This window comes from Pseudomonas petroselini (assembly GCF_045037875.1).
Lineage (GTDB): Bacteria > Pseudomonadota > Gammaproteobacteria > Pseudomonadales > Pseudomonadaceae > Aquipseudomonas > Aquipseudomonas petroselini.
Genome location: NZ_CP173614.1, coordinates 5,689,555 through 5,747,225 on the forward strand (window position 1 = coordinate 5,689,555; position 57,671 = coordinate 5,747,225).

Consider the following 57,671-nt stretch of genomic DNA (forward strand, 5'->3'; position numbering starts at 1 on the left):
GGCTGGTAGCGACTGACATTTCTCGATCCCTCAATACGCTGATGATGGTGACCAAACTGCCGATCCGCTGGCGTCTGGCCCAAGGGGGCATGCGCACGGATTTCCTGTTCTGGAAACGCACCAGCAGGGGAGGGATTTAGTCACCACCGATCTTTAACTGATGGATGAGGAGCCAAGTATGGGAATGGGCCTGCTCGCTCCCACATTTGACCGAGATCAGCAGCAAGAACCCGGTCGGCTCTAAGGCCGCCGCGCTTTGGCTTTTGAACCCGCTGTAAGAGCGGAACCCATAGCAGCCGTTACCCAAATAACGGATATGTACCCTGTCTGATCCAACATCCAGGTCAGCTGTTAGGCCGCTTTCGCGAGCAAGCCCACACATTTGAACCGCGCCAAGCTTCATAACCCAAGGTATTTTTCATTCAGCGCATACAAAATCGCGCAAGTCTCCGCATCCAGGAACCCACAATAATCCCGCGGCCGAAAGTGCATCTGAAACGCCCGCGTCCTCTGCTCGAATGCCTGCCGATTCTTTGCCGGCGCATACCCATAACGCTGAAACGCCCGCTCCACCTCGACCTCGGGCGGTAACCCAAGGCAAAACCGTCGCTGGTACATGGCCCGCGTCGCCTCATCAAACCAGGCCCCGACCCCCACCTCATGCAAACACTGCCACGGCAGCCGAGGCCCCGGATCGCTCTTGCGCCCGTACGCCACGTCCGAGTGCCCGAGGATGTCGGTGGGGCCGATCTGCGGGTAACGCCCAAGAACGTCGCGAACCAGCGCAATCAACACCTCGATTTGTTCCTCCCCGTAGGCCGGAAACGTAAACGCCCCGCCGTCATCCCGCGCCAGGTTGACGATCTCGATGCCAATCGAGCGGCTATTGAGGTTATCGCGGCCCGCCCAATGGCTCACACCGGCATGCCAGGCACGCTTGCCTTCCTCCACCAGGCGAAAGACACGCAACTCTTCATAGCCAGCAGCCCGGTAACTGGGCTCATCAGGGTCGGGCAGCAAGTAGTGCGCACTGACCCCATCCTGAGTCAGGGTGCGCAGGGAGGAGCCAAAAGGTGCGGCGGTGTAATGCAGGATCACCTGCCGCACCGGCTCGCCGTTACGGTCGTTAAAGCCTTTGGCTGGGAAACTGGTATCGATGACCAACATAAGAACCGTCCTTTTCAATACAGGCCGAGTCGTTCAGCCCGTTCAAGCGCAAAAAAATTACCGCCATCCTGAAGATTTGAACCCCAGGAGGGCGGTAACTATTTGGCACGTGAGAGAAAAGTGATCAGCGCCGCAGCGGCATGCCCAAATCGACGCGCAGGCCGTCGGGCTGGCTGTCGAACTTCAAGGAGCAAGAACAGCGCTGCACAATCGCTTGCACGATCGCCAGGCCCAGGCCGCAGCCTTCGCTGTTGCCATTGCGCCAGAAGCGTTGGGTCAGGTATTGCAGGTCCTCGGTGGAGATCTGCTTGCCGTGGTCACGCACGCGGAACACCACGTTATCGGCAGAGGTGAACACACTGAGCTCCACCCGGGTGTCCGCCGGTGTGTGGCGCAAAGCGTTGTCCAACAGGTTGCGCAAGGCGGCGACCGCCAGGCCCACCGGCATTTCCACCGGGGCGCCGGAAAGGTTATCCGGCAGAATCAGGTCAATGCGCGAGTTGTCGCCGGCGTTCGCATCCTGAATGGCCAACCGCGCCACTTCCTCGGCACTCGACTGCAACCCATCGTCGAAGGACAGGCTGCCTTCCACCCGTGCCAGTAACAGCAATTGCTCAAGGGTCCGGTGCAGGCGGTCGGCGCCCTCCTCGGCATGGGCCAGGGACTGGTCGCGAGCCGCGCCTTCGGTCATGCGCGCCACTTGCAGGTGGGTCTTGATCGCCGTCAGCGGGCTGCGCAGTTCGTGGGCAGCGTCGCCGGTCAGGCGGCGTTCGCGTTCGATGGTCTTGGCGATGCGTTGCAACAGTTGGTTCTGGGTGTCGAGCAGCGGCTTGAGTTCGCTGGGCAACGGGTGGATCTGCAGCGGCTCCAGGGAGTCGGCACTGCGGCGCATCAAGGCGTCACGCATGCGATTGAGCGGCAGCAGGCTCTGGCCGATACCCAGCCACAGCAGGCACAGGCAGCCCAGCATCGCCACGCCCACCGGCACCGACGCCGCCAGCAGGATCGACAGGTTCAGCGCCTCACGTTCCACTTGGCGGTCGGCGGTGGTGATCAACAGATCGCCACGGGACAAGGTAAAACTGCGCCAGCCCACGCCATCGATGACCTGGTCCCGGAAACCGCTCTTGCGCGACTCCAGCCCCTCCTCCGGAGTGGTATGGCTGCGCGCCAGGACTTCGCCACGCAAGGAGCTGACCTGACAGGCCATGCCGCCGGGTACGTGCAGCTGTTCGGCGCTGAAATGCGCACCGCCGCTCACACTGGCCAGCCCCGGCATCTGCTCGGTCAGGCCTGCCACCATGCGCGCCGACGCCACCAGGCGCTGGTCGAGGGAGAACATCATCTGGTTGCGCAGATCGTTGAGCATCCACGCCGCCGCCAGGGCCCAGATCAACACAAAAGCGGCGCCCAGCTTGAACGTCAGGCGCAGGCGCAGGCTTTTCACGATGCGTCCTCGCCCCCGTCAGCCGGGCCCAGGCGGTACCCGAGGCCGCGCACGGTCTCGACGATGCCATTGCCCAATTTGCGCCGCAGGTGGTGGATATGCACGTTGAGGGCGTTGCTTTCCAATTCGTCGTTGAAGCCGTAGACGCTGTCCTTGAGCTGCTCGCTGGACAGCACCCGACCTTTGTTGTGCAGCAGGGCTTGCAGCAGCGCCTGTTCGCGGCGCGACAGGTCCACCGGCTGGCCGCCCAGGAACGTTTCGCGGCTGCTGGGGTTGTAGGCCAGGCGGCCATGCTCGATCAGGTTGACGCTGCGCCCCGCCACCCGACGCAACAGGGTTTGCAGGCGCGCGGCGAGTTCACGCAGGTCGAAGGGCTTGAGCAGGTAGTCGTCGGCGCCGGCCTGCAGGCCGTCGACGCGGTTGGTCACCGAGTCCCGTGCGGTCAGGATCAGCACCGGGATTTCCAGGCCCTGGCTGCGCTGCTGCTGCAACAGCTTGAGGCCGTCTTCATCCGGCAGGCCGAGGTCAAGCACCATGATGTCGAAGGTGGCCGCCTTGAGCATCGCGCGTGCAGCGCCCGCCGTGGCCACGCGCTCGACGGTAAAACCCTGGGCGGTGAGGCCGGCCACAATGCCGCTGGCGATCAGTTCGTCGTCTTCACAGACCAGTACGTGCATGGTGAACCCTTCATGAAAGATGGGGGTGATTAAAAGTGCAGCGGATTAAGCGCAGATTATGCCGCTAAACGATCCACACTCCCTCTAGAATAGCCTGGGTTAATCATCGGTTAATCAACGCCACACATTGTGTGCCTACTTGCAACGAACTAAGGCTTGACGATGCGGTATCTGTTTACCTTCCTGCTGGTTTTTTTCGCGGGGTTCGCCCAGGCCTCGCCGGGCAACCCGTTTGAGACCAAACCCGATTTCCTCCCGGTGGGCAAGGCCTTCACCTTTACCTCCGAACGTCTTGAAAGTGGTGAGACCCAGCTGTATTGGCAGATTGCCGACGGTTATTACCTGTACCAACAACGCATGAAATTCGACGGTCTCGCCGAAAAACCGACGCTGCCCCAGGGCGAAGCCCATAGCGATGAGTTCTTCGGCGAGCAGCAAGTGTATCGCCAGGGCCTGGAAGTGAAGATTCCGGCAGGGGTCACCGGCCAGGTCAAGCTGGGCTGGCAGGGCTGCGCCGATGCGGGCCTGTGCTACCCACCGCAGTCGATCACCGTGGACCTGGGCGGCAACCCGGCAGTCGCCGCTACCGCCCAAGCCCAGGACCAGAGCCTGGCCAGCGGCCTGCAACAACGCAGCCTGGGTTGGAGCTTGTTGGTGTTCTTCGGCCTTGGCCTGTTGTTGGCGTTTGCCCCCTGCTCGTTGCCGATGCTGCCGATCCTGGCCGGTCTGGTGGTGGGCAGTGGGGCCAGCCCGCGTCGCGGCTTCGCCTTGGCCAGCAGCTACGTGGTGTGCATGGCGCTGGTGTATGCCGCGCTGGGTGTATTGGCCGCGTTGCTTGGCAGCAACCTCGCCGCGCTGTTGCAAACCCCCTGGATCCTCGGCAGTTTCGCCGCGTTGTTTGTGATACTGGCCCTGCCGATGTTCGGCTTCTTCGAACTGCAACTGCCGGCGTTCCTGCGTGACCGCCTGGACAACGTCAGCCGCCAGCAAAGCGGCGGCAGCCTGATGGGCGCGGGCGTACTCGGCGCGCTGTCCGGCCTGCTGGTCGGCCCCTGCATGACCGCGCCACTGGCGGGCGTGCTGCTGTATATCGCGCAAAGCGGCAATGCACTGCACGGGGGCTTGATTCTGTTCTACATGGGCATCGGCATGGGTATTCCGCTGTTGCTGCTGGTGACCGTGGGCAATCGCTTCGTGCCCAAACCCGGCACCTGGATGAACGTGCTCAAGGGTATCTTCGGCTTCCTGTTCCTCGGCACCGCTGTGTGGATGATTCGCCCGGTGGTCGGCGAAAACCTGTGGATCGGTTTATGGGGCGCACTCGCGCTGGTGATGGCCTACAGCGGCTGGACCCTGGCCCGCGAGTACGGCCTGGCCGCCAAAGTGTTCGGCGCCGGCTCCCTGGTGCTGGGCCTGTGGGGCGCCGTGCTGGTGGTGGGCGCCGCGGGGGGCAGCGATGACCTGTGGCAACCGCTGAAGGTCTACAGCGGCTCGCGGGCCGCCGCCGCTCCCACCGCCCACGACGCCTTCATGACCCTCAACGACCCGGCCGTGCTACAACGCCAACTCGACAGCGCCAAGGCCCAAGGCCAGTGGGTGCTGGTCGACTATTACGCCGACTGGTGCGTGGCATGCAAGATCATGGAAAAACAGGTATTCGGCAAACCTGAAGTACTCGACGCCCTGAAGGACGTGCGCCTGCTGCGCCTGGACGTCACCGCTGACAACGCCGCCAGCCGCGAGCTGCTCGGCCGCTACAAAGTCCCAGGCCCACCGAGCTTTGTGTGGATCGGCCCGGACGGTGAAGAACGCCGCGCCCACCGCATCACCGGCGAAGTGGATGCCGCCACTTTCCTGCAACGTTGGACGCAAACCCGGGACGCCCTCTGATGCTGACCCTGACCATCGGCACCTTCGCCATCGCCCTGAATCACATCCTGCTGATCAGTGCGCTGATTATCGCCACCCTGGTGGGCTGGCGCGTGGCCAAGCGTGGCGGTGAAAACCCGGAATCGGTGCTGTTCAGCCTGTTCCTGCTGGGCATGCTGGTCGCCCGCGTCAGTTTTGTGCTGATGTACTGGAGCGACTACAGCTACGACTGGCTGCAGATGGTCGACCTGCGCGACGGCGGTTTTCTCGCCTGGCCCGGCGTGATCGCGCTGGTCCTGGGCGCACTGGCCTACGGTTGGCGGCGCCCGGCGCTGCGCAAGCCGATGAGTGCCGGCGTAATCACCGGCCTGGTGTTCTGGGGCATGACCAGCGTGTCCCTGAGCCTGTATGACAAAGGCTCGCAACTGCCGGACATCACCTTGCGCAATGCCAATGGCGACGTGGTGCAACTGGCCGACTACAAGGGTGGCCCGCTGGTGATCAACCTGTGGGCCACCTGGTGCCCGCCGTGCCGCCGCGAAATGCCGGTACTCGAACGCGCCCAGCATCAACGACCCGACGTGACCTTCCTGTTCGTCAACCAGGCCGAAAGCATGCAAAGCGTCAGCACCTTCCTCGCCACCCAAGGCCTGACCCTCGACAACGTGCTGTTCGACGCCAGCGGCCGCCTCGGCCAGGCCGTGGGCTCAATGGCCCTGCCCACCACCTTGTTCTACCGCGCCGATGGACGCCTGATCAACAGCCACCTGGGCGAACTGTCCCAGGCCAGCCTGGCCCGTGCCATGGAACCCTTCGACACCGCTCCTGCCGCCACAAGGAAACCGACATGCCCCGCCTCCGCCACCTGCTGACCCTGCTGCCGCTGACGCTTGCCGCCACCCTGGCCCAGGCCGACGACTGGCCGGCACCGATCAAACAGATCGAGGCCAAAGGCGCCAGGATCCTCGGCACATTCGACGCCCCCAGCGGCCTCACCGGCTACGCCGCCCAATACCAGAACCGGGGCATGGCCCTGTACCTGACCGCCGACGGCAAAAGCGTGATCGCCGGCAACCTGTACGACGCCCAGGGCAATGACCTCAGCAGCGCACCGCTGGAAAAACTGGTGTACGCACCGATGGCCAAGGAAGTCTGGGCCAAGATGGAAAAAAGCAGCTGGATCCAGGACGGCGACGTTAAAGCCCCACGCATCGTCTACTTGTTCAGCGACCCCAACTGCCCTTACTGCAATATGTTCTGGGAACAAGCCCGTCCTTGGGTGAAAGCCGGCAAGGTGCAATTGCGCCACATCATGGTCGGCATCATCCGCGAAGACAGCCCAGGCAAATCCGCCGCGCTGTTCGCGGCCAAAGACCCGCAGAAAGCCCTGGAAGAACACGAAGCCGCCGGCAAGGGCAGCAAGTTGCAGGCGTTGGCCAAGATCCCGGCGGATATCGAGGCCAAGCTCGATGCCAATATGAAGTTGATGGATGAACTGGAATTGTCGGCGACGCCGGCGATTTTCTATCTGGATGAAAAGGGTGGCTTGCAGCAACAGCAGGGGGCGCCTTCGCCGGATAAGTTGGTGAAGATCCTCGGGCCTAAATAAGCCTGCAAAGAAAAGGCCTCCCTAAAATGGAGGCCTGTCCTGATTCCTTCCGCGTTATCTGATCAGACCTCCTCTATGAGAAACGACTCAACGTCGTAATCATTGCCGGGCGCAATCCCCATTCGGCGATTATCAAAACTGAGCCGATTTGAGGTTGACCTGGCGGTGAACACTCCCTCGATGAATTGCCAAGCAAGGCCCGGCTCTACAATCGGGCTAATCTCAGTTCCGTTCGCCAGCAGTACCAAGCGGGGTTTATAAGCAAAGCCGTAACTGTCACGAACTCTGGCCCTGAACGTGTAAGTACGCCCTTGTTCAAGTTCATTGAACACCTTGTACATTTTCTCACTCTGGGTAGCAGGATCCCTCGTGTCGGTATACCCCCAGTCCTTCAGGAAATGTACCGGGTTCGGCCCTGGAGGCAGCCCCGCTTCATGCTCATGTACCAAATCAGCCGGGGAGGCGGCACCCAAGCCTCTTTGCCAGCCGTTCCAACCTTTACCGTCCGGATCAAAATCCGTGTAGTCGTAAAACGCCTTACGAAACGCCAAGTGCAAGAGTGGAAACTCGACCGCGTTCCCGGCATGGCCGCCGACCTTTGTGGTGCACTTGAATACGACGTCCAACGGCGTCCTGTTGCGCAGTTTGTTCAACTCATCGCGTTTGAGCACGCGTGATAACCCATTGGCCAGATCATTCGCGTTGATCGGCTGGTTGACCATCACATGAATGGTGTAGGAAGAGCCATCTTCCTGGGTGCCCCGGCACTCAAGCCACCCCACCTGCCCTAACAGGATGAACCACCATTTTTGCACGGTGATGCAGGCATCGCCTGCAAAGGTACGCAGGTCCAAAATACCGCCCTGGGTCGCTGGCGGCGTTGCCTGTGGCACCCCAGGCGTGGGCAAACGCACCGGCAGGCTGATGTGCAACGCCAGCCCCTCGGAGGTCGCAAGTTTGCACGCACTCGTTACCGTGTAGTTGATCGTGACCGTTTCACCGGCAGCCTCAATCACCGCCTCACGCGGGATGCTGAAGTCCACATGGCCCAGCGCATGATTACCTGGCTGGGAGGCCAGGGGCAGGCAGGTCCCGTCTGTCCGTTTCCAGCACACGCTGATTTGCTGGTGATCACTGATGCTCGGATATTTCACCCGCACCGTCACGCCCTCTCTGCCGTTGTAAATCGTCAGCTGGTTACCCACGGCTTCGCGCACGGTCGGTGCGACCAGGACCAGGTCTTCCTGCACGATCGTGAAGGTCCTCGACGGGAACTCGATGGCCGTCGCACGCTCGCACCGCCGGTTAAAGCTCGCCGCGAAATGCAGGGTAAACTCACTGCAGTCCGCCAGCTTCTGCAGTTGCGCTCTGGAGATGGGTGTCTCAACGCCATCGGGGAACCACTCTGGCTTAAGTGGCTCATCCTCCAGCACATCAAACCGATAAGCAGCGCCGCCCTCAAGCGTGCCGCTGACCCACATCCAGCAGCATTCTGCCGCCTCCAAGTAGTCACAGTAAGGCACCACGCCAGTGGCGTTACCGCGGAAGTTATTGAGGTCCAAGGTATCGCCCGTTGCCTCTGCGATCTCCGGCACGGTCAGCAAAGGCTCAAGGACCTTGATGACACGTTCGGGGGAGTGCTGCGGATCGTTCCCGTTGAAACTCACGGTGTAGGTCAACGTTAACGTCTGGTTGAACAGCGCAGCGATAATCCACGGCGCGACCTCGAATGCCAGCGAGGTTTCGCCCTTTTTCACGTCCTTGCAGCCAAGCGGCTGCGTCTCCAGCCCCGGGCCGGATGCGTAGGCGCAAACGTGGTCTCCCGGTGCTATCCAGTCGTAGGTAACGTCCGCATGCCCACCGGAAGCACTGTTGACCGGGTTGAGCACCCAGTGACCTGGCGTGCACTCCGTTGATTCACGCAAATGCGGCGGCGGTAAATCCAACCCAGGGTCAACGCGCAACAACGTGGTAGTGCGCAGGTGGAAATCCTGGGCGTTGGTGGGCAATGGGTTTTCCAGATGCGGATCTCCCGGATCCGGCGGCACGGGCTCCGTGCCGTCCCAGATCACCCCAAAGTGGATCGTCAGGGCCGAGTAGTCCTGGCGCTGTGACATCCAGCGGCGCGACAGTTCGAGTTCAAACACATGCTCGGCATGCGCTTCGGCCTCCGTCACCACATGGTCATAGACTACCCAGATAAAGGGGTAAGGCGCCTGATGCTGATCGCCGGCCACGGTAACAAACAAGCGCTGCCCAGGCTGGATCATCGGCCAGGCGTCGATCGTGATCGTCTCATCGCCCTCGAAATCACTCATCCACAGCCACCACGTGCTCCACTCATACTCAGCGTGCACAAACTCCGGTCTTGACCCCGCGAGATGTTCCTCCCTGATGTGCTGAACCTCCAGTTCCAACACCAAGGAGGTCTCCTCCTTCCCTTCTACCCGCGCGGTGTACCACATCAGTACCGTATGCCCGATCATCAAACTGAGGGACGGCGCGGCAATCGGTACTACATCCTCATCGTCATCAACCAAGACGGGATCGAATGCAGGTTCGACCTGGCCCTTGATAGCCATGAAAAATCTGCGGTCAGTCGCACCCTTAGGCAGGGTCAGCGTGGCCCACGTCCCATCAATCGCATCGATGGGATACAGCACACTGTTATTCGCCGCGAACGCGATAATCGGAAAGGGCAATTGCGCCTTAGGCTTTTTTGGCAGACGGGGGGGCGGTTTGACGGGTGGAGTGGATGAAGTTTGCTTAGGAATGGTTTTTTTAGCCACGATAAGACTCCTGTCCAACGTTAGATAACGATCGAAGCGGGCCTGAGCGGCCGGGAACTCCGGTTATCTAACGCAGGGAACAGGAACCTTGCCTACTGTCAGAATCGACAGTTCTGACGGAACGCCAGTCTTTTACTCACCAGCGCCCGTGACGAACATCGCACTGCGCCCCCGGTTCAAACTCGATAACACATTCTGAAGTTGTCAATAAACGAGTAGTCCCTCACCAGAATCGTCATCCAAGCAATAGCCGTCCCCGGTTCCGTTACATGCTCAACCCAGAACCCCCCTCGCCAATCGTCATCGTAATCAAGCTTGGTAATCACACCACCTGCCTGATTATAAAAAGTGACCGTCGCGGGAGCCTGTTTCCACGACCACGCGAACCTGATGGACTCCAGGGCGTGAGGGAAATCAATACGATGTAATTGCGGCGGATCTTGGTCGCCCTCGTTTTCACACATGACAAAATGTTTGCCCGAATAGAACGGGTCATTGCCATACGTGACAATGCCTGCCACACCCGATCCGGACTGAAAGGTTATTTTCATCAACGGGGTCTGCACACTGTTGCCCGCGCCAAAACGCTCCAACGGCAGTGATTCGAAATCTTCTGTCTTACATTCAAGTGGTTTTCTGATAATCACGCGCAGCGTCGGGAAAACAATCGAATCCGCTTCAAGTTCACTGTCATAGAGTGCAGTGACACAGGTGACTATCAGAGGTGTGTCATGTCTTAACGCGTCCAGCTCATGTCGACTCATCCACTCCACAAGCCCGTTCTTGGCCTGTTCGTCCGTCAGCCTTGTGCCTTTCAATACGTAGAAGGTGTGAGCATTCCCATCCTTTCTAATGCCCGAACACTTTAGCCATACTCGCTGGCCCGCCAGGGCAAACCACCATTTTTCCACGGTGATGGACGCATCGCCTGAAAAGGTGGCCAGATCCAGAATGCCACCTTGCACGACCGGTGGCGTGGCCTGTGGGACAACCGGCGTGGGCAGACGCACAGGCTTGCTGATCTTCACATTCAACGGCAGTGATGTCTGCACCTTGCACGCCGTGGTCACGGTGTAGGTGATCGCCACCGTTTTGCCCATGCTCTCGATAACCGCTTCCCGCGGTAGTGAGAAAATGACTGCACCCACAGCACTGCCGGGCTTGGAGGTCAACGGCCAGCAGGTACCCTCCGGTCTCTCCCAACACAGGCTGATACTGTGCTTGGGGTGTTTACCGGTGTAGCTCACTTCGACATGGACGCCTTCGCGCCCATTCCAGGCAGTCAAATCGGTGCCGACCGCTTCCGTCACTTTGGGCGCCGCCAGCACCAGAGGTTCCTGCTCGATGTTGAATGCCTGCGCAGGAAACTCATGGGCGTCCGCCAGGGCGGTGGCTTCACAGAAGCTCGCCGCGAAGTGCAGTTTGAATTCACTGCAATCGGCCAACTGTAGCAATACTTCCCTTGGGATCCGCGCATCCACGCCATGCACCTTCCAGTCTTCGGTGACAGGTGCGTCAGACAAAATGTCGAACCGGTAAGCGCTGCCGTTTTCACGTTCGCCCGTGATCCACATCCAACAAAGATTCGAACACTCGGCATAGTCCCAGACAGGCACAAAAGCCGTCGCGTCCATTGCGAATGTACTGAGATGAAGGGTATCGCCCGTTGCCTGTTCGATCCCAGAGAGGGGAAATCGGGGCAGCAACACGTTAATCACTCGTTCAGGGGATTGCTGTGGGCCATTACTGTGGGGGAACTGAACGGTGTAGGTCAGTGCCATCGGCGTGTTAAAAAAGCAGGCAATGACACAGGGCGATAACTCGGTGGTTGCCAGTTCCCCGTCGTGTTTAATTGTCACGCAGCCAAGCGGCTTGTTCCCATAATCCAACCCGCTCACATAAAAACAGAGTTGGTCGTCTGCATAAGTTTCCAAGTCAGGAATATATACATTCCCACCCCGCGTGGTGAGTTCCGGGTTGAGGTACCACTCATCGTTGAAAAGCACGGATTGCCGCAGATGGGGAGGCGGCGGGTTTTCAAGGCGAGGATCCTCAATCAATCTACTGGAAGGACGAGGAAGGCCTTCAAGAGCGTTCTCTGGGAGACGCGTCTCAAGGGTAGGAACGACTTCAGCCGGAGGCAGTGGGGGGCGACCATCGCAGATCCAGCCCCAATGAATAGTCAGCGATCCCCATGGCCGCCGACGCCCCATCCAACCGCGTGGCAGAGAAAACCTGAACACATGACCCGGCACCGCCTCCTCCGGAGTGACAACGCGAGAAGCAGCCACGATGTTGAAAGCGAAAGGCGTCTTGTCCTGATCACCCGCCACGTTTATGAATAGTTGATCGCCTGCTTTAACGAGAGGGTGGGCAAACGCGAGGATCGTTTCGTTCCCCGTAAATTTGTGCATATCCAACGTGGGCGTACTGTTAACGAGCTCGGAATGGACAAACTTGGGTACATAACCTTCAAGATCTTTTTCATCATAAAACCGAACGCCCACCTCGGCGACCCGGGACTCTGCGACCTGCCCGCCCACCCTCCCTTTATAGGAGAAAAAGAGTGTGTGCCCCATGCCAGATGTTATGTAACTCAGAGGAAAGAAGATGCGCCGGGCGCCGCTGGTTCCACTTTTATCCACAATGTCCTCAAATACCGCTTCGCCCCCATGCTTAAACCTAACTGATACGGTGACGGTAATATCCGAATCGTCCATGTTCGAATCCGTGGTCAGATACGGCCCCTCTTTCACATCCAGCGGATAGAGCGTTCCTCCCTCGCCTTTGTAGATGACCGGAGCGCCAACCTCGACTGCCTTAGGGGTTCGTGCATTGTCTGTATTTGAAGAAGTATTAGACGTAGGTTTTTTTTGCGGCATGGTGAGAACTCCATGTTCCATAGGCTATTAACCTTGACCTGCCTCAGGCCAAGGATTTTCTCCTAGTGAGCGCTTTTGCTACGCCTTCGCCTACTGTCAGAATTGACAGTTATGACTAAAAACCCTGACTTCTCCGACCAACGGCCGCCTCAAAACCCCTCCAACTCCGCCATCAAATCACTCAACCGATCCACCTTCTCGGCACTGATCTCGTTCGCCGCCAACCCCTCGATATACTCAGCCAACTCCGCCACCGTGCTGCACTCGAACATCGCCCGCAGCGGCACATCCCGTTGCAGGGTTTTCTGCACCCGCGAGGCAATCTGCGTGGCCAGCAACGAATGCCCGCCCAGTTCAAAGAAGTTGTCCTGCACCCCTACCCTGTCGACTTTCAGCACCTCGGCCCAGATAGCGGCCAGGGTGGTTTCCAGTTCGTTGCGCGGTGCCAGGTAGTCCTGGCTGTGCAACTGGCCGATCTCCAGCGCCGGCAGGGCCTTGCGGTCGAGTTTGCCGTTGGCGTTGAGCGGCAGGCGGTCGAGCCATAGCCAGTGCAGCGGCACCATGTATTCCGGCAGCTCGGCACGCAGGCGTTGCTTGATGCGGTCCAGGCGCTCGCCTGGGTTCAGCGCCGCATCCACGGCCACCAGATAGCCGACCAGATGCTTGCCGTTGACGCCTTCCTGCACGCCCACCGCCGCATCGCGCACTTCCGGTTGTTCGTGCAGGCGCGCTTCGATTTCACCCAGTTCGATGCGGTAGCCGCGAATCTTCACTTGGTGGTCGACGCGACCAACATACTCCAGCACACCGTCACTGCGGCGGCGTGCCAGGTCACCGGTGCGGTAGAGGCGTTCGCCGGGTGCACCGAACGGGTTCGGCACAAACACCGGCGCGGTGCGTAGCGGGTCGCTGACGTAACCGCGACCGACGCCCGTCCCGGCGACACACAACTCGCCGACAGCACCTTGCGGCACCAACTCCAATGCACCGTCGAGCAGGTACAAACGGTTGTTGTCGGTCGGCGTGCCAATCGGCAGGTAAGTGCCACGGGTCGAGGCCAGGTCGACGCGGTAAAACGCCACATCGTCCGAGCATTCCGCCGGGCCATACGCGTTCACCAAACCTATCTGCGGGTAGCGCAGCAGCCATTGGTGCGCCAGTTCCGGCGGCATGGCTTCACCGGTCGGCAGCATCCAGCGCAGGCCGTCCAGGCTGATACGGTCCTGGGCCAACATACCCTGGATCAGCGACGGTACGCTTTCCAGCACGGTGATGCCCTGGGCCTGCACATGTTCCAGCAGGCCCTGTGGATCGTGGGCGAGGGTGTTCGGCACAATATCCACCCGTGCGCCGAACAGCGGCGCGGCGAGGAATTGCCACACCGAAATATCGAAGCTCTGCGAAGCGGTTTGCGCAATCACATCCGCGTCGCTCAAGGCCAGGTACGGCACCTTGCTCAACTGGTTATTGAGCATGCCGCGCTGTTCCACCATCACACCCTTGGGCAGGCCGGTGGAGCCCGAGGTGTAGATCACATAGGCGAGGTTGTCCGGGCCGCTGTAGAGGCCGGGGTTTTCGCCACGCGCCGGTATTTCTTCCCACACCAGCAGCTGGCAATCGAAACCGTCCAGCAACTCGATGGCCTGCTCGCGGCACGCCTCGGTGCAGACCAGCAACGGCGTGCGGCTCAAGTCGATGATGCTGCGCAAACGCTGGCTCGGCAGGCCCGGGTCGAGCGGCAGGTAGCCGGCACCGGCCTTGAAGCTGCCGATGATCATGCCCAGCAGGTCGAGGTTGCGTTCGGCGAGCAGCGCCACCGGTTGATCGAGGCCGACACCCGCTGCGATGAGCGCGTGGCCGAGGCCGTTGCTGCGACGGTTCAGTTCGTCATAGGTCCATTGCTGGTCGAGGCAACTGGCGGCGATGCGCTGCGGATGCGCGGCCACCTGCTCTTCGAACAGCTCGATGTAGCTGCGCTCCAGCGGATACTGATGTTCGCTCTGGTTACAACCGTCCACCAGGAACTCGCGCTCCTGCTCGCCAATCAGCAGCAGGTCGGCCATGTCGCCGTGGAAGCCCTGCACCAGCGCCAGCAGCAGGCGCTTGAACTCGCCAAGCATGCCTTGCACGGTGGTTTCGTCGAAGTAGCGTTGGTCGTAGGACAGGTGCAAACCGAGGTCATCGCCCGGATAACACACGGCGGTCAGCGGGAAGTTGGTGTGGGTGCGGCCGGAGTCCGAGGTGGCATTCAGGCTGTGTGCGCGGTCCAGCACCGAGACTTCCACCGGGGCATTTTCGAACACGAACAGGCTGTCGAACAGCGGCTGGCCCTTGGGCAGTTCGCTGTGTTCCTGGATCGTCACCAGCGGCAGGTATTCGTACTCGCGCAGTTGCATATTGCTGTCGAGCAGGCCGCTCAACCACTGGCGCACGCTGCAAGGCTGGTCGTCCTCGGGCAGTTTTACCCGCAGCGCGATGCTGTTGATGAACAGGCCGACGGTGCGTTGCATCTCGGGCATCTCCACCGGGCGCCCGGCCACGGTGACGCCGAACAGCACGTCGCGATCACCGCTCAGGCGCCGCAGCACCAGCGCCCACGCCGCCTGGGCGAAGGTATTGACGGTCAGCTGATGGGCCTGGGCCAGTTCGCGCAGTTGGGCTCCATCGCAGGCGTCGAGACGGGTGTAGCAATCGCCCACCACCATGCCGCCGCTGTGACCCGCGTGCTCACGCAGGAACGGCCGGTCGCTCGGGATCGGCGTGGTGCGCTCGAACCCTTGCAGGTTCTGCTGCCACCACTGGCGAGCCTCGTTGAGGTTCTGGCGTTGCAGCCAGGCGATGTAGTCGCGATAACGCGGCGGTGTGGCCAGTTGCGCTTCGCGGCCTTCACCGAGGGCCATGTAGATCTCGAAGAAGTCATTCATCAGCAACGAACGGCACCAGGCATCGATGAGGATGTGGTGGTTGCTCATCATGAACCAGTAGCGTTCGGCGCCAACACGGATCAGGCGCAGGTGGAACGGTGCCTGGTTGAGCAGATCAAAACCGGCCTCGCGCTCTTGCTTGAGCAGCGCCTGCAGGCGCGGTTCCTGTTCGCTTTCCGGGTCAGCACTCCAGTCCAGATACTCGATCGGCGTGCTGCCCGGTTTGTGGATCACTTGCAGCATGTCTTCGCCGACGTTCCAGCAGAACGAGGCACGCAGGGCTTCGTGACGAGCGATCACCGCCTGCCAGGCCTGGGCGAAACGCTCGGGGTCCAGGGCGCTGTTGATGCGGTAGCGGTCCTGCATGTAGTAGAGGCCGGTGCCCGGCTCCAGCAGGGTATGCAGCAGCAAGCCTTCCTGCATCGGGGTCAGCGGGTAGACGTCTTCGATAACGGTGGCCGGTACCGGCAAGCTGTCGAGTTGCACCTGGCTCAGGTGGGCCAGCGGGAAGTCGGACGGCGTAAGGCCACCGGCATCGTCCTGCAGGCAGTGCTGGGTCAGGCTGTGCAGTTCGGCCAGATACGCCTCGGCCAATTCGCGCACGGTAGCGTGATCGAAGCGTTCACGGCTGAAGGTCCAGCGCAGCACCAACTCGCCGCCGTAGACCTGGCTGTCGACGCTCAACTCGTTAGGCAGCGGCGCGTCCGGGTCATGGGCCAGGCCTGCGGATTCATCCAATGGGTGGAACAGCGCATCGGCGCCGAAGCTCTGGTCGAACTGGCCGAGGTAGTTGAAGGTGATCTGCGCGCTCGGCAAGACGGCCATGCTCTGTTGGCACAGATCATCGGCCAGGTAGCGCAGCACGCCGTAGCCCAAGCCTTTATGCGGCACGGAGCGCAGTTGTTCCTTGATCGCCTTGATCGAGTCGCCCTGAGCAGCGTGCGGAGTGAGGCGCAGTGGGTAGGCGCTGGTGAACCAGCCGACGCTGCGGGTCAGGTCGATGTCATCGAACAGGCTTTCGCGGCCGTGGCCTTCCAACTGGATCAGCGCCGACGCGTGGCCGCTCCAGCGGCACAGCACACGGGCCAAGGCCGTCAGCAGCAGATCGTTGACCTGGGTGCGGTAGGCGCTCGGAGCCTGTTGCAATAACTGACGCGTATGCTCGGCATCCAGGCGCACGCTGACGGTGTCGGCATCGCGGTTGCGCAGCGAACCCTGCGGGCGGGCCACCGACAACGCCACATCAGGGCCCGCCAACTGCGCTTGCCAGACGCTCAATTCTTCACGCAGGGATTCGCTGCCGGCGTAGGCCTGCAAACGCGCGGCCCACTCACGCAGGGCGCTGGTCTTGGCCGGCAGGCTGACGGACTGGCCGTCGCTCAACTGGCGATAGACCGTTTGCAAATCTTCCAGCAAGACCCGCCACGACACGCCGTCCACCACCAGGTGATGGATCGCGATCAGCAGGCGTTGCTGCCCCTCGGGCCCGTCCACCAGCAAGGCGCGCAGCAGCGGGCCGTGTTGCAGGTCGAGGCTGCGTTGGGTGTCGGTGAACAGCGCGGTGCATTGCGTCATATCGCGCACTTGCGCCTGCATCAGTACGCCGCCTTGCGGCACGGCCAGGTGCTCGGCGTGCCAGTGCGCGTCACGCTGGGAGAAGCTCAGGCGCAGGGCGTCGTGGTGTTCCAGCACCGCCAGCAAGGCTTGCTCCAGGCGATGCGGCACCAGCAGTTGCAACGGCTTGAGGACCAGCGCCTGGTTCCAGTGTTGGCGCTGTGGGATCTCAGTGTCGAAGAACCAATGCTGGATCGGCGTCAGCCCGGAGGTGCCGGTCAACACACCCTGTTCGGTCGTGACCTGCTCGGAGCGCGTGGCGACTGCCGCCAGGGTTTGCACGGTCTGGTGCTGGAACAGGTCGCGGGGGCTGAAGTGAATCCCGGCCTGCCGCGCACGGCTGACCACTTGGATCGACAGGATCGAGTCGCCGCCCAGCTCAAAGAAGTTATCGTCGAGACCGACTTGCTGCACATTCAACACAGCGCACCAGATGGCGGCCAACGTGCTTTCAAGTTCGTTGCGCGGGGCCACGTATTGTTGGCGGTTGGCTTCCGGGTCCGGCTGCGGCAAGGCGCGACGGTCGAGTTTGCCGTTGGCGGTCAGCGGCATGCTGTCGAGCACAATCACGTGCGCGGGCACCATATAGTCCGGCAGTTGCGCCTTGAGGTGAGCCTTGAGCGCATCTCGTAATGCGCCGTGCTCGGCATCGCTGACCAGGTACGCCACCAGTTGTTTGCCGCTCGGCGCATCCAGCGCCAGCACCACGGCTTCGCGCACGGCCGCATGTTCCAACAGGCGGGTTTCAATCTCGCCCAGTTCAATACGGAAACCGCGAATCTTCACCTGATGGTCGATACGCCCCAGGTACTCCACCAGGCCATCGCCGCGTTGGCGCACCAGGTCGCCGGTGCGGTACAGGCGCCCGCCATTGTGGGCAAACGGATCGGCGACAAACCGCTCGGCGGTCATGCCCGGACGCTGGTGATACCCCTGGGCGAGACCCGCTCCACCGACGTACAACTCGCCGGTCGCGCCTTGCGGCACCAACGCCAGGTCGGCGTCGAGAATATAGGCCACGCGGTCACCGATAATGCTGCCGATCGGCACGCTCGCAACGCCCTCCTCCAACTGCTCGGGCGCGAGGCTGGCCAGCGGCATCACCACCGTTTCCGTCGGGCCGTAGGCATTGAAAAACACCTGCGGCTGGAACGCGGCGCGGATGCGCTGCAGGTGTTCGCCAGTGAGCGCTTCGCCACCGGTGATGCACATGCGCACCGGCAAGGTCTGCTGCTGGGTCGCCAGCCATTGCGCCAACTGGCTGCCATAGCTCGGCGTGAAGCCTAGGATGTTGATGCGATGGGTGCGGATCAGCGCGCAGATTTCTTCTGCATCCCACTGGCCCTGGGCACGCAATACCACCTGCGCGCCGCTGAGCAGCGGCACCAGCAAGCGTTCGGTGGCGGCGTCGAAGTTGATCGAATAGAAGTGCAATTCGCAGTCGTCTGAGCGCATGCCAAAGCGCTCGATCACCGCCGCGCAATGCATGGCGATTTCACCGTGGGACACCACCACGCCTTTCGGCTTGCCGGTGGAGCCGGAGGTGTAGATCAAGTACGCCTGGTGCTGCGGCAGGCTGATAAAGGGCGGCTCATCGGCCGGGTAGTTGGCGAGCACCGGCAGGTCATCTTCAAGGCACCAGCACGCCACGCTCGCGGGCAATTCGCCGAGGGCTTCGAACATCGCCGCATCGCTGAGCAGCAGGCCGACGCCACTGTCTTCGATCATGTAGTGCAGACGGTCCAGCGGGTATTCCGGGTCCAGCGGCACATAGGCGCCGCCGGCCTTGAGGATCGCCAGCAGGCCGATCACCATTTCCAGCGAGCGCGGCAGCGCCAGGCCCACGCGCACCTGCGGTCCGACGCCACGCTCGCGCAGCATCCAGGCCAGGCGGTTGGCGCGGGCGTCGAGTTCGCGGTAGCTCAGGGTTTCACCGGCGAAGGTCAGCGCCGGCGCATCGCCACGGGCTGCCGCTTGCTGGCTGAACAGTTGATGAATGCACTGGTCGAGACGGTGCTCGCCCGCCTCGATGCCCAGGCTGTCCTGCAACGCGCGTTGCTCGGCGGCGGTCAGCAACGGCAGTTCGCTGAGGCGTTGTTGCGGGTTGGCGATCAAGGCTTCCAACAGATTGCGCCAATGTTCAGCCATGCGCGCAATGCGCGGCTCGTCGAACAGGTCGGTGCTGTAGGTCAGGCAGCAGCCCAGGCGATGATCGAGGTCGGTGACCTCCAGGTTGAGGTCGAACTTGGTCGCGCGCGCATCGTTGGCCAGGTACTCGACGGTCATGCCGGCCAGTTGGCGGCTCTGCTGGAACTCCCAGCGCTGCACATTGCACATCACTTGGAACAGCGGGTTGTACGCCGCACTGCGCGGCGGCTGCAGGGCTTCCACCAGGTGATCGAACGGCAGGTCCTGGTGGGACTGGCCTTCGATGACGGTGTGGCGCACCTGTTCGAACAAGTCAGCGACGTTCATCTGCCCACTGAGCTGGCAACGCAGCACCTGGGTATTGAGGAAAGCGCCGATCAGCCCTTCGCTTTCCGGACGAATACGGTTGGCCACGGGAGCACCGATGCGCAGGTCGGTCTGGCCGCTGTAGCGGTAGAGCAACACGGCCAGGGTGGCGGTCATGGTCATGAACAGGGTCAGGCCACGTTCGGCGTTGAAGGCCCGCACGCGCGCCGCCAGGTCATCGCTCAGGTCGAAGCGGTACAGCTCGCCCCGATGGCTTTGTACCGGCGGACGTGGGCGGTCGCCGGGCAGTTCCAGCAACGGATGTTCCGTACCCAGCTGCTGGGTCCAATAGTCCAACTGACGCTGACGCTCACCCGCTTCCATCCACTGGCGTTGCCACACGCTGTAATCGAGGTACTGCACCGGCAGCGGCGCCAGCGGTGACAGGCGCTCGTCGATAAAGGCTTCATACAACGCGCTGAGTTCACGGGCAAAGATGTCCATGGCCCAGCCTTCGGTGACGATGTGGTGCAGGGTCAGCACCAGGTAGTGTTCGCGCTCGGCGGCCTTGACCAGACAGGCTCGCAGCAACGGTCCGGTTTCCAGGTTGAACGGCGTATGCGCCTCGTGATCCGCCAATTGCTGCAACCGTGACTGGCGTTCGGCTTCGTCCAGCGCGGAGAAGTCCTGCCAGTCCATGCGCAGGCCGGTCTGGGCCGAGACCTTTTGACAGGCCACGCCGTCGACACTCGGGAACGTGGTGCGCAGGGTTTCGTGACGCATGATCAAGGCCTGCAGCGCCGCCTCGAAACGCCCCACATCCAGCACACCACGCAGGCGCGCCATACCGCCGACGTTGTAGGCCGGGCTGTCCGGTTCCATCTGCCACAGGAACCACATGCGCTGCTGGGAATAGGACAGCGGCACCGGTTGGCTGCGGTCGACCTTGGCGATGGCGGTCTGTTGGTTGCGTTGGCCCGATGCCTGGATCAGGCCGACCTGCTCGGCAAAAGCGCCCAACTCGCTGGCTTCGAACAACGTCCGTAACGGCAGTTCGACGTCACACGCCTGGCGGGTGCGGGAGATGATTTGCGTGGCCAGCAACGAGTGGCCGCCAAGGGCGAAGAAGTCATCGCGCAGGCCGATGCTGGGCAAGCCGAGGACTTCGCGCCAGATGGCGGCGATCTGCTGTTGCAGCGGGGTCTCGGGCTCGACATGTTCACGCACGTGCCACACCGGCTCCGGCAGCGCGCGACGGTCCAGCTTGCCGCTGGGGCTCAGGGGCATGGCGTCCAGGCGCATCAATAGCGCGGGCACCATGTATTCCGGCAGCTCGGCGGCCAGCGCGCTCTTGACGTGGTGTTCGTCCAGCTCGGCAGGGCCGGTGTAGTAGCCGATCAGCTGTGCATCACGCACCAGCACCACGGCTTGGGCGATGCCCTCCAGGGCGAGCATGCGCGCTTCGATTTCTTCCGGCTCCACACGGAAGCCACGCAGCTTGACCTGCTGGTCGAGGCGCCCAAGGTACTCGATCACACCCTCGGCGTTGAAACGGGCACGGTCACCGGTGCGGTACAGGCGCGCGCCCGCCTCACCATAGGGGTCGGCAACGAAGCGTTCAGCCGTCAACCCGGCGCGGCCGAGGTAACCCCGGGCCAGGCCAATGCCGCCGATGCACAATTCACCCGGCACACCCAGTGGCACGGGGTTGAGTTGCTCGTCCAGCACGCGGCAGATCACATTGCCCAACGGACGCCCAATCGGCGAGCGCTCGCCGTCTTCTGCGCGGCAGTGCCAGTGGGTCACGTTGATCGCGGTTTCGGTCGGACCATAACGGTTGTGCAATTGCACCGCCGGCAACTGCGCCAGGACGCGGTTGCGCAGTTCGGCGGGCAAGGCTTCGCCGCCGGAGAACAGGCGGCGCAGGCTGGTGCATTCGGCCACCCGCGGTTCGTCGATAAACAACTGCAACAGCGGCGGCACAAAGTGCAGCGTGGTCACGCCGTGTGCCTGCACCAACTGCGCAATGCGATGCGGGTCGCGATGTTCACCAGGGCCGGCGAGTACCAGGCGGCACCCGGTGATCAGCGGCCAGAAGCATTCCCACACCGACACGTCGAAACTGATCGGCGCCTTTTGCAGCAGCACATCGGTGTCGTTGAGTGGATAGGTGGCCTGCATCCACTGCAAGCGCTCGGCCAATGCCGCATGCGTGTTGCCCACGCCTTTGGGCTGGCCGGTGGAGCCGGAGGTGTAGATCACGTAGGCGAGGTTATCGCCGTGCAGGTGCAAGCCGGGTGGCTGGGTGGGCCAGCTGTCGAGGTGCAGGCTGTCCATCGCAATCACGCACACGCCGTCGGCGCTCGGCACCTGATCCAGCAATGCGGTCTGGGTCAGCAGCAGGTGGACGCCACTGTCCTTGAGCATGTAGGCCAGGCGCTCGGCGGGGTAATCCGGGTCCAGCGGCACGTAGGCGCCACCGGCCTTGATGATCGCCAGCAGGCCGATCAGCAGGTGCGGCGAGCGCTCGGCGGCGATGGCCACGCACACGTCCGGGCCGACACCTTTGTCGCGCAGGTAGTGGGCCAGGCGATTGGCCTGGGTGTGCAGTTGGGCGAAGGTCAGGCTGCCGCCGTCCCAGACCAACGCGGTGTTGTCCGAGGTCTGCTGGTTGAGCCGTTCGGGCAGCCACTGCTGGGCCGGCGCGCAGGGGGCTGCGCTCCACGCTTGCTGTTCGTCGTGCTGCATCAGCGTGAGGTCGCCGATGGTTTGCTGCGGTTGGTCACACACGGCGTGCAGCAGGTTGATGTAGTGCTCGGCCAGGCGCTGGAGGGTCGCGCGTTCAAACAACTCGTCGGCGTAGTCGAACGACAGGCTCAAGCGCCCATTGCGGTCCTCTTCGGTGTGCAGTTGCAGGTCGAACTTGGCTTCGCGGCTGTGCCATGGCAATTCGTCGGCGAGCATGCCCGGCAAGCGGCGCAACGCGCTCAAATCACGCTGCTGGTGGTTGAACATGACTTGGAACAGGCCCTGTTCGCGAGCTTGCGGGAAAGCTTCCAGCAGCTGTTCGAAGGGCAGGTCCTGATGGGCCTGGGCGCCCAATACCGTCTGGCGTGTCGCGGCCAACAGCTCGCTGAACGGCAGGCGCCCGTCCAGCTCGGCCCGCATGACCTGCGTGTTGATGAAGAAGCCGACCAGGCCTTGGGTTTCCTGGCGCGGACGGTTGGCGTTGGGCACGCCGATGCAGATATCGCGCTGGCCACTGTAGCGGTAGAGCAGGCTTTGGAAGGCTGCCAGCAACAGCATGAACGGCGTGGATTCGTGGGACTGGGCGGTCTGGCGAATCGCTTCGCTGAGGCTCACACCAAGACGTACCGTGTGGCGTGAAGCTGTGTGACGGTGGTGTGTCGAACGCGGGTGGTCGGTGGCCAGGCTCAGGGTGGGATGCTCTTCACCCAACTGCGCTTTCCAGTACGCCAGTTGGCGCTGGCCTTCGCCTTCGGCCAGCCATTGGCGCTGCCAGCTGCCATAGTCGGCGTATTGCAGGGCCAGCGGTGGCAGCTCCAGGGTTTGGCCCTGGGCGGCGGCGGCGTAGAGGCGCGAGAATTCGTCGATGAGGATGTTGAGCGACCAGCCGTCGGCGATGATGTGGTGCAGCGTCACCAACAGTTGGTGATCCTCATCGTCCAGGCGCACCAGGGTTACCCAAAGCAGCGGGCCCTTTTCCAGGTCGAACTGGGTGCGGGCTTCGTCTTCACGGATCTGCTGTGCACGGGCTTCGCGTTCGTCAGTGGGCAGGTCGCTGAGGTCGATGACTTGCAGCTCGAAATCCGCCTTGGCCTCGACACGCTGGAAGGCCTGGCCGTCTCTTTCGTAGAAGCGGGTGCGCAGGGCTTCGTGACGCTGGATCAATTGCTGGAAGCTTGCGCGCACGGCGTCTTCCTCCAGCTCGCCGCGCAGGCGCAGGGCACCGGGGAGGGTGTAGGCGCTGCTGTACGGGTCCAGTTGCCAGGTGATCCACAGGCGGTTCTGCGCCAGGGATTGAGGCAGTTCATCCTGGCGCGACAGGGGGTGGATCACGCCCTGGGCCACGCCGCCGTCGTGTTGCAACTGCGCGACATTCGCGGCAAAGCCTTGCAGGGTCGGCGCCTCGAACAGCAAGCGCAGGTTCAGCTCCAGGCCGAGGGCTTCACGCAGGCGGGCGACCACCTGGGTGGCGGTGATGGAATTGCCGCCGAGCAGGAAGAAGTGATCGTCGGCGGCCACTGTTGCCACCTGCAATTGCTCGCACCAGATCGCGGCGATCTGTTGTTGCAGTTCGGATTGCAGCGCGCTGTCGCTCGCCTGTGCCGGCAGATCGGGGAACTGTGCATAGCGGTCGAGGCTGCCATCGGTGTGGCGAAGCGCACACGCCGCACGTTGCACCTTACCGCTGGACGTCTTCGGCAATGCGCCGGGGTTGAGCAGCACCACTACGCTTGGCGCCTCTTGGTACGCCTCGGCGACCGCTTGGCGGATCGCCTTGATCAAGGCTTCGGGCGGCAGGATTTTCTGCACGCTGCGGCTGATTTCAGCCGCAATGCCAATGCCTTCCAGGCCTTGGTCATTTACCGCAAAAGCGGCAACGCGGCCTTTGCGCACCCCTTCGACTTCGCGCTCGATGGTCTGCTCGATGTCCTGCGGGTACAGGTTGTGGCCGCGCACGATCAGCAGGTCTTTGAGGCGACCGGTGATGTACACCTCGCCGTCACGGATAAAGCCCAGGTCGCCGGTGCGCAGCCAGGTACGGCCGGCATGCTGGACGAAGGTCTTGGCGGTGGCTTCGGGGTTGCGCCAGTAGCCGTGAGCGATGCTTGGGCCGCTGGCCCAGAGTTCGCCGACGCGGTTGTCGGGCAGTTCGGTGAGGGTCTGCGGGTCGGCAATCAGGACCGCATGCTCGGGCTGGTGGGTGCCACAGCTCATGATTGCACTGCCCTGCCCCGGTTCGGCGCGATTGGCGGCCAGGGCTTGCTCGTCGACCCGCAGCGCGGGGATACCATGGCCCCGCGTGCCGCCGGCGACAAACAGGGTCGCCTCGGCCAGGCCGTAGGAGGCGAAGAAATTGTTCGGGGTAAAACCGCAGGTGGCGAACTTCTCGGCGAAGCGTTCCAGGGTGTCGAGGCGGATCGGTTCGGAACCGGAATAGGCCACGCGCCACTGGCTCAGGTCCAGGCGTTCCAATGCCGAGTCGCTGACCCGCTCGCTGCACAGGCGATAGGCGAAATCCGGGCCACCGCTGATGGTGCCACCGTATTCGCTGATCGCTTCGAGCCAGCGCAACGGCCGGCCGAGGAAGTAGGCCGGCGACATCAGCACGCACGGCACGCCACTGAAAATCGGTTGCAGCAGGCCGCCGATCAGGCCCATGTCGTGGTACAGCGGCAGCCAGCTGACGATCACGTCATCCGGGTTGAGGTCGATGCCGAAACCGCGACGGATCAACACTTCGTTGGCCACCAGGTTGCCGTGGCTGACTTGCACGCCCTTGGGCAGCGCGGTGGAACCGGAGGTGTATTGCAGGAAGGCGATGTCGTCCGGCTGCAGGTCGGGAGCGATCCAGTCGCCGGCACTCTCAAGGCTATCGACGCTCAATACTGGCGGCGCGTTTTCAATCTGCGCCAGGCCGTCGGCGAGGCTGGCGATGGTCAGCAACAGGCGCGGTTCGGCATCGCTGATGATCGACAGCAAGCGCTCCTGATGATGGCGACGGGTGGATTCCGGCGGATAGGCCGGCACCGCAATGACCCCGGCGTACAGGCAACCAAAGAACGCCGCGACGTAATCCGGGCCGCTGGGGAACAACAGCACCGCACGGTCGCCCAGGTCCGCATTGGCTTGCAGGGCGGCGGCGATGGTGCGGGCGCGCTGGTCCAAGTCGCGGTAACTGAGTACAACGCTGTGCTCGGCGGATTCGGCGAGGAAGCGCAGGGCGACCTGGTCCGGAGTCTGCGCGGCGCGACGTTGAAGGGAGTGGACCAGCGTTTGGGGAAGTTCGAAGGCGTCCATCATGGGGTTCCTGCCTGAAAGCGGCTTACGGGAAATTCGGGGAATAGGTTGCGTCTAGCCAGCGGCCAGTTGCCGCGCCGCGCCAGTGCGCCAGCGGGTCAGGTGTTCGTCGGCGTAGCGCCGCAGGCAGCGCAGCACGGCACTTTCGTGCTGCATGAGGAAGAAGTGGTGACCGTCGAACATGTCCAGGGAAAAGCCACTGGCGGCGTCGAGTTGCCAGTCGAGCAACTGGTCGGCGCGCACGCTGTCCTGTTTGCCGCCGAACACGTGGATCGGCATCTCCAGCGGTGCGCGCTCGCCGTAGATGAAGCTGCCGCACAGCAGGAAATCGGCGCGCAGGATCGGCAGCATCAACTGCATCAACTCGGGGTTGGCCAGGGCTTCTTCGGCGGTGCCCTGCAGTTCGCGCAGCCGGGCGATGAGTTGTTCGTCAGTCTTTTCGACGGCGTATTCGCTGACGTCACGACGCGCCGGCCCGGCCGTACCGGACGCAAACAGCGCCAGCGGCGCGGGCACACCGCGAGCGCTCAAGGCGTGCGCCAGTTCAAAGGCGAGCAGGCCGCCGAGGCTGTGGCCGAACAACGCGTAGGGACCGTTCAAGTCGCGGCTGATTTCGTCGGCGAGCTGCGCGGCCAAGGCCTTGATATCGCGCTGCAGCGGCTCGTCCATGCGCATGCCGCGGCCGGGCAATTCCAGCGGACACACCTGCAACCACTCAGGCAGGGCACGGCGCCAACGCGCATAGACCATGGCGCTGGCGCCCGAATAGGGCAGGCAGAACAGGCGCAGTCGAGTCGGCGTACTCATCGTGTCACGACTCCAAACTGAAACACGCTGTATGCACGATAAAAACCCATTTCGTCCTCCTGCGGGTGCGGATCCTTGGCCGTTTGCTAACGGACCTGTCACCCAGAAGAACGGACGGCACCGGCAAATAATTAGTCGCAGGGCAGCGCGAGACGTGGTTCACACCGAACAAGAAAGCATAAGATTAGTTCGCCTTCTCATTTGACAATCATTATCATTAAGCATAATTTGTTGCCCGATGTGTAGGAGGCCTCAGCAAGGACGCCCTCCCCTAACCTCTTTTGCGACAAGGTGATTTCCATGACGGAACAAGTATCCACAGGCAGGTGCGACTCACCGCTTCTCCAGGCATTCGTCGATAATCGGCTGATTCTGGTGAAGATCGCGGCACGCATTACCGGGTGCCGCTCGCGGGCCGAAGACGTAGTGCAGGATGCCTTCTTCCGACTGCAATCGGCGCCGACGATCACGTCATCGTTCAAGGCTCAATTGAGCTATCTGTTCCAGATCGTGCGCAACCTGGCGATTGATCACTACCGCAAACAGGCCCTGGAGCTCAAATACTCCGGAACGGAAGAGGAAGGCTTGAATGTGGTTATTCACGGCGCTTCACCGGAAACCTCGCACATTAATTTCAATACCCTGGAAAACATCGCCGACGCGCTGACCGAACTGCCCCAGCGCACCCGCTACGCGTTCGAGATGTACCGCCTGCACGGCGTGCCGCAAAAGGACATCGCCAAGGAGCTGGGCGTTTCGCCGACCCTGGTGAACTTCATGATCCGTGATGCGCTGGTGCACTGCCGCAAGGTGTCGGGCAGCCATAGCGATACGTTTGCGCGCAGGGTCTGATCCCCAGCAGATGAAATGTGCGCCTTATGTGGGAGCTGGCTTGCCTGCGATGCAGGCACCTCGGTTTTTCAGTTGCACCGAGTTGATGCTATCGCAGGCAAGCCAGCTCCCACACAAGCTCGCGCCACACTTTTGATCGGTGTTGTACCTGTCAGGGCACCGCCATCACATCAATGCGATACGGCTCGAAAATCTTCAACATCTCGCCATCGTCACGCAAGCGCTTGAGCAACGCGGCAAACGCCTCCCCCGTGATCGGCGCTTTCGGGCGCAGCAACGCGTAGTGGTGATACACCTGGTCGATGCGTTCCGACACCAGGAACTGCCCGGCCATCTCCGCGTTGCGCACCATAAAGTCACTCAGGTACGAACGGGTCACCAAGGCGATGTCGGCACGCCCGCGCGCGACCATCAGCAGGTTGCTGTCATGGGAGTAGGTCAACGTGGCATTGAAGTGCTCGGCCATGTACTTGGGATCGGGGTTGAAGTGGGCGAAGGCGTAGTGATAACCGCTGAACACCGCCAGGCGTTTGCCGTTGAGGTCAGCGAAATAGCCTTGGTCGCGACCGGACTCACGCTGGGCGACAAAGATTTCCGCGTCTTCCAGGCCCATGTCGACGGTGGTGTGGGGAATCTTCTGCCAGCCCCAGTCAGGGTTTTCGAAGATAGCCATATCGACCCGGCCCTGCTCGAAATCGCGAAAGCGTCGCGGAATGGAGGTGGGCACCAAGACAAATTGGTAGTCGGTTTGCGAGGCGTTCAGGGCCTCGACCAGTTGCGGCAGCAAACCGGTGTCGGCGCCCTGCTCGGGGCGCACGGTGTAGGGAGGGAAATGTGCCGCGCCGATGCGCACTAATTGCGCAGCCGAAGCCGGCATCCACCACGCGGTGCCCAGTGCCCAAAAGGTAAGTCCTGCAGCCAGCCGCCATGGCGAAAACATCAAGGCACACACCGTTCAAAAACGCTAATGCCGATAAGCTAGGCGTTTTTGTCTGGCGAGACAACTTTCCATCGGCAAATTAATAGCTTGCGTCTCAATCGGCTTTCAGAACCATCAAAAGGGCTTCTTCGGCCAGTTGCTCAAGCGTCAGGCTGCCCTCTGCGCGAAACCAGGTGGTGGTCCAGGACAAGGCGCCGGTGAGGAACCGCCGGGCGATAAACACATCGCCGCGGATATAGCCGGCGTCCTTGGCCTCGCCCAATACTTGCAGCCAGAGCGCCTCATACACATCGCGCAGGGCCAGCACCTGGGCCTGGCCTTCGGCCGAGAGCGAGCGCCACTCGTACACCAGCACTGCCATGGCCTCGCCGCTGCCGCCCATGATCGACTGCAATTCGCAACGGATCAGCGCCAGCACCCGCTCGCGCACGTTGGTCGCCTCTTCCAGCGAAGCGCGCATCATCGCGGTGTTGTAGTGGATGGTTTCTTCCATCACCGCGCGCAGGATCTCGTCCTTGCTCTTGAAGTGATGAAAGATGCTCCCGGACTGAATGCCCACCGCACTGGCCAGGTCGCGCACGGTGGTGCGCTCGAAGCCCTTGTTGCGAAACAGGTGGGCCGCGGTTTGCAGCAGCTTGCCACGGGCGCTGTCGGGGTCGGTCAATTGGCCGCCATCGACCATGGTGCGCATCACCCGCAGGGCTTTTTGCTCATCCATGCCTCTCTCCTCTACTTCCACGGACGTCTTGGGCGGCAATTTAGGCCGTGGCAGCCACCCAAGCAAGCGCTTGGCTAAAACTTGTGCGCGGAGTTTACAAACCAAGCGCTTGCTTGGTAGTCTCGCTACCAGCCATTCGAGGAAGGATTTCTCATGAGCAAGACGGTTCGTATCGGCTGCGCCAGCGCCTTCTGGGGCGACACCTGCACCGCCGCCGCCCAATTGGTGCACGGTGGCAAACTGGATTACCTGGTCTTCGACTACCTGGCGGAAGTCACGATGTCGATCCTCGCCGGGGCGCGCATGAAAGATCCCCAGGCGGGCTATGCCACGGACTTCGTCGACGTGCTTACGCCCTTGCTGGCGGAAATCCAGCGCCAAGGCATTCGTGTGATCAGCAACGCCGGCGGCATCCACCCCCAAGCCTGCGCCGCGGCCTTGCAAGCAGCCTGCGACAAGGCAGGCGTTGCACTGAAAATCGCCGTGCTGCTGGGCGATGACCTGCAGCCCCAACTCAAGCAATTGCCCGGCATCACCGACATGTTCAACGGCGCGCCGCTGCCGCCGATGTGCGTGTCCGCCAACGCCTACCTGGGCGCACCGGGCATTACCCAGGCGCTGCAGCTGGGGGCGGATATCGTCATCACCGGCCGGGTGGTGGACAGCGCGGTGGTCAGCGCGGCGCTGGTGCATGAATTCAACTGGTCATGGCAGGACTACGACCGCCTCGCCCAGGCCGCACTGGCCGGGCATATCATCGAATGTGGCGCGCAGTGCACCGGTGGCAACTTCACCGATTGGCGCGACGTGCCGGACTACGAGCACATCGGTTTTCCCATCGTCGAGGTCAGCGCCGACGGCCAGTTCACCGTCAACAAGGTCGACGGCACCGGCGGGTTGATCAGCGAACTCAGCGTGGCCGAACAGTTGCTGTATGAAATCGGCGACCCCCGCGCGTACCTGCTGCCGGATGTGATCTGCGACTTCAGCCAGGTCAAGTTGCAGCAGCAAGGCAAACACTGCGTACGCCTGCACGGCGCCAAGGGCTCGCCGCCGACCGAGCAGTACAAAGTCAGCACCACGTACCCGGACGGTTTCCGTTGTACCGCCAGTTGCCTGATCGCCGGCATCGATGCGGTGGCCAAGGCCGAACGGGTCAGCCAGGCGATCATCAACAAGACCTCGGAGCTCTTCAGCCAACGCGGCTGGGCGCCTTACACCGAAGTGAACATCGAACTGCTCGGCAGCGAAGCCACCTACGGCGCCCACGCGATGCGCCAGGACTGTCGCGAAGTGGTGGTGAAACTGGCGGTGCGTCACCCGAGCAAACAGGCATTGGTGCTGTTCGCCCGCGAGATTGCCCAGGCCGCCACCGGCATGGCCCCGGGCCTGACCGGCATCGTCGGCGGGCGACCGACGGTGTATCCGTTGATCCGACTGTTTTCTTTCCTGATCGATAAGGCGTCCTGTGACGTGCTGATCGACTTCCAGGGCGAACGCCACGCCTGCGCATTGCCGATGGCCGATGCGCCCACCCTGCCCGACGTGCCGATAGCCCCACCCAAGCCCCAAGGGCGCGCCGACGCCAGCGTGCCGCTGGTGAAACTGGCCGTGGCGCGTTCAGGCGACAAGGGTAACCACAGCAACATCGGCGTGATCGCGCGCGATCCCGACTACCTGCCGTGGATCGCCGAGGCGCTGACCCCGGAAGTCATCGTCGATTGGATGGGCCACGTGCTGGACCCCGTGCACGGCCGCGTCGAGCGCTGGTATTTGCCCGGCAGCCACAGCCTCAATTTCCTGCTGGAAAACGCCTTGGGCGGTGGCGGCATCGCCAGCCTGCGCATCGACCCGCAGGGCAAAGCCTTCGCCCAGCAACTGCTGGACATCCCCATTGCCGTGCCGCAACACATCGCCGATTTTCTCAACTGACAGGAGCGTTGCCGTGGCCTTCGACTCAATCTTCAAAGCCGACCTGTTCCAGGGGCAAACCGTGATGGTCACCGGCGGAGGCAGTGGCATCGGCCGTTGCACCGCGCATGAATTGGCGGCGCTGGGTGCACAGGTGATTCTGGTGGGACGCAAGCCGGAAAAGCTGCAAGCGGTCGCGGCGGAAATCGCTGAAGACGGTGGCATCGCCCATTGGCACGCCTGCGACATTCGTGATGAAGAAGCAGTGAAGGCACTGGTTGGCCAGGTCCTGAATGACCACGGTCAACTCCATGGTTTGGTGAATAACGCCGGCGGCCAGTACCCCTCGCCACTGGCTTCAATCAACCAGAAAGGCTTCGAAACCGTACTGCGCACCAACCTCGTCGGCGGTTTCCTGGTGGCGCGGGAAGTGTTCAACCAATCCATGAGCAAGCACGGCGGCGCCATCGTCAACATGCTCGCCGACATGTGGGGCGGTATGCCCGGCATGGGCCACTCGGGTGCGGCGCGCGCCGGCATGGACAACTTCACCAAGACCGCCGCCTTCGAATGGGGGTATGCCGGCGTGCGGGTCAACGCCGTGGCGCCGGGCTGGATCGCCTCCAGCGGCATGGACACCTACGAAGGCGCGTTCAAGGCAGTGATCCCGACCTTGCGCGAACACGTGCCGCTCAAGCGTATCGGCACGGAGTCGGAAGTCAGCGCGGCCATCGTGTTCCTGCTCAGCCCCGCCGCCGCCTTTATCAGCGGCAGCACCCTGCGCATCGACGGTGCCGCCAGCCTGGGCAGCCGCGCCTGGCCGTTGCACAAGGCGCAGGCGCCGAGTGAGCCCTTCAATGGCTTCCACCGCGCCTACCTGCCGGATGTGCTCAAGGCGGAGCAATAAACCATGCCGGTGATTGAATCCTTGATCGACGCCCACAGCGCCCAGTTCGCGCAAAACCGCGAGGCCATGCTGGCGGCCATCGCCCAGTTGCACCAACTGGAACACAATCTGCTCGCCAAGGCCCAGGAAGCCAAGCCCAAGTTCGACAAGCGCGGCCAATTGCTGCCCCGCGAGCGCCTCAACCTGCTGCTGGACCCCGGTGCGCCGTTCCTTGAACTGGCCAGCCTGGCCGGCTACAAGCTGCACGACGACAAGGACGGCAGCGCCGCCGGCGGTGGGTTGATCGCCGGCATCGGCTACGTCAGCGGCGTGCGCATGCTGGTGGTGGCCAATAACAGCGCGATCAAGGGCGGGACTATTTCCCCTTCCGGCCTGAAAAAATCCCTGCGCCTGCAACAGATCGCCATGGAGAACAAACTGCCGGTGGTGACCCTCGCCGAAAGCGGCGGTGCCAACCTCAACTACGCCGCCGAGATTTTCGTCGAGGGTGCGCGCAGTTTCGCCAACCAGGCGCGCCTGTCGGCCCTGGGCTTGCCGCAAATCACCGTGGTGCATGGCTCGGCCACGGCAGGCGGCGCCTATCAGCCGGGGCTGTCGGATTACGTGGTGGTGGTGCGCGGCCGCGCCAAGCTGTTCCTCGCGGGCCCGCCGCTGCTCAAAGCCGCGACCGGCGAAGTGGCCACCGACGAAGAACTGGGTGGCGCCGAAATGCACGCCCAAACCGCCGGCACCGCCGAATACCTGGCGGAAAATGACGCCGACGGCGTGCGCATCGCCCGTGAGATTGTCAGCCTGTTGCCCTGGAATGATCGCCTGCCGCCGGCGCCCCGACGCGCTTACGCCGAGCCGCTGTACCCCATCGAAGAGCTGCTGGGCCTGATCCCGGATGACCCGAAAAAACCCTACGACGTGCGTGAAATCCTCGCACGCCTGGCCGACGGCTCGCACTTCCTCGAATTCAAGGGCGAGTTCGACGCCCACACCGTGTGCGGCCACCTGCATATCCAGGGGCGTGCCGTCGGGGTGATCGGCAACAACGGCCCCATCACGCCCAAGGGTGCGAGCAAGGCCGCGCAGTTTATCCAACTGTGCGACCAGAGCCGCACGCCGCTGCTGTTCCTGCACAACACCACCGGTTTCATGGTGGGCACCGAGTCGGAGCAACAAGGGGTGATCAAGCACGGCGCGAAGATGATCCAGGCGGTGGCCAATGCGCGAGTGCCTAAACTCACGATTGTGGTCGGCGGCTCCTACGGCGCCGGCAATTATGCGATGTGCGGCCGTGGCCTGGACCCACGCTTCATCTTCGCCTGGCCCAACAGCCGCACGGCGGTGATGGGCGGCGCCCAGGCGGGCAAGGTGCTGCGCATCGTCACCGAGGCCAAGCAGTTGAAGGACGGCCTGGTGCCGGATCCCAAGGTGCTGGACATGCTGGAACAGGTCACCGCGCAGAAGCTCGACAGCCAGTCCACTGCGCTGTATGGCAGCGCGAATCTGTGGGACGACGGGCTGATTGATCCACGGGATACGCGGACGTTGCTGGGCTTTGTGCTGGATATCTGCCACGAGGCCGAGGTACGTGAGTTGCAAGCCAATACCTTCGGTGTAGCGCGTCTCTAAATTTCGCCCGAGACGCTGCGCGTCGCGATAAGGAGAACAATAAAAAATGATCTTTACCCAGGAACACCAGGAACTGCGCCGCACCGTCCGCGCCTTCGTCGATCGCGAGATCAACCCCCACGTCGACGAATGGGAAAAGGCCGGGCGCTTTCCCATCCACGACATTTTCCGCAAGGCCGGCGACCTCGGCCTGCTGGGCATCTCCAAGCCGGAAAAATTCGGCGGCATGGGCCTGGACTACAGCTATTCCATCGTCGCCGCCGAGGAATTCGGCACCGTTCACTGCGGCGGCATTCCCATGTCCATCGGCGTGCAGACCGACATGTGCACCCCCGCCCTCGCCCGCTTCGGCTCCGATGAGTTGCGGGATGAATTCCTGCGTCCGGCCATCAGCGGCGAGCAGGTCGGCTGCATCGGTGTCTCGGAAACCGGCGCCGGTTCCGACGTGGCCGGGCTGAAAACCCATGCGCGCAAGGACGGCGACGACTATGTGATCAACGGCAGCAAAATGTGGATCACCAACTCACCCAGCGCCGACTTCATCTGCCTGCTGGCCAACACCTCCGACGACAAGCCGCACATCAACAAATCGCTGATCATGGTGCCGATGAACACCCCCGGCATCAGCGTCAGCCCGCCCCTGGAAAAACTCGGTATGCACAGCTCCGAGACCGCCCAGGTGTTCTTCGACGGCGTGCGCGTGCCGCAGCGCAACCGCATCGGCCACGAGGGCGCGGGGTTCATGATGCAGATGCTGCAGTTCCAGGAAGAACGCCTGTTCGGCGCGGCCAACATGATCAAGGGCCTGGAGCATTGCATCGACAGCACCATCGAATACTGCAAGGAGCGCCAGACCTTCGGCAAGGCGCTGATCGACAACCAGGTCATCCACTTTCGCCTGGCCGAACTCTCCACCGAAATCGAATGCCTGCGCGCGCTGGTCTACCAGGCCACCGAGCAATACATCAAAGGCCAGGACGTGACTCGCCTGGCCTCCATGGCCAAGCTCAAGGCCGGGCGCCTGGGCCGAGAAGTCAGCGACAGCTGCCTGCAATACTGGGGCGGCATGGGCTTCATGTGGGACAACCCCGTCGCCCGCGCCTATCGCGATGTGCGCCTGGTCTCGATCGGCGGCGGCGCCGACGAAATCATGCTGGGCATCCTCTGCAAACTGATGGGCACCTTGCCTGGGAAAAAGCCATGAACACCTTATTGCTCGAACCCCATAACGGCGTACTGCACATCACCCTCAACCGCCCGGAAAACCGCAATGCGATGAGCCTGGAGATGGTCAACGAACTGCGCACGGTGCTGGCGCAATTGGACAGCCAGGTCCGCGCACTGGTGATCAGCGGGGCCGGCGGGCACTTCTGCGCCGGCGCCGATGTGAAGGACCTGGTCACCGCGGGCAATCAACTCCAAGCGCTGAACCGCGCGTTCGGCACCTTGCTGCAGGAAGTCGAAGCGGTACCGCAAGTCGTGATCGTGGTGCTGCAAGGCGCGGTGCTGGGCGGCGGCTTTGGCCTGGCGTGCGTGAGTGATATCGCCATCGCCGATCACCAGGCGCAATTCGGCCTGCCGGAAACCAGCCTGGGCTTACTGCCGGCGCAAATCGCGCCGTTTGTGGTCAAGCGTATCGGCCTGACCCAAGCCCGCCGCTTGGCGCTGACCGCGGCGCGCTTTGACGGCCTGGAAGCCGAGCGACTGGGCGTCGTGCACTTCACCGAACGCGACCCGCAGGCATTGGCGGAACGGCTGGATGAAGTGTTGGGACAGGTGCTGCGCTGCGCACCGGGCGCGAATGGACGGACCAAATCCCTGTTGCTGGCCAGTGTGGATGAACCGCTTGAGGCCGTGCTGGACCGTGGGGCGCAGTGGTTTGCCGAAGCGGTAAGGAGTGAGGAAGGGATTGAGGGGACGCAGGCGTTTGTACAGAAAAGAAAGCCTCGGTGGTGCAAATAACGCCATCGGGGGCAAGCCCCCTCCCACATTTGTACTGAGTACGCCACAACCACACCGGTCGGCTCTAAGGCCGCCGCGCTTTGCTTTTGATCTGGGAGCGCCCCGTCAAACACGCTGGCCGAACGCAGGCTTGAATCCGCGGCCGTTACCGCAGAAATGGATGTGTACTCGAGGACCGCAACAATGCCGCAGCTAACGAAAATCCTGATCGCCAACCGCGGCGAAATCGCCTGCCGCATCCAACACACCGCTCAAGCCCTGGGCTACCGCACCGTCGCCGTCTACAGCGAAGCCGACGCCCAGGCCCTGCACGTCCAGATGGCCGACGAAGCCGTCTACATCGGCCCCGCCCCCGTCCAACAGTCTTACCTCAACATCGAAGCCATCCTCAACGCCGCCACACTCACCGGTGCCGACGCCATCCACCCCGGCTACGGCTTCCTCTCCGAAAACCCCGACTTCGCCCGCGCCTGCCAACACGCCAACCTCACCTTCATCGGTCCCAGCGTCGCCGCCATCGAACTGATGGGCAGCAAACGCCTGTCCAAACTCGCCATGCTCGACGCCGGCGTGCCCTGCATCGCCGGCTACCAAGGCAGCGCCCAGGACGACGTCACCCTGCAACAAGAAGCCGAGCGCATCGGCTACCCATTGATGATCAAAGCCAGCGCCGGCGGTGGTGGTCGCGGCATGCGCCTGGTGCACCACGCAAAAGACCTGTTGAACAACCTGCAGACCGCCCGTTCGGAAGCCAAGAACGCCTTCGGCAGCGACGAATTGATCCTCGAACACGCTCTGATCGACCCGCGTCACGTCGAAATCCAGCTGTTCGGCGACAGCCACGGCCACTTGATCTACCTCGGCGAACGCGACTGTTCGATCCAGCGCCGCCATCAGAAAGTCATCGAAGAAGCCCCCTGCCCCATCATGACACCCGAGCTGCGCCTGGCCATGGGCGAAGCTGCCCTGAAGGCCGGACGCGCGGTGAACTACGTCGGCGCCGGCACCGTGGAGTTCCTGCTCGACCGCCACGGCCGGTTCTACTTCCTGGAAATGAACACCCGCCTGCAAGTGGAGCACCCGGTGACCGAGCTGATCACCGGCCTCGACCTGGTGGACTGGCAACTGCAGATCGCCGCCGGCCAACCGCTGCCGCTGACACAGGCGGAGGTCACCCTGAGCGGCCACGCCATGGAAGTGCGCCTGTACGCCGAAGACCCGGCCCAGGGCTTCCTGCCGCAAACCGGCGATGTGCTGCGCTGGGAACCGGCGGCGGGCGTACGCATTGACCACGGTGTCGTAGAAGGCCAACGCATCAGCCCGTTCTATGACCCGATGCTGGGCAAGATCATCGCCCATGGCGCCACCCGCGAAGAGGCGCGGCGCAAGTTGTTGCGGGCGGTGGAAGACACGTTGCTGTTGGGGGTGGCGACCAATCAACGATTATTGGCCGATCTGCTCAAGCACCCGGAGTTTATCGCGGGTGATTTCAGCACCGGGTTTATCGCGCAACACTTCAGCGAGATCCCGCCCCAGCCCCCATCAAAAGAACACCTTAGCCTGGCCGCCGCGTTGTTTTACGCACACAGCGCGCACCCGCATCCCCCAGCACTGGCAGGCTGGCGCAACACCGCAAACACGCTCTGCACCTACCGCCTGGAGGTCAACGGCGAGATCCACGACGTCAGCGCTGAGCCCCTGCCACTCACTACCGAAGGTGGCTACGCCATAGGGGTGTTCAACGGCATTCGCCGTCGCATGGCCTATCACCTCGACGGTAATCGACTGTGGCTACCCGGCCTGACGGTGACCGACCGCACCCAGCAGGTCGCCAGCCGCCAGGCCGAGGCCAGCAGCGGGACGGTCAAGGCGCCGATGGACGGTGCAATTGTCGATGTGCGGGTCAGCGCCGGTGACAGCGTCACCAAAGGCCAACTGCTGTTGGTGCTCGAAGCGATGAAAATGGAGCACCCACTGACGGCCGGTATCGACGGCGTGATCAAGGGGGTGCAGGTCATTGCGGGTGATCAAGTGCGCAATCGCCAGGTGTTAATCGAGATCGTCTAGCCCTAGGCGGAACTACAGGGCCGGGCTACGCTCTACCCCCAACAGAAAGGGAAGAGTACGGGAACCTGCGCGATGCCTCATTGGCTGATTATTGACCTTGAAGCCACAACGGATGAAGGCGGCTGGCCCGTGACGGAGATGGAAGTCATCGAGATCGGCGCGAGCCTGGTCAACCGCCAGGGCCGCGAACTGGACCACTTCCAGCGCTTTGTGCGGCCGCTGCGGCGGCCATTGCTGACGCCCTTCTGCCGCCAGCTGACCCACATCACCCAGGCGAACATGGACGGCGCGGCGCCGATCACCGAGGTGTGGCCACTGTTCGAGCGTTGGCTGGGCCAGCACCACGCACGCCTGGAGGGCTGGGCCAGTTGGGGTGACTACGACCGCGCGCAGCTTGAACTGGAGTGGCAACGCCATGGCCTGGCCAGCGCACTCGCCCACACGCCCCATGTGAACCTCAAGCAGCGCTTCGCCAAGGCACGGCGCCTGGACAAGCCCCTGGGGCTCAATGGCGCCCTGCAACTGGCGGGTATGCAGTTCCATGGCCAGCAACATCGCGCGCTGGAGGACGCCCGCAACACCGCGCGCCTGTTGCCGCTGATTTTGCCGGTCTAGGCAGTTCCCCTGCCCTTGGGCATACTGGCCGACCTTTCCAGACCCTTTTCCGAGGAATCGCCCATGTTTAAAGTCAACGAGTACTTCGACGGCACCGTCAAGTCGATCGCTTTCGGCACTGCAGAAGGTCCGGCGACCATCGGCGTAATGGCCCCCGGCGAATACGAATTCGGCACCGCCCAGCGTGAAATCATGCACGTGGTGTCCGGCGCCCTGACCGTCAAGCTGCCTGACGCCAGCGCGTGGGAAACCTTCGCCGCCGGCAGCCAGTTCAACGTGCCGGCCAACAGCAAGTTCCAGCTGAAGGTCGCCGTGGACACCGCCTACCTGTGCGAATACCGCGGCTAAGGGTGACCAGCAGGCAAAAAAATGCCCGTCTCGCAGGAGACGGGCATTTTTTATGGCTACGGCACATTACTCGAGAATCGTCACCGGCATCCCGACTTCCAGGCGACCCACGCCGTCGTTGACCAGGTTCTGGCCGAAAATCGCGCCATCCTCGGTCTTGCGATAGGTTTCCAGCGTGGCGAAGGGTTCGCGGTCGGCGCTGCGTTCGCCGGTCTGCGGGTCGATGGTGGTAAGGATGCAGCGCGAGCACGGCTTGACCGCACGGAACTCCACATCGCCGATGCGCAGGCGCTTCCAGCCGTCTTCAGCAAAGGCTTCGCTGCCTTCGATCACGAGGTTGGGACGAAAACGCAGCATTTCCATGGGGCGGCCGATGCGTTGCGAGAGGTCGTCCAGCGAGGCCTGGCCGATCACCAACAACGGATAACCGTCGGCGAAGGCGACCTGGTCATCATCCTTGCCATAACCGGCCTGGGTGGTGCGGGCACGTTCGAGAGGGATTTGCACCAGCCGTGTCGGCTTGCCGATGAAGTCGCTGACCCACGCGGCAGCCGCGTCGCCCGCATCCGGCACGCGCAAGGTGTCACGCCAGATGGTCACGCCACGCAGTTCGGCCTCGTTGTCGGGCAGGGTCACGTCCAGCGGCGTGTAGCCAGGCGAACTCAGGGTGAGCCCGCCGCTGCTGTTCCACAGCGCCGACAGCTGGCTCATCTTGGCCACGGCCCGTTGCGTGAGGAAACGTCCGCTGGCTTCGTCCACCAGCATCCAGCGTCGATCGCCGTCCACCCCGAGTTTATCCAGGCCGACCTGTTGCAGTATTTCGGCCTTGCCGGACTTCAAGGGGTAACGGTACAACGCGCTGAGACGAAGCATGGGCCTGCATTCCTGAAGGAGTAAAGCCGACACTATAACCGCTCTTGTAGTGAGCGGGCTTGCACCGCGCTGGGGGGCGCAGCCGCCCCAACCCGATCACCGCCGTTATTACGGACAAACCGTGGTGGCCGAATGTGGGGCGGCTTCGCCCCCCAGCGCGGGGCAAGCCCGCTCACTACAGTCAGGCGGGCACTTCGTCGAGCATCAGACGTTGACGCACTACGTCCACCAGCTTGTCGGGCTGGAATTTGGACAGGAAGTTGTCACAGCCGACCTTCTTCACCATCGAGTCGTTGAAGCTGCCCGACAGCGAGGTGTGAAGCACCACGTAAAGTTTGCGCAGGCGTGGGTCGTTGCGGATCTCGGTGGTGAGGCGGTAACCGTCCATCTCGGGCATTTCGGCGTCGGTGAAGATCATCAACAGTTTGTCGGTCATCACATGGCCGGCGTCGGCCCAAGCCTTGAGCATATTCAGCGCCTTGAGACCGTCGCTGGCGATATGCATCTTCACGCCCAGTTGGCCAAGGGTGTCGCGCAGTTGCGAGAGGGCCACGTTGGAGTCATCCACCAGCAGCACTTCACGGCCACGGGCGCGTTCCAGGATCGGGTCGTCGAGTTTTTCACGCGAGACCTTGGCGTTGTAGGGCACGATTTCGGCCAGGACTTTCTCCACGTCGATGATTTCCACCAACTGGTCGTCGACCTTGCTGATGGCGGTGAGGTAATGCTGGCGTCCGGCACTGGTCGGCGGCGGCAGGATGGCTTCCCAGTTCATGTTGACGATGCGGTCCACGCCGCCCACTAGGAACGCCTGCACCGAGCGGTTGTACTCGGTGACGATAATGGTGCTGTTGGGACCCGGCACCAACGGGCGCATGCCGATGGCCTGGGACAGGTCGATCACCGGCAGGGTCTGCCCCCGCAGGTTGACCACGCCGCACACAAACGGATGGCGTTGCGGCATCAACGTCAGCTTGGGCAGTTGCAGGACTTCCTGCACCTTGAACACGTTGATCGCGAACAACTGACGCCCGGCCAGGCGGAACATGAGGATCTCCAGGCGATTCTCACCCACCAGTTGCGTGCGTTGATCTACCGTGTCGAGAATGCCGGCCATTAAAAGCTCCTGATGCGCTAAGGGATTGTGCAGTTCACATACAGTGGGTTATCGGCGGCGAACGCCAGACCTTGACCCCGGTAAAATGCCACGTAAATTCATTGATGTCACACTGACATCATGGTTTACTGCACTGGCCTCTCCAGACAGGGGTGTAGCGACGTTGCGCGACATTCATTTCGACGCAAGGTTCCGCCGCGTAAGGGATTCCCCTACGCACAATCAGGCCCAACCTGATATTCGCAATATCTAATAGCCATTAATGTGACGCCATTCTCAATGCATGAATGGAGTCAGGCTTTTGTTTGCCATCCCAAGCCCTCGGCCCACGGGCCTTTCGGACATTCAGATGTCGGCAATTGAAGGTGTGCAATGGACTCCGCTCATGCTCGCCGCGCACAGCCGTCGCCGTCATTCTAATAAATGTCCTACTGAAATCTCAGAAGCGACCTACAGATTTCAGTCATATTTCAGCGCTAGTTTGAAGCCATTCACCCGGAGCGACATCTCATCACCCGACCTTCTGTTGTGGAGACTTGCATGATGAACGACGGTAACGAGTGGCAACTTGCATTGCCCGAATTCCTGCACGAGGCTGAAAAACTGCTGGCCAAATCGGAAGAGTGCCTGAGCCACCTGCACATGATCCGCAACGACAGCGACGCCATCGACTGCATGAAGGTCAGCCTGATCAAGCTCGCCGAAAAGGCCGACTGCCTGGCCCTTCGGGCGATCAGCGAATTCTCGCGGCATATCCAGTACCTGATCGCCAATGCCGAAAACCCTTTGCATCTGCATGATCAAGCCCTGGACGCGCTGGAACAATGCCTGACATTGCTGGCCTGGCAGTTGGAGTTGATTGATGCAAAGACCGGCAAACTGGGATTGGATGAAACAGAGCAAACGACGCTGATTGCCACTGTAACGCTGCATATTCCGCAAAAAGATTTCGGTTCTAAACCGCAACAACGGATACATCACGCGTCTTGATCGAATATCAGGTCGTATTTAAACCTGAAGTTATCTGAAAACGACATAACCCTATTAATACAATGGGGTTGAATTTCGCAGAAAAAGATATCAATTAGCCATTAACGGTCATAACGATACAATCAAACGCAAATAATATAACTCCCCCACGCCATAAACTCTGGGAATACCGCCCGGAGCATTTGTGCGGTTAAAAACCCCACCAGGCACGGCACCAGGCGACCAACGGTAATAGTGGTGGTACTATGCCCCACTCGAAGTGACTCAACTTCATCATGCATAAACACGATTCGATAACGCATTCTAAACAGAGCCCTGTCAGCCGCCGTGACCGGACTTCCCGCAGCGAACCCTCATTGGCTCCATCCGCTATGTACGCCAGTCTCAAGACACTCTTCGCATGGTCCGCGTCCCGCAGTAATGCACGCCGTTTGATCCTCGCCCTGTGCCTTGGCTCGCTGCTGCTGAGCCTGTGGGCCTATACCCGCTCCGCGCCGCTTCCATTGCTGGTGATTGTGCTCAACCTGGCCACCCTGGTGGTGGTTGGCCTGCAACAGTGGCGGTCACGCAAGTCGATCAAGTTCCAGCCCCAGGAACTGGCCGACCGCCTGCTGCAAGTGCAGGAGAACGAACGCCACCGCCTCAGCCGCGAATTGCACGACGATATCGGCCAACTGCTCACCGCCGCCAAGCTGCAAAGCGAATGGCTCAAGCGCCGCCTGCCCGACGACCTGCAAAGCCAGTGCACGGTGCTGTGCAACACCCTGAACGAAACCCTGGCCAAGGTGCGCGACGTCTCCGCCATCCTCAATCCTCGCCAGTTAGCCAGCCTGGGCCTGGAAGCCAGCCTGCGTGCGCACCTGCTCAAGACCCTGGAAAACACCCCGATCCACTGGAGCCTGGAATGCCAGCAACGGCTGACCGGTATCCCGGAAGAAACGGCCGTGGCCGCCTTTCGGATCACCCAGGAAGCGGTGACCAACATGCTGCGCCACGCCCAGGCGCGCAATCTGCTGGTTCGCCTGCAACGTCTGCCCGAGGGCCTCTCGCTGTTTATCAGTGATGACGGCCAGGGCTTTTCGCCGGCCATCAACCCAGGCCTGGAAGGCCAACGGGGCATGGCCGGCATGTCCGAGCGGATTGATCAGCTTGGCGGTTCATTATCCGTCAGCAGCCAGCCAGGCAAAGGAACACGGATCGAAGCGCTTTTCCCCTGGGCGCCGCGCGCCCTCGAACGGGCCAGTTCCCCTAAGGTTCTCGAGTGACCTGCAAATTACTCCTGGTAGATGACCATGCACTGATCCGGGCCGGCGTCCGCGCGCTGGTCCAAGACATTCCCGGCTACACGGTGATCGGCGAAGCCAACGATGGCGCGCAATTACTGGAGCAGTTCAGTGCCCTGCTGCCCGATATCGTGCTGCTGGACCTGTCGATGAAGCACACCGGCGGCCTGGATGCCTTGCAGCAACTCAAGCGCGCCTACCCCAAGAGCAAGGTGCTGATCCTGTCGATGCACACCGACCCGGAGCTGATCATGTGCGCGCTGGAGTCCGGGGCCCATGGTTATCTGCTCAAGGACACAACAGCCAACGAGCTGGAACACGCGCTGCTGGCGTTGCGCAACAACGAGCGCTACCTGAGCCCGGCGATTGCCCACACGGTGATCAACCAGGCGCTGGTGCGCAGCCAGGGGCCGATCACACCCGCCGGCCACAGCCACAACCTCACGGCGCGGCAGTTGGAGATCCTGCGCTTGATCGTGCGCGGCAAGTCCACCCGGGAGATCGCTCACGGCCTGGGCCTGAGCATCAAGACCGTCGAGGCGCACCGCTCGCAGATCATGAAGCGCCTGCAAATATTCGACGTGGCCGGCCTGGTGCTATTCGCGGTGCGCGAGCAGATCATCAGCCTGGACGACTAACGGCGAACCCACCGGCAAGTGCACCCGCAAGGCCTTGGGCAAGGCCTCGAAGTGCAGGTCATCACCCTCCAGCGGCTCACCATCCAGGTTGATGTACAGGCCCTGTGCAACCTTGATATTCACCCACGGCAGCCGCGCCCGCACGAACATGGTGTCCAGGCCCCAGCCATTGTTCATCAGCTCACGCAACGTACCGACCACTTCCTGGGGCGCCGGCAGGATGCTGACATCCAGCAGGCCGTCGTCGGCCATCGCGCCTGGGCATAGCTCATGCCCACCGCCTGCCTGGCGACCGTTGCCGATCCCCAGGGCGAGCAGTTCGCCTTTCCAGTGGAAATCGGGACCATCCAGCTCGGCATAGGCAGCCTTCAACTCGCTGAAACGCGTCAAGCCGGTGAACAGGTAGGCCGCACCGCCGAGGACTTTTTTCAGGTCTTCGGAAGTGTTGGCGGTGACCTGGCTGCCGAAACCGCCGGTCGCCATGTTGAGGAAGATTTGCCCACCGACCTGGCCGAGGTCGATGGCTTTGGGCGGCACGTCCAGCAGCGCCAGCGCCTGGGCGGGCTCCAACGGCACGCCGGCGGCCTTGGCGAAATCGTTGGCGGTGCCCAGCGGCATCAGCACCAGGCTGGCGTCGGTCTTGGCCTGGGCCATGGCTTCGGCCACATCGCGCAGGGTGCCGTCGCCGCCACCGGCGATGATGTGGGTGTAGCCGTCAGCCAAGGCTTCGTTGACCAGGCGCTGGGCGTCGCCGCCTTCCCAGGTGACCCGCACCGCCAATTCCCCGCCCTGCTCGCGCCGGGCCTGCACAGCGGCGCGCACGTCCTCGTTGAGGGCTTGCTTGCCGTGGAGGATCAACAGTGCTTTGGGGGTGGTCATTGGGGGAATCTCCTGATTCAAAGGTGCTTGGAGGATGGGACCTTTGGGGAGTGGGTTTGGTTTACTGAGCGCCTATCCATTTTTTTGGTAATGGTGGGCCTGTCCCCCCGGCACCTCGCCTAGGCTCGGGGCTACCTGATGTATGGAGATCAAACGGTGGGAGGGGGCTTGCCCCCGATGGCGGTGTGTCAGTTGATGCATCTGTGACTGCCCCACTGCTATCGGGAGCAAGCCCCCTCCCACATTAACCGAGATCGACAGTTAAGAAACCGACCGGTTCTAAGGCCGCCACCCTGGGCTGAGGAATCAATCAGCCCTGCTTTTGCTCCACACCACTCAGGTCGGCTACCAGGCCGCCGTGCTCTTGCTTTTGATCTTGATCTAGGGCGCCCCGTCAAACACGCTGGCCGAACGCAGGCTTTGGAGCTTGGGTAACCCGGCAGGACGCCGGGTTAGCCGCGCTGGGCCAAGGATGGCCCATCGCGGCGGCCCACGCTCCAAAGCCGGAGTGAGGGCATGCCGAGCCTCGGCGAGGCACCGAGTGTTGGGGCGAAGCGTTTTTGGTTACTTTTGGCGCTCTTCCAAAAGTGACCCGCTGTAAGAGCGGAACCCCTATCAGCCTTTACCGCAGAAATGGATATGTACCCAGTCAGCTCTTATGAAGCTTACTCATCAACTGCGCCTCAGCCTGGGTCAACCCACACGATTGAGTAAGCTCATCCACCGTAGCCCCCATCCCCACCAACTTCGCAGCCTGTGCAAACGAAAGACTGGAAGGATCCCGCTGCTCAATCTGCGCAAGTTTATCGGGCAACGGCGCAAGAATGGCGCGCAGTTCATGCACCTCATCCCCCACCTTCACCGCACTCTGCTGGTAATGATCAACCCGCTTGACCAACTCCAGAATGCGCCGGTCACGCACCGCATCACGCTCGGCCTGTTGCAGGCCCAACTCACGCTGCTGGCGCACATAACGCAGCAAGAATGCCAACGTCCCGGCCCACAACAGGGCCAGGACAATTACCACGGCCTCAAAGAACAATCAGATGCTCTCCAGTTCCGACCATTCTTCTTCGCTCATCATCTTGTCCAGCTCAACCAGAATCAGCAGTTCGTTGTTCTTGTTGCACACGCCCTGGATGAATTTGGCGGATTCTTCGTTACCGACGTTCGGCGCGGTTTCCACTTCCGATTGGCGCAGGTAAACCACTTCGGCCACGCTGTCGACCATGATACCGACCACTTGCTTGTCGGCTTCAATGATCACGATGCGCGTGTTGTCGCTGACTTCAACGGTATCCAGGCCGAAACGCTGACGCGTGTCGATGACCGTGACCACGTTGCCGCGCAGGTTGATGATGCCCAGCACGTAGCTTGGCGCACCCGGTACCGGAGCGATCTCGGTGTAGCGCAGCACTTCCTGCACGCGCATCACGTTAATGCCGTAGGTTTCGTTGTCCAGTTTGAAGGTAACCCATTGCAGGATCGGATCATCTAAACCTTGTGCGGACGCTGACTTATTCATACCCCTGACCCCTCAAATGCCGATGTATACGGCGTGTGTGCTTCGCTGACCGCACTCGCATGCGGACCTTATTGTTCAATCAACTGCGTTTGTTCTGTGGCATCGCCTTGACCGCGCCACTGGCAATCAACTCGGCCAGTTCGGCGACGTCGAGCAACGCGCACATGTGTTCGATCACGGTACCCGCCAGCCAAGGCCGTTGGCCCCGGTGGCTGCGCCATTTGATTTCGTTCGGGTCCAGGCGCAACGAGCGGCTGACTTGATGCACCGCCAGCCCCCACTCATAGCCTTGCACCGAAATCACATACTGCAAGCCCTGGCGAAAATCATCGCGGTAGCGGTCGGGCATGACCCAACGCGCGGTGTCCAGCACCTTAAGGTTGCCGGCCTGGCTGGGCAGGATGCCGAGGAACCACTCCGGTTGCCCAAACAGCGGCGTCAGCTCCTGGCCTTCCAGGGAATAGATCGAGCCCAGGCAGACCAGCGGCACCGCCAGGGTCAGCCCGGCGACGTCGAACAGCAAGCACTCGAAAGGCTCGGCGGCCCACGCCGGGCGGCCATCACCGGTGACCGGTGGCGGTGTGATGCTCGGCGGCAGGTGCACTTCGACCACCGGCTCGACCACCACGGATGCAACCACCACAGGCGCAGCCACGACAGGCGCCACCACCGTGGGCGTGATCGGCACCACAACCTGCGCGTCACGCGCTTGTTCTTCCAGCACCGCCAACTGGAATTCATCCAGTGCGGCTTCGGGTTCGACGACGGGCTCCAGCACCAGGATCGGTTCGGGCAGTTCTTGCGCCGTGGCCTCCTGCAGCAAGGCATCCAGATAGGATTCCAGCGCCAGTTGCGGCCGGGTCTTGGTCTTGAGTTCGACGGGACGGTTCATCACGCCACCTGCGCCACAAGTTGCTGGGACAGCAGGTGCTTGAGCAACGCGCGGTACGCCAGCACGCCACGGCTCTTGCCGTCGAACTGCGACGGCGTCAGGCCGGCGCGGCTGGCGTCACGCAGGCGCGTGTCCACCGGTATGTAGCCATTCCAGATGGTGTCCGGGTAGGCATCGCGCAATACGCGCAACGTGCCGAGGGACGCCTGGGTGCGACGGTCGAACAGGGTCGGCACGATGCTGTAGGGCAACGCCTGCTTACGCGAACGGTTGATCATCGCCAGGGTGCTGACCATACGCTCCAGGCCTTTGACCGCCAGGTGTTCGGTCTGCACCGGGATCACCAGTTGCTGGCTGGCCGCCAAGGCGTTGACCATCAGCACGCCCAGCAACGGCGGGCTGTCGATAATCGCGTAGTCGAAGTCCTGCCACAGTTGCGCCAGGGTCTTGGCGATCACCAGGCCCAGGCCACTCTGCCCCGGCGACTGGCGCTCAAGGGTTGCCAGCGCGGTGCTGGACGGCAGCAAGGAAATGCTTTCATTGCTGGTCGGCAGCAGCAGTTGCCCCGGCAAGTCGGCAGGCACGCTGCCTTTGTGCAGGAACAGGTCGTAGTTGCTGTGCTCCAGCGCATCCGGGTCGTAGCCGAAATAGCTGGTCATCGAGCCATGGGGATCCAGGTCCACCACGACCACACGCTTGCCCGCCTCCGCCAGCAAGCCGGCTAAAGCGATGGAGGTGGTGGTCTTGCCGACTCCACCTTTTTGATTGGCAACTGCCCAGACTCTCATTCGGTTGGTTCCTCCCGGCAGGCATTGGCGCGACCGAGACATTGCATAGGTTATTGAGCCGGCGACGGAGAATTGACGGCACTCTGACGAACCGGCGGCTTTGCTGGGGCCGGTGCAGTTTGTGTGCCAGCCCGCTTCAAGGCCGCATCCGGTGTTGCATTGGCGGTGCCCGTGCCGGTCAGGCTGCGGCGTACATCCAGGTTGCGGGACACCACCAGCACCACGCGACGGTTGCGCGCGCGGCCTTCCACCGTAGCGTTATTGGCCACCGGCTGGAACTCGCCGTACCCCACCGAGGCCAGCCGTCCGGGGTTCACGCCCTGCATCGCGAGCATGCGAACGATGCTGGCGGCACGCGCCGAAGACAGTTCCCAGTTGGTCGGGTACTGCGCCGTGTTGATCGGAAAGTTGTCGGTAAAGCCTTCCACGTGGATCGGGTTTTCAAACGGCCGCAGGATCGACGCCACTTTGTCGATGATGGTAAACGCCTGGTCGCTGGGCATCGCATCGGCGCTGGCGAACAGCAGGCTGGAATTGAGCTCGATCTCCACCCACAACTCATTGCCACGCACGGTCATCTGGTTGGAGCTGATCAGGTCGCCAAACGCGGCACTGATGTCGTCGGCGATGCTTTTCAGCGGATCGCTGGTGCCGCCCACGCCGGCGGCGGTTTCGTCACTGTCGTTGACCAGCGGCTTGGCCGGGGTCACGGTCTTGGGCCGTTCTTCACCGATAGGAATCGGCTTAAGGGCACGGTCGGCGTCGTTGAACACGCCGATCAGCGCCTGGGAAATGACTTTGTACTTGCCTTCATTGACCGACGAGATGGAGTACATCACCACAAAAAACGCGAACAGCAAGGTGATGAAGTCCGCATAGGACACCAGCCAGCGTTCGTGGTTGACGTGCTCTTCAGGCTCGCGACGGCGACGGCTCACAGGTGGTTACCTCGCTGAACACAGTACTCACTGCCAACCCGTTCATTGTGGTGAGCGAGCTTGCTCGCGCTGGGGCGCGAAGCGGCCCTGATAAATACACCACCGCGCTCTCGCGGAAACCGGGTTGCACGTCTTGGGGCTGCTCCGCAGCCCAACGCGAGCAAGCTCGCTCGCCACAAGTAAATACTCATGGCCATCAATCCATGAAGCCCTGGAGCTTCAATTCGATCGAACGCGGGTTCTCGCCCTCGGCGATCGACAGGATGCCTTCGAGCAGCATTTCGCGATAACGCGACTGGCGCATGGCGATTGACTTGAGCTTGCTCGCCACCGGCAACAGCACCAGGTTGGCACTCGCCACGCCGTAGATGGTGGCGACAAACGCCACGGCAATCCCGCTGCCCAGTTGCGAAGGGTCGGCCAGGTTGCCCATCACGTGGATCAGGCCCATGACCGCACCGATGATACCGATGGTCGGCGCGTAGCCGCCCATGCTTTCAAAGACTTTGGCGGCATTGATGTCGCGGCTTTCCTGGGTGTAGAAATCCACCTCCAGGATGCTGCGGATCGCTTCCGGCTCGGCACCGTCCACCAGCAATTGCAGGCCTTTGCGCGCGTAGCTGTCGGGCTCGGCATCGGCCACGCCTTCCAGGCCCAGCAGGCCTTCCTTGCGGGCGGTGAGGCTCCAGTTGACCACTCGGTCGATGCCCCCCGGCAAGTCGACACGCGGCGGGAAAATAATCCAGATCAGGATCTGCATGGCACGCTTGAACGAACTCATGGGCGACTGCAGCAACGCCGCGCCCACCGTGCCGCCGATCACGATCAACGCTGCCGGACCGTTGGCCAAGGCGCCGAGATGGCCGCCTTCGAGGTAGTTGCCGCCGATGATCGCGACAAACGCCATGATGATGCCGATCAGGCTCAATACATCCATCAGAGGCAAGCCTCCACCAGATGCTTGCCGATATCGTCCAGGCTGTAGACCGCGTCGGCCAGGTCCGCTTTGACGATGGCCATGGGCATGCCATAGATCACGCAGCTGGCTTCGTCCTGCGCCCAGATGGCGCTGCCGCCCTGCTTGAGCAGGCGCGCGCCTTCACGGCCGTCGGCGCCCATGCCGGTGAGCACCACCGCCAGAACTTTGTCGCCGTAGGACTTGGCTGCCGAACCGAAGGTGATATCCACGCACGGCTTGTAGTTCAGGCGCTCATCGCCCGGCAGGATTTTGATCGCGCCACGCCCGTCCACCATCATTTGCTTGCCACCTGGGGCCAGCAACGCCAGGCCAGGGCGCAGGATGTCACCATCCTCCGCTTCCTTGACGGTGATGCGGCACAGCTTGTCCAGGCGTTCGGCGAAGGCTTTGGTGAAGGCAGCGGGCATGTGCTGAATCAGCACAATCGGCGCCGGAAAGTTGGCCGGCAGCTGAGTCAACACGCGCTGCAGGGCGACCGGGCCGCCGGTGGATGTACCGATGGCGACCAGCTTGTAGGCCTTGCGCTTGGGCGCCGGCGAATGAGCGCTGGGGGCCGATGCACGGGCAGGCGCCACGGCAGGCCGAGCAACCGGTGCTGGCGCTGGAGCAGGTCGACCAAACGAAGGCGCAGACGGGGCCGCGGCCGGTGCAGGCGTCGGCGTCGGCGCGCTGAACAGGCTGCGTCGGTTACTGCGCGAAATACTGTGCACCTTCTCGCACAGCATCTGCTTGACCTTCTCGGGGTTGCGCGAGATGTCTTCGAAATTCTTCGGCAGGAAATCCACCGCGCCAGCGTCCAACGCGTCGAGGGTCACTCGGGCGCCTTCGTGGGTCAGCGAGGAGAACATCAACACCGGGGTCGGGCAGCGTTGCATGATATGGCGAACTGCCGTGATGCCATCCATCATCGGCATCTCGTAGTCCATGGTGATCACGTCCGGCTTCAACGCAATGGCTTGATCAATCGCTTCTTTGCCGTTGGTGGCCGTGCCGACCACCTGGATCGTTGGATCGGCGGAAAGAATTTCCGAGACGCGACGGCGGAAGAAACCCGAATCGTCCACCACCAGGACCTTGACTGCCATAAACACTCCGTTAGGCGGGGCGGGCATTACCGCCCTGCCCCACCAGAATCAAATACGCCGAGCGGCGTAACGCTTGAGCATGCTCGGAACATCGAGAATCAGCGCGATCCGACCGTCACCGGTGATGGTCGCACCCGACATGCCCGGGGTTCCCTGCAGCATTTTGCCCAAAGGCTTGATGACCACTTCTTCCTGGCCCACCAACTGATCGACGACAAAGCCGATCCGCTGGGTGCCCACGGAGAGGATCACCACATGGCCTTCGCGCTGCTCTTCATGGGCAGCCGATGCCACCAGCCAACGCTTGAGGTAAAACAGCGGCAACGCCTTGTCGCGCACGATCACCACTTCCTGGCCGTCCACCACGTTGGTGCGCGACAGGTCGAGGTGGAAGATTTCGTTGACGTTGACCAGCGGGAAGGCGAACGCCTGGTTGCCCAGCATCACCATCAAGGTCGGCATGATCGCCAGGGTCAACGGCACCTTGATGACGATCTTCGAGCCCTGGCCCTTGGTCGAGTAGATATTGATCGAGCCGTTGAGCTGGCTGATCTTGGTCTTCACCACGTCCATGCCGACGCCACGGCCGGACACGTCGGAGATCTCGGTCTTGGTCGAGAAGCCCGGGGCAAAGATCAGGTTGTAGCACTCGGTGTCGGTCAGGCGGTCGGCGGCGTCCTTGTCCATCACGCCACGCTTGACTGCGATGCTGCGCAAGATGTTCGGGTCCATGCCCTTGCCGTCATCGGTGATCGACAGCAGGATGTGGTCGCCTTCTTGCTCCGCCGCCAGGATCACCTTGCCGCCACGGGACTTGCCCGAGGCTTCGCGTTCTTCCGGGGTTTCCACGCCGTGGTCGACGGCGTTGCGCACCAAGTGGACCAGCGGGTCGGCCAGGGCCTCGACAAGGTTTTTGTCGAGGTCGGTTTCTTCACCCACCAGTTCCAGGTTGATCTCTTTCTTGAGCTGGCGAGCCAGGTCACGAACCAGCCGTGGGAAGCGGCCGAAGACTTTCTTGATCGGCTGCATCCGCGTTTTCATCACGGCGGTCTGCAGGTCGGCGGTCACCACGTCGAGGTTCGACACGGCCTTCTGCATGGCTTCATCGCCGCTGCTCAGGCCCAGGCGGACCAGGCGGTTACGCACCAGCACCAGTTCGCCGACCATGTTCATGATGTCGTCCAGGCGCGCGGTATCAACCCGCACGGTGGTTTCGGCTTCACTGGCGGGCTTCTCGGCAACCGGTGCCGCTGCAGCACGTGCAGGCGCCGGAGCGGCGGCCGGTGCGGGCGCAGGTTTGGCGGCCGGTGCAGGGGCGGCGGCTTTGGCGGCAACCGGTGCAGCAGTGGCCACCGCAGCGGCCGGAGCAACTTCGCTGAACTTGCCCTTGCCGTGCAACTCGTCCAGCAGGGATTCGAATTCGTGATCGGAAATCAACCCATCGCCTGCCGGTGCAGCAGCGGCAGGCGCCGCAGTGCTGGCAGCCGCTGCAGGCGCGGCGGCGACGGCCGGCAAGGCATCGGCCGCGAAGGTGCCCTTGCCATGCAGTTGGTCGAGCAACGCTTCAAATTCGTCGTCGGTGATGTCAGTGCTGACGGGCGCGGCAGGTGCCGCGGCAGCAGCAGCCGGTGGCACGGCGTCGGCCGCGAACTGGCCTTTGCCGTGCAACTGGTCGAGCAGGGATTCGAACTCAGCGTCGGTAATGTCTTCGCTGGTCGGCGCCGCTGCCGGAGCAACGGCGGCCGGTGCTTCTGCCTCGGCCTTGACGGCACTGAGGGAGTTGAGCAGCTGTTCGAACTCGCTGTCGGTCACATCCGCTTCGGGCTCTGCCACAGGTTCCGGCGCCGCTTCAGCCACCGGCGCAGCCGACAGGTCGGCAGGCTCGGCATAGCGCGCCAGGGCGGCCAGCAGTTCCGGGGTGGCTGCGGTGATCGGGGCACGTTCGCGCACTTCGCTGAACATGCCGTTGACCGCATCGAGTGCTTCGAGAATCACGTCCATCAACTCCGAATCAACGTGACGCTCACCCTTGCGCAGGATGTCGAACACGTTCTCGGCGATGTGGCAGCACTCCACCAGCTCATGGAGCTGGAGGAAGCCGGCGCCCCCTTTTACAGTATGAAAACCGCGAAAAATTGCATTGAGCAGGTTCGCATCATCCGGGCGGCTTTCCAGCTCGACCAGTTGTTCGGACAGTTGCTCTAAAATTTCGCCGGCCTCTACAAGGAAATCCTGAAGGATCTCTTCATCGGCGCCGAAGCTCATGGGTGTGCTCCTTAGAAGCCTAAACTGGATAACAGGTCATCTACGTCATCCTGACCTGACATAACGTCTTCACGTTTATCGGCATGAATCTGCGGACCTTCACCCTTGGCGAGATGTTTTTGTGGATCTTTTTCCGAGAGGATCGCTTCGCGGTCATGTTCAATGCCGGCGAAACGATCAACCTGGCCTGCCATAAGCACCAATTTGAGCAAGTTGCTTTCCACTTCGGTGACCAATTGGGTCACACGCTTGATCACCTGACCGGTGAGGTCCTGGTAATCCTGGGCCAGCAGAATGTCGTTGAGGTTGCTGGAAACCGTGCGGTTTTCCTGCTCGCTGCGTGACAAGAACCCGTCGACCCGACGCGCCAACTCACGAAACTCTTCAGCCCCGACTTCGCGGCGCATGAAGCGGCCCCAGTCGTGGCTCAAGGCCTGGGCCTCGGTGGCCATGCCGTTGACCAGAGGCGTGGCGTTTTCCACCAGGTCCATGGTGCGGTTGGCCGCCGCCTCAGTCAGCCTGACCACATAGGACAGGCGTTCGGTGGCATCGGTGATCTGCGAGATCTCTTCGGCCTGGGGCATATGCGGGTCAATCTGGAAATTGACGATCGCACTGTGCAGCTCGCGCGTGAGCTTGCCCACTTCCTGATACAGGCCGCGGTCACGGGTCTGGTTGAGCTGATGGATAAGTTGTACTGCGTCGCCAAAGTGGCCTTTTTCAAGGCTGTCGACCAGCTCGCGAGCATGTTTTTTCAGGGTCGACTCAAACTCGGCCTGCGATGATTCGTTATGGTCCATAGCTCCCCCGTGGCAGCATCAATGACCGATGCGTTCGAAGATTTTTTCGATCTTCTCTTTCAAGGCCAATGCAGTGAATGGCTTGACCACGTAACCGTTAACCCCGGCTTGGGCGGCTTCGATGATCTGTTCACGCTTGGCTTCGGCGGTCACCATCAGCACGGGAAGGCTGCGTAGTTTTTCGTCAGCGCGCACGTGGCGCAGCAAGTCGATACCGGTCATGCCCGGCATGTTCCAGTCCGTTACCAGAAAGTCGATGCTCCCGCTGTTGAGGATCGGAATCGCCGTAATGCCGTCATCCGCCTCGACCGTGTTAGTGAACCCAAGGTCACGCAACAGGTTTTTTATGATCCGCCGCATCGTTGAAAAGTCATCAACGATGAGGATTTTCATGTTCTTGTCCAATTCGACCTCCAAGCAGTCTTAAACGCGCCCAGCACCTGGACGCGCCATTTCAATCAACAGGCATTACACAAAAAGGACGCCTCGGGCACCACGGGTCGAACCCGCGAAGGCTAGCTGCCCTCGCGGTATCGTCTGCAGTGTCCCCACACTGCCTGTCAGCGCGCTCGCCACTCTCCCAAACGCCCCCGCAAGCGGGCTGCGCACTGGCTGTGCAACTGGCTGACCCGCGATTCGCTGACCCCCAGGACCTCACCGATTTCCTTGAGGTTCAGCTCTTCGTCGTAGTACAGCGCCAACACCAACCGCTCACGCTCCGGCAAATTGGCAATCGCGTCCGCCAGCGCACCCTGGAAGCGTTCATCTTCCAGGTCACGCGACGGCTCCATATGAGCACTCGCGCCGTCCTCGTGCAGCCCTTCGTGCTCGCCGTCCTGCAAGAGGTCGTCGAAACTGAACAGGCGGCTGCCCAAGGTATCGTTCAAAATCCCGTAATAATCGTCGAGACTCAATTGGAGTTCGGCCGCAACTTCGTGATCTTTAGCGTCGCGACCGGTTTTTGCTTCAATTGCGCGAATTGCGTCACTGACCATGCGCGTATTGCGATGCACCGAGCGTGGCGCCCAGTCACCTTTACGCACCTCGTCGAGCATCGCGCCACGGATACGGATCCCCGCATACGTCTCGAAGCTCGCCCCCTTGCTCGCATCGTATTTGGTCGACACTTCGAGCAAACCGATCATGCCCGCCTGGATCAGGTCTTCGACCTGCACGCTGGCGGGCAGGCGTGCCAGCAAGTGATAGGCGATGCGCTTGACCAGTGGCGCGTAGCGCTCGATCAACTCACCCTGGCTGTCACGGGCCGACTTTTTGTAAGCGTTATAGCCGTTCGCTGTCATAGCACGGGTCCTGCGCTCGTCTGATGCACCAATCGCTCGACGAAAAACTCCAGATGCCCCCGAGGGTTGGCGGGCAACGGCCAGGTATCGACCTTCTGGGCAATAGCCTTGAACGCCAATGCGCATTTGGAACGAGGGAACGCTTCGTAGACTGCACGCTGCTTTTGCACAGCCTTGCGCACACACTCGTCGTAGGGAACTGCGCCGACGTATTGTAAGGCGACATCGAGGAAGCGATCCGTGACCTTGGTCAACTTGGCGAACAGGTTGCGCCCTTCCTGCGGGCTCTGGGCCATGTTGGCCAGGACGCGGAAGCGGTTCATGCCGTAGTCACGATTAAGCAGTTTGATCAGGGCGTAGGCGTCGGTGATCGAGGTGGGTTCGTCGCAGACCACCAGCAATACTTCCTGCGCGGCGCGCACGAAGCTGACCACGGACTCGCCGATCCCGGCCGCGGTGTCAATCACCAGCACGTCGAGGTTGTCGCCGATATCACTGAAGGCCTGGATCAGCCCGGCATGCTGTGCCGGGCTCAGGTGCACCATGCTCTGGGTGCCGGAGGCGGCAGGCACGATGCGGATGCCGCCGGGGCCCTGCAGCAGCACATCGCGCAGCTCACAGCGGCCCTCGATCACATCGGCAAGGGTGTGTTTGGGCGTCAGCCCCAGCAGAACGTCGACGTTCGCCAGCCCCAGGTCAGCATCCAGCAGCATGACGCGACGGCCAAGCTCTGCCAGGGCCAGGGACAAATTCACTGACACGTTAGTTTTCCCGACGCCACCTTTGCCGCCGGTCACCGCGATCACCTGTACGGGATGCATGCTGCCCATTTTATTTCTTTACCTTGTCTTGCTTAGACGCAGGCTACATGGCTTGGCCGCGTGAATCGCTTGCAGACCATCGATGTAGGTACATTTCACGGTGTTCATCCTGACTCAACCCACCCGTTTTGCCGGGCTGTGGTAAAGGTCGGCGAACATATCGGCCATCGCTTCCTCGCTAGGCTCTTCTTGCATTTGCACGCTGACTGCGCGGCTGACCAACTGATGACGGCGCGGCAGATGCAGATCATCCGGGATCCGCGGTCCGTCGGTCAGGTAGGCGACCGGCAATTCATGACTGATGGCCAGGCTCAGCACCTCGCCCAGGCTCGCGGTTTCGTCGAGCTTGGTGAGGATGCAACCGGCCAGACCACAACGCTTGTAACTGTGGTACGCAGCGGTAAGAACTTGTTTCTGGCTGGTGGTTGCAAGCACCAGGTAATTTTTCGACTTGATGCCGCGACCGGCCAGGCTTTCCAGTTGCATGCGCAACGCCGGGTCGCTGGCTTGCAGGCCGGCGGTATCGATCAGCACCACGCGCTTGCGCAGCAGCGGGTCGAGGGCGTTGGCCAAGGACTGGCCCGGGTCGACATGGGTCACCGATACGTTGAGGATCCGGCCCAGGGTCTTGAGCTGTTCCTGGGCGCCAATGCGGTAGCTGTCCATGCTCACCAGCGCGATATTCTGCGCGCCGTACTTGAGCACATAGCGTGCGGCCAGCTTGGCCAGGGTGGTGGTCTTGCCCATGCCGGCTGGGCCGACCATGGCAATCACACCGCCCTCTTCCAGGGGTTCGATTTCCGGGGTGGCAATCATGCGCGCCAAGTGGGCCAGCAACATGCGCCAGGCCTGGCGGGGTTCTTCGATTTCGGTGGTCAGCGCCAGCAGGTCGCGGGACAACGGGCCGGACAAACCGATGCGTTGCAGACGGCGCCACAGGTTGGCCTGTTGCGGCTTGCTGCCTTGCAATTGGGTCCAGGCCAGCGAGCCAAGCTGCACTTCGAGCAGTTCGCGCAGGCCGTTGAGTTCAAAACGCATCGAGTCGAACACGCGCTGGTCGACAGCCGCAGCCGGGGCAGGCGCGGCCGGACGTGGCGGCTCTTTGAAGGTGGGCTCGACCAGCGGCTCGGCAGCGGTCAACGGCAAGCCGGCGAACAACTGGCGATTGGTGGTGGCATCGCTGTCGCCCCGCATGCTCAGCTCAGCCTGGGCCGAGACAATGCGCGAAGCGGTCTTGCGCAGCTCGTCTTCAAGCTCCATGTTCGGCACGCGTGGCGCCAGGGCCTGGGGGGTGTAATCCAGGGCAGCCGTCAGCTCGACACCGCCGGCAATACGACGGTTTCCGATAATCGCGGCGTCGGCGCCCAGCTCATCACGAACCAGTTTCATGGCCTGACGCATATCGGCGGCGAAAAAACGCTTAACTTGCATAACCCACTACCCTCAGCCGTTGGGCCCTACTGTCGCGACGATAGTCACTTGCTTGTTGTCAGGAATTTCCTGATAAGCCAAAACGTGCAAATTCGGTACTGCCAGGCGTCCAAACCGCGACAACATCGCCCGGACGGGGCCTGCCACCAGCAGGATCACCGGTTGGCCCTGCATTTCCTGGCGCTGTGCGGCGTCGATCAACGAACGCTGCAGCTTCTCAGCCATGCTTGGCTCCAGCAGAACGCCCTCTTCCTGGCCTTGTCCTGCCTTCTGAATACTATTGAGCAATATTTGTTCCAACCTTGGTTCCAAGGTGATCACAGGCAGCTCGGAGTCAAGCCCTACAATGCTTTGCACGATTGCACGCGACAATCCGACGCGCACCGCAGCCACCAAGGCGGCAGTATCTTGACTCTTGGCGGCGTTGTTGGCGATGGCCTCGGCGATGCTGCGAATGTCGCGTACCGGCACTTGTTCGGCCAGCAGCGCCTGCAGCACTTTGAGCAATTGCGACAGCGAGAGGATGCCCGGCACCAGCTCTTCGGCGAGCTTTGGCGAGGCTTTGCCGAGCAAACCCATCAATTGCTGGACTTCCTCGTGGCCGATCAGCTCATGGGAGTGCTTGTACAGAATCTGGTTGAGGTGAGTGGCAACCACGGTGCTGGCGTCCACCACGGTATAGCCGAGCGACTGCGCCTGGCTGCGCTGGCTGACTTCGATCCATACCGCTTCCAGGCCAAAAGCCGGATCTTTGGCGGTGATGCCATTGAGGCTGCCGAACACCTGCCCAGGGTTGATCGCAAGCTCGCGGTCCGGGTAGATCTCGGCTTCGGCCAGGATCA

At 62.1% G+C, this 57,671-nt stretch carries 42 protein-coding genes (2 of these 42 only partly in view); 15 read left to right on the plus strand and 27 right to left on the minus strand.

Annotation, left to right across the window (positions count from 1 at the left end; all coding sequences use genetic code 11):
• The 4 genes from ACI512_RS26235 to ACI512_RS26250 all read right to left on the minus strand — a co-directional run.
• Positions 1-19, minus strand: the beginning of a protein-coding gene (locus tag ACI512_RS26235) for an aspartate aminotransferase family protein (RefSeq protein WP_015885139.1). The gene continues 1,376 nt to the left of window position 1, outside the view; only the first 19 of its 1,395 coding nucleotides appear in the window; it begins with the start codon at positions 17-19; the stop codon falls past the left edge of the window.
• A 380-nt stretch (positions 20-399) separates the two neighbouring features.
• Positions 400-1,167: an N-acetylmuramoyl-L-alanine amidase gene (locus ACI512_RS26240; RefSeq protein ID WP_236378856.1), complete on the minus strand. Its 768-nt coding sequence runs from the start codon at positions 1,165-1,167 to the stop codon at positions 400-402.
• Between the two features lie 124 nt (positions 1,168-1,291).
• The gene (locus tag ACI512_RS26245; protein WP_015885141.1) at positions 1,292-2,614 is read right to left on the minus strand and encodes an ATP-binding protein; all 1,323 of its coding nucleotides are present in this window, start codon (positions 2,612-2,614) and stop codon (positions 1,292-1,294) included.
• The gene (locus tag ACI512_RS26250; protein ID WP_015885142.1) at positions 2,611-3,291 is read right to left on the minus strand and encodes a response regulator; all 681 of its coding nucleotides are present in this window, start codon (positions 3,289-3,291) and stop codon (positions 2,611-2,613) included. Before ACI512_RS26250 ends, ACI512_RS26245 begins: the two co-directional genes overlap by 4 nt.
• A gap of 162 nt (positions 3,292-3,453) precedes the next feature.
• On the opposite strand from ACI512_RS26250, the gene dsbD reads away from it, so the two are divergent.
• From dsbD to dsbG, 3 genes are read left to right on the plus strand one after another with little or no spacing between them, the layout of a single operon-like run.
• Positions 3,454-5,181, plus strand: a complete 1,728-nt coding sequence (gene dsbD, locus ACI512_RS26255; protein ID WP_064052751.1) for a protein-disulfide reductase DsbD — start codon at positions 3,454-3,456, stop codon at positions 5,179-5,181.
• A complete protein-coding gene (locus ACI512_RS26260; RefSeq protein WP_236378858.1) occupies positions 5,181-6,032 on the plus strand; it encodes a TlpA disulfide reductase family protein in 852 nt (283 codons plus the stop codon). Before dsbD ends, ACI512_RS26260 begins: the two co-directional genes overlap by 1 nt.
• Complete coding sequence (gene dsbG, locus ACI512_RS26265) at positions 6,008-6,769, plus strand: thiol:disulfide interchange protein DsbG (RefSeq protein ID WP_236378860.1); 762 nt, start codon at positions 6,008-6,010, stop codon at positions 6,767-6,769. Before ACI512_RS26260 ends, dsbG begins: the two co-directional genes overlap by 25 nt.
• 62 nt (positions 6,770-6,831) lie before the next feature.
• Here dsbG and ACI512_RS26270 read toward each other — a convergent pair whose 3' ends face one another.
• From ACI512_RS26270 to ACI512_RS26285, 4 genes are all read right to left on the minus strand, one after another.
• Positions 6,832-9,558: a hypothetical protein gene (locus tag ACI512_RS26270; protein ID WP_236378862.1), complete on the minus strand. Its 2,727-nt coding sequence runs from the start codon at positions 9,556-9,558 to the stop codon at positions 6,832-6,834.
• Between the two features lie 176 nt (positions 9,559-9,734).
• Positions 9,735-12,440, minus strand: a complete 2,706-nt coding sequence (locus tag ACI512_RS26275) for a hypothetical protein (RefSeq protein ID WP_405121426.1) — start codon at positions 12,438-12,440, stop codon at positions 9,735-9,737.
• A 149-nt stretch (positions 12,441-12,589) separates the two neighbouring features.
• A complete protein-coding gene (locus tag ACI512_RS26280) occupies positions 12,590-25,480 on the minus strand; it encodes a non-ribosomal peptide synthetase (protein ID WP_405121427.1) in 12,891 nt (4,296 codons plus the stop codon).
• Positions 25,481-25,531: 51 nt separating this feature from the next.
• A complete protein-coding gene (locus tag ACI512_RS26285) occupies positions 25,532-26,284 on the minus strand; it encodes a thioesterase II family protein (RefSeq protein WP_236378874.1) in 753 nt (250 codons plus the stop codon).
• A gap of 300 nt (positions 26,285-26,584) precedes the next feature.
• Here ACI512_RS26285 and ACI512_RS26290 point away from each other — a divergent pair, with 300 nt between their 5' ends.
• Positions 26,585-27,136 carry an RNA polymerase factor sigma-70 gene (locus ACI512_RS26290; protein ID WP_064052748.1) on the plus strand — a complete coding sequence of 184 codons (552 nt, stop codon included), beginning with the start codon at positions 26,585-26,587 and terminating at the stop codon, positions 27,134-27,136.
• 151 nt (positions 27,137-27,287) lie between these two features.
• Here ACI512_RS26290 and ACI512_RS26295 read toward each other — a convergent pair whose 3' ends face one another.
• Together ACI512_RS26295 and ACI512_RS26300 are read right to left on the minus strand one after the other, a co-directional pair.
• Positions 27,288-28,076 (minus strand): ABC transporter substrate-binding protein, encoded by a 789-nt coding sequence (locus ACI512_RS26295; RefSeq protein WP_236378876.1) that lies wholly within the window; start codon positions 28,074-28,076, stop codon positions 27,288-27,290.
• A gap of 94 nt (positions 28,077-28,170) precedes the next feature.
• The gene (locus ACI512_RS26300; protein ID WP_064052746.1) at positions 28,171-28,794 is read right to left on the minus strand and encodes a TetR/AcrR family transcriptional regulator; all 624 of its coding nucleotides are present in this window, start codon (positions 28,792-28,794) and stop codon (positions 28,171-28,173) included.
• Between the two features lie 153 nt (positions 28,795-28,947).
• Here ACI512_RS26300 and ACI512_RS26305 point away from each other — a divergent pair, with 153 nt between their 5' ends.
• From ACI512_RS26305 to ACI512_RS26340, 8 genes are all read left to right on the plus strand, one after another.
• Entirely contained in the window at positions 28,948-30,726 is a 1,779-nt protein-coding gene (locus tag ACI512_RS26305; protein ID WP_236378878.1) for an acyclic terpene utilization AtuA family protein, read from the plus strand.
• Between the two features lie 13 nt (positions 30,727-30,739).
• On the plus strand, positions 30,740-31,612 hold the full coding sequence (locus ACI512_RS26310; RefSeq protein ID WP_236378880.1) for an SDR family oxidoreductase: 873 nt from the start codon (positions 30,740-30,742) through the stop codon (positions 31,610-31,612).
• A 3-nt stretch (positions 31,613-31,615) separates the two neighbouring features.
• Complete coding sequence (gene atuC, locus ACI512_RS26315) at positions 31,616-33,232, plus strand: acyl-CoA carboxylase subunit beta (protein ID WP_231808127.1); 1,617 nt, start codon at positions 31,616-31,618, stop codon at positions 33,230-33,232.
• A gap of 46 nt (positions 33,233-33,278) precedes the next feature.
• Entirely contained in the window at positions 33,279-34,436 is a 1,158-nt protein-coding gene (atuD, locus tag ACI512_RS26320; RefSeq protein ID WP_236378882.1) for a citronellyl-CoA dehydrogenase, read from the plus strand.
• Positions 34,433-35,194 (plus strand): enoyl-CoA hydratase/isomerase family protein, encoded by a 762-nt coding sequence (locus tag ACI512_RS26325; protein ID WP_231808128.1) that lies wholly within the window; start codon positions 34,433-34,435, stop codon positions 35,192-35,194. Before atuD ends, ACI512_RS26325 begins: the two co-directional genes overlap by 4 nt.
• A 183-nt stretch (positions 35,195-35,377) precedes the next feature.
• The gene (locus ACI512_RS26330) at positions 35,378-37,261 is read left to right on the plus strand and encodes an acetyl/propionyl/methylcrotonyl-CoA carboxylase subunit alpha (protein WP_236378883.1); all 1,884 of its coding nucleotides are present in this window, start codon (positions 35,378-35,380) and stop codon (positions 37,259-37,261) included.
• Positions 37,262-37,333: 72 nt separating this feature from the next.
• Positions 37,334-37,876: an exonuclease domain-containing protein gene (locus ACI512_RS26335; protein ID WP_015885158.1), complete on the plus strand. Its 543-nt coding sequence runs from the start codon at positions 37,334-37,336 to the stop codon at positions 37,874-37,876.
• A gap of 63 nt (positions 37,877-37,939) precedes the next feature.
• Positions 37,940-38,224 (plus strand): pyrimidine/purine nucleoside phosphorylase, encoded by a 285-nt coding sequence (locus ACI512_RS26340; RefSeq protein ID WP_231809207.1) that lies wholly within the window; start codon positions 37,940-37,942, stop codon positions 38,222-38,224.
• Positions 38,225-38,290: 66 nt separating this feature from the next.
• Here ACI512_RS26340 and ACI512_RS26345 read toward each other — a convergent pair whose 3' ends face one another.
• Positions 38,291-39,097: an MOSC domain-containing protein gene (locus ACI512_RS26345; RefSeq protein WP_064052739.1), complete on the minus strand. Its 807-nt coding sequence runs from the start codon at positions 39,095-39,097 to the stop codon at positions 38,291-38,293.
• A gap of 181 nt (positions 39,098-39,278) precedes the next feature.
• Complete coding sequence (locus ACI512_RS26350) at positions 39,279-40,214, minus strand: chemotaxis protein CheV (RefSeq protein WP_231809208.1); 936 nt, start codon at positions 40,212-40,214, stop codon at positions 39,279-39,281.
• 543 nt (positions 40,215-40,757) lie between these two features.
• On the opposite strand from ACI512_RS26350, the gene ACI512_RS26355 reads away from it, so the two are divergent.
• The 3 genes from ACI512_RS26355 (at position 40,758) to ACI512_RS26365 (ending at position 43,125) form a co-directional block, all read left to right on the plus strand.
• Positions 40,758-41,204 carry a hypothetical protein gene (locus ACI512_RS26355; RefSeq protein ID WP_064052858.1) on the plus strand — a complete coding sequence of 149 codons (447 nt, stop codon included), beginning with the start codon at positions 40,758-40,760 and terminating at the stop codon, positions 41,202-41,204.
• 371 nt (positions 41,205-41,575) lie between these two features.
• A complete protein-coding gene (locus ACI512_RS26360; protein WP_043205703.1) occupies positions 41,576-42,469 on the plus strand; it encodes a sensor histidine kinase in 894 nt (297 codons plus the stop codon).
• Positions 42,466-43,125, plus strand: coding sequence for a response regulator transcription factor (locus tag ACI512_RS26365; RefSeq protein ID WP_015885164.1), 660 nt, complete (start codon positions 42,466-42,468; stop codon positions 43,123-43,125). Before ACI512_RS26360 ends, ACI512_RS26365 begins: the two co-directional genes overlap by 4 nt.
• Here the strand turns inward: ACI512_RS26365 and yegS are convergent.
• The 15 genes from yegS to flhA all read right to left on the minus strand — a co-directional run.
• Positions 43,084-44,004: a lipid kinase YegS gene (yegS, locus tag ACI512_RS26370; RefSeq protein ID WP_015885165.1), complete on the minus strand. Its 921-nt coding sequence runs from the start codon at positions 44,002-44,004 to the stop codon at positions 43,084-43,086. The genes ACI512_RS26365 and yegS overlap by 42 nt on opposite strands.
• A gap of 649 nt (positions 44,005-44,653) precedes the next feature.
• Entirely contained in the window at positions 44,654-45,046 is a 393-nt protein-coding gene (locus ACI512_RS26375; protein WP_015885166.1) for a DUF2802 domain-containing protein, read from the minus strand.
• On the minus strand, positions 45,047-45,529 hold the full coding sequence (locus ACI512_RS26380; protein WP_005790025.1) for a chemotaxis protein CheW: 483 nt from the start codon (positions 45,527-45,529) through the stop codon (positions 45,047-45,049).
• Positions 45,530-45,608: 79 nt separating this feature from the next.
• Positions 45,609-46,421: a CheW domain-containing protein gene (locus tag ACI512_RS26385; protein WP_236381070.1), complete on the minus strand. Its 813-nt coding sequence runs from the start codon at positions 46,419-46,421 to the stop codon at positions 45,609-45,611.
• Positions 46,421-47,209: a ParA family protein gene (locus ACI512_RS26390; RefSeq protein WP_015885168.1), complete on the minus strand. Its 789-nt coding sequence runs from the start codon at positions 47,207-47,209 to the stop codon at positions 46,421-46,423. The genes ACI512_RS26385 and ACI512_RS26390 overlap by 1 nt, the downstream gene beginning before the upstream one ends.
• Before the next feature lie 50 nt (positions 47,210-47,259).
• Positions 47,260-48,147 carry a flagellar motor protein MotD gene (gene motD, locus ACI512_RS26395; RefSeq protein WP_043205705.1) on the minus strand — a complete coding sequence of 296 codons (888 nt, stop codon included), beginning with the start codon at positions 48,145-48,147 and terminating at the stop codon, positions 47,260-47,262.
• Positions 48,148-48,343: 196 nt separating this feature from the next.
• A complete protein-coding gene (locus ACI512_RS26400; RefSeq protein WP_010166125.1) occupies positions 48,344-49,084 on the minus strand; it encodes a flagellar motor protein in 741 nt (246 codons plus the stop codon).
• Positions 49,084-50,211, minus strand: a complete 1,128-nt coding sequence (locus ACI512_RS26405) for a chemotaxis response regulator protein-glutamate methylesterase (protein ID WP_236381072.1) — start codon at positions 50,209-50,211, stop codon at positions 49,084-49,086. The genes ACI512_RS26400 and ACI512_RS26405 overlap by 1 nt, the downstream gene beginning before the upstream one ends.
• A 48-nt stretch (positions 50,212-50,259) precedes the next feature.
• Positions 50,260-52,476 (minus strand): chemotaxis protein CheA, encoded by a 2,217-nt coding sequence (locus ACI512_RS26410; RefSeq protein ID WP_064052736.1) that lies wholly within the window; start codon positions 52,474-52,476, stop codon positions 50,260-50,262.
• 11 nt (positions 52,477-52,487) lie between these two features.
• Positions 52,488-53,276 carry a protein phosphatase CheZ gene (locus ACI512_RS26415; RefSeq protein WP_064052735.1) on the minus strand — a complete coding sequence of 263 codons (789 nt, stop codon included), beginning with the start codon at positions 53,274-53,276 and terminating at the stop codon, positions 52,488-52,490.
• Between the two features lie 18 nt (positions 53,277-53,294).
• On the minus strand, positions 53,295-53,669 hold the full coding sequence (locus ACI512_RS26420) for a chemotaxis response regulator CheY (protein WP_005790040.1): 375 nt from the start codon (positions 53,667-53,669) through the stop codon (positions 53,295-53,297).
• A 167-nt stretch (positions 53,670-53,836) separates the two neighbouring features.
• Complete coding sequence (gene fliA, locus ACI512_RS26425) at positions 53,837-54,577, minus strand: RNA polymerase sigma factor FliA (RefSeq protein WP_015885174.1); 741 nt, start codon at positions 54,575-54,577, stop codon at positions 53,837-53,839.
• Positions 54,574-55,407: a flagellar synthesis regulator FleN gene (fleN, locus tag ACI512_RS26430; RefSeq protein ID WP_003192912.1), complete on the minus strand. Its 834-nt coding sequence runs from the start codon at positions 55,405-55,407 to the stop codon at positions 54,574-54,576. Before fleN ends, fliA begins: the two co-directional genes overlap by 4 nt.
• Before the next feature lie 105 nt (positions 55,408-55,512).
• Entirely contained in the window at positions 55,513-56,829 is a 1,317-nt protein-coding gene (flhF, locus tag ACI512_RS26435; RefSeq protein WP_015885175.1) for a flagellar biosynthesis protein FlhF, read from the minus strand.
• Between the two features lie 12 nt (positions 56,830-56,841).
• Positions 56,842-57,671, minus strand: partial view of a flagellar biosynthesis protein FlhA gene (gene flhA / locus ACI512_RS26440; RefSeq protein WP_268947352.1) — the end only. It continues 1,285 nt past the right edge of the window; only the last 830 of its 2,115 coding nucleotides appear in the window; its start codon lies beyond the right edge, outside the window — the gene reads right to left on this strand; it ends in the stop codon at positions 56,842-56,844.

Excerpts from the sequence above, each read along its gene's own strand:
- ACI512_RS26340 (WP_231809207.1), top strand. The coding sequence starts at position 37,940 with ATGTTTAAAGTCAACGAGTACTTCGACGGCACCGTCAAGTCGATCGCT.
- atuC (WP_231808127.1), top strand. The coding sequence starts at position 31,616 with ATGCCGGTGATTGAATCCTTGATCGACGCCCACAGCGCCCAGTTCGCG.
- ACI512_RS26420 (WP_005790040.1), bottom strand. The coding sequence starts at position 53,669 with ATGAAAATCCTCATCGTTGATGACTTTTCAACGATGCGGCGGATCATA.
- ACI512_RS26295 (WP_236378876.1), bottom strand. The coding sequence starts at position 28,076 with ATGTTTTCGCCATGGCGGCTGGCTGCAGGACTTACCTTTTGGGCACTG.
- ACI512_RS26290 (WP_064052748.1), top strand. The coding sequence starts at position 26,585 with ATGACGGAACAAGTATCCACAGGCAGGTGCGACTCACCGCTTCTCCAG.
- fliA (WP_015885174.1), bottom strand. The coding sequence starts at position 54,577 with ATGACAGCGAACGGCTATAACGCTTACAAAAAGTCGGCCCGTGACAGC.
- dsbD (WP_064052751.1), top strand. The coding sequence starts at position 3,454 with ATGCGGTATCTGTTTACCTTCCTGCTGGTTTTTTTCGCGGGGTTCGCC.
- flhF (WP_015885175.1), bottom strand. The coding sequence starts at position 56,829 with ATGCAAGTTAAGCGTTTTTTCGCCGCCGATATGCGTCAGGCCATGAAA.
- ACI512_RS26350 (WP_231809208.1), bottom strand. The coding sequence starts at position 40,214 with ATGGCCGGCATTCTCGACACGGTAGATCAACGCACGCAACTGGTGGGT.
- ACI512_RS26380 (WP_005790025.1), bottom strand. The coding sequence starts at position 45,529 with ATGAATAAGTCAGCGTCCGCACAAGGTTTAGATGATCCGATCCTGCAA.
- ACI512_RS26390 (WP_015885168.1), bottom strand. The coding sequence starts at position 47,209 with ATGAGAGTCTGGGCAGTTGCCAATCAAAAAGGTGGAGTCGGCAAGACC.
- ACI512_RS26410 (WP_064052736.1), bottom strand. The coding sequence starts at position 52,476 with ATGAGCTTCGGCGCCGATGAAGAGATCCTTCAGGATTTCCTTGTAGAG.
- ACI512_RS26280 (WP_405121427.1), bottom strand. The coding sequence starts at position 25,480 with ATGATGGACGCCTTCGAACTTCCCCAAACGCTGGTCCACTCCCTTCAA.
- ACI512_RS26300 (WP_064052746.1), bottom strand. The coding sequence starts at position 28,794 with ATGGATGAGCAAAAAGCCCTGCGGGTGATGCGCACCATGGTCGATGGC.
- ACI512_RS26305 (WP_236378878.1), top strand. The coding sequence starts at position 28,948 with ATGAGCAAGACGGTTCGTATCGGCTGCGCCAGCGCCTTCTGGGGCGAC.
- ACI512_RS26275 (WP_405121426.1), bottom strand. The coding sequence starts at position 12,440 with ATGCCGCAAAAAAAACCTACGTCTAATACTTCTTCAAATACAGACAAT.
- ACI512_RS26400 (WP_010166125.1), bottom strand. The coding sequence starts at position 49,084 with ATGGATGTATTGAGCCTGATCGGCATCATCATGGCGTTTGTCGCGATC.
- fleN (WP_003192912.1), bottom strand. The coding sequence starts at position 55,407 with ATGGGCAGCATGCATCCCGTACAGGTGATCGCGGTGACCGGCGGCAAA.
- ACI512_RS26345 (WP_064052739.1), bottom strand. The coding sequence starts at position 39,097 with ATGCTTCGTCTCAGCGCGTTGTACCGTTACCCCTTGAAGTCCGGCAAG.
- dsbG (WP_236378860.1), top strand. The coding sequence starts at position 6,008 with ATGCCCCGCCTCCGCCACCTGCTGACCCTGCTGCCGCTGACGCTTGCC.
- ACI512_RS26250 (WP_015885142.1), bottom strand. The coding sequence starts at position 3,291 with ATGCACGTACTGGTCTGTGAAGACGACGAACTGATCGCCAGCGGCATT.
- ACI512_RS26285 (WP_236378874.1), bottom strand. The coding sequence starts at position 26,284 with ATGAGTACGCCGACTCGACTGCGCCTGTTCTGCCTGCCCTATTCGGGC.
- ACI512_RS26355 (WP_064052858.1), top strand. The coding sequence starts at position 40,758 with ATGAACGACGGTAACGAGTGGCAACTTGCATTGCCCGAATTCCTGCAC.
- ACI512_RS26325 (WP_231808128.1), top strand. The coding sequence starts at position 34,433 with ATGAACACCTTATTGCTCGAACCCCATAACGGCGTACTGCACATCACC.
- ACI512_RS26360 (WP_043205703.1), top strand. The coding sequence starts at position 41,576 with ATGTACGCCAGTCTCAAGACACTCTTCGCATGGTCCGCGTCCCGCAGT.
- yegS (WP_015885165.1), bottom strand. The coding sequence starts at position 44,004 with ATGACCACCCCCAAAGCACTGTTGATCCTCCACGGCAAGCAAGCCCTC.
- ACI512_RS26385 (WP_236381070.1), bottom strand. The coding sequence starts at position 46,421 with ATGAACCGTCCCGTCGAACTCAAGACCAAGACCCGGCCGCAACTGGCG.
- ACI512_RS26240 (WP_236378856.1), bottom strand. The coding sequence starts at position 1,167 with ATGTTGGTCATCGATACCAGTTTCCCAGCCAAAGGCTTTAACGACCGT.
- ACI512_RS26260 (WP_236378858.1), top strand. The coding sequence starts at position 5,181 with ATGCTGACCCTGACCATCGGCACCTTCGCCATCGCCCTGAATCACATC.
- ACI512_RS26330 (WP_236378883.1), top strand. The coding sequence starts at position 35,378 with ATGCCGCAGCTAACGAAAATCCTGATCGCCAACCGCGGCGAAATCGCC.
- ACI512_RS26415 (WP_064052735.1), bottom strand. The coding sequence starts at position 53,276 with ATGGACCATAACGAATCATCGCAGGCCGAGTTTGAGTCGACCCTGAAA.
- ACI512_RS26405 (WP_236381072.1), bottom strand. The coding sequence starts at position 50,211 with ATGGCAGTCAAGGTCCTGGTGGTGGACGATTCGGGTTTCTTCCGCCGT.
- ACI512_RS26335 (WP_015885158.1), top strand. The coding sequence starts at position 37,334 with ATGCCTCATTGGCTGATTATTGACCTTGAAGCCACAACGGATGAAGGC.
- atuD (WP_236378882.1), top strand. The coding sequence starts at position 33,279 with ATGATCTTTACCCAGGAACACCAGGAACTGCGCCGCACCGTCCGCGCC.